This window comes from Chloroflexota bacterium (assembly GCA_016875535.1).
Lineage (GTDB): Bacteria > Chloroflexota > Dehalococcoidia > SHYB01 > SHYB01 > VGPF01.
The window spans coordinates 1-56,102 of the sequence record VGPF01000001.1; the positions used below are offsets into that span (position 1 = coordinate 1).

Here is a 56,102-nt window from a genome sequence, read left to right on the forward strand (position 1 = left end):
CTGCCGCAAACCGTTTCCTTGGCATCGCTGCCTCCCTTTCCGTCCAGGCATTTTCCCACTTTGCGCCTGGTCTAGTTTTTGGGGGGCAGGTCAATATCAGCCAACTGGAACTGTTCCGTTCAATATGCAAGGCAACGAAAAACTACTCTGGCTGTTCAAAGACGTACCATACCATCAAGAAAAAGTTTTTCGCTCCTTCGAAGGCGGGCACCACGGCGTCAGTATCCGTGTGATGAGGGGTGTTACCTATAGGGTAGGTCAATTCAAAGGCCATCCCTTTGAAAGTACAAAGTTGGCACACGTAGGGACGGGAATGTTAGGCTTGACGACTTCCGGCTTATATTTTTCTTCTAGAGAAAAAGGGTTAAAAATCCCCTATGACAAGATCGTAGCGTTCGAGCCTTATTCAGACGGCGTAGGAGTGCAGAGGGATGCAGAACGCGCTCTGCCACAAATCTTCGTTACCGGCAACGGATGGTTCGTGTATAACCTTGTAACAACCCTAGCAAAACTCTAGTTAACGACGATTGTTGTGAATGATTCTAAGGGGGACGTTTTAGGCCTCTAGCCAGACCTCTACCCGGAATTTACTTCCAGGCTGATGTCGAGCGCGGGGGCGGAGTGGGTGAGGGCGCCGACGGAGATGTAGTCCACGCCGGTGCGGGCGACGGAGCGGACGCGGGCGAGGGTCATGCCGCCGGAGGCTTCGGTCTTGGCTTTGCCTTTGGCGAGGGCGACGCACCTGCGCATCCGGGCGAGGGACATGTTGTCCAGGAGGAGTCGCTTGGCTCCGGCATCAAGGGCTTCGCGGGCCATGGCGATGGTGGTGACTTCGATGACGACGGGCAGGCCTCCGGCTTTGCGGTTGGCCTCTTCCACGATGCGTCGCAGGCTCCAGCCCCGGCCGCGGAGGGCGGCGATGTGGTTGTCCTTGACCAGGATGCCATCGGAGAGGTCCATGCGGTGGTTGGTCCCGCCGCCCATGCGGACGGCGTACTTTTCCAACCGGCGGAGGCCGGGGGTGGTCTTGCGGGTGTCCAGGATGGCACAGCGGGTGCCCTTCACCGCCTCCACGAAGCGGGCGGTGAGGGTGGCGGTGCCGCTGAGGCGCTGCATGAAGTTGAGGGCGACGCGCTCGGCGGAGAGGATGGAGGCGAGAGGGCCTTCGACCTTTGCGACGACATCGCCCCGCTGGACTGAGGAGCCATCGCGAATGAGGGCGGTGAAGCGGACCTTGGGGTCAACCTGGCGGAAGACTTCCTGGGCGATGGGCAGGCCGACGATGACGCCCTCCTGCTTGATGAGGAATTCGCCTCCGGCGCGGGCAGAGGGCGGGATGAGGGCGCGGCTGGTGGCGTCCCGATGGGCGGCGTCCTCGGCGAGGGCGAGGCGGACGAGTGGGGCGATGGGGGGGAGTCTGCTATAGGACATTAGGGAATCACCCTCCTCGCGGCTCGGAGGCCGACGGAAGGCACTCAAATCCCTCTCCCATCGTGGCTCGCAGACGAGCACCGGGCGAGGCGACAAGAAAGGCCTGCGCCTTTTTATTGCGGGCGGGGCTGAGCCCTGGCTTCGCCAGCCCGAGGACGGGCCGCCCGTACCAGAAATGTTCAGTCTGACGAAGCTTAGCGGACATAGACGATGTGTTTGAGCCAGGCGTCTGAGGGTTGAGGATAATCGGAGCGATAGTGGGCGCCGCGGCTTTCGGTGCGGGCCAGGGCGGCCTCCGCCATGATACGCGAGGTGAGGACGGCGTGCTTGAGCTCGTAGCTGGGGCGGTCTTTGGCCTCCGGAAGGGCGGCCTCCCAAGCGGCGAGCCGCTCGGCGGCGCGGGTGAGGCCTGGGGCGTCGCGCTCGATGCCGACATCGTCCCACATGAGCTGCTGGAGATATTCCAGCGTGGGAGCGGCGGCATCCCGGGCGACGGCGCGCTCGGGCAATCGCCGCGTCTCTTCCACGCGGCTGGACCTGGCGGCGGGGCAATCGCCCTTGAGCTGCTGGGTGCGCTCGACGGCACGCTTGCCGAAGATGACGGTCTCCAGCAGGGAGTTGCTGGCGAGTCGGTTGGCGCCGTGGACGCCGGTGCAAGCGACCTCGCCGACGGCGAAGAGGCCCTTGATGTTGGTCTCGCCGCAGCCGTTGGTCTTGATGCCGCCCATCATGTAGTGGGCGGCGGGGGCCACGGGGATGAGCTGTTCCGTGATGTCCAGGCCGTGGGAGCGGCAGAACTTGTAGATCTGGGGGAAGCGGGCGGGGATGCCGCGCTTGGGCAGGTGGCGGATATCCAGGTAGACGTGGTCGGCGTTGGTCTTTTTCATCTCGGCGACGATGGCGCGGGCGACGACATCGCGCGGGGCAAGCTCGCCGTGGGGGGAGTAGCGCTGCATGAAGCGCTCGCCCTGCTGATTGCGGAGGATGCCACCTTCGCCGCGGACGGCTTCGGAGATGAGGAAGGCCTCGACTCCCGGGATGCGAAGGGCGGTGGGATGGAACTGGAAGAACTCCATGTCCATGATTTCCGCCCCGGCCTGGTAGGCCAGGGCGACGCCATCGCCGAGGGCGACGGGCGGGTTGGTGGTGAACTTGAAGAGCCGCCCTGCGCCGCCGGTGGCCATGACGAGGAAGCGGCAGGCGAAGCGCTCCAGCCTGCCCTTGTGGGCGTTGAAGACGGTGACGCTTTGGACGCAGCCATCGGCGACTTCGATCTCCGCGAGGAGGCTGTGCTCGTGGATGAGAATGTCGTCATGGCGGGCCTGGGCGCTGAGCGACATTTCGATCTGCGCGCCGGTGGAGTCGCCGCCGGCGTGGAGGACGCGGGGGAGGCTGTGGGCGCCCTCCTTGGCGAGGGCGATCTCGCCGTGGATGGTATCGAAGGTGACGCCGTAGCGGATGAGGTCGGCGATACGGTCGGAGGCCTCTTCCGCCAAGAGGCGGACGGTCTCCGGGTCGCTGAGGCCAGCGCCGGCGGCGAGGGTATCGCGGATGTGGAGCTCAGGGCTATCGCCCTGGCCGATGGGGGCGGCGATGCCGCCTTGGGCGAATTGGGTGTTGCATTCGGCGATGCTGCCCTTGGTGAGGAGGAGGACCCTGCCCGATTCACGGGCGAGGAGCCCGGTGTAGAGGCCGGCGATGCCGGAGCCGACGATGACGTAATCGAAGAAGGGGACGGCCGGGTACGAGGTCACGGGAGGGCCTGCCGAAATGTGGAGCGGCTCCTAAGGGAACCGCAGGGATACTCCCCCTCTCCTCTCGGGCTGCGCTCGAGCTCCTCTCCCGCCGAGGGAGAGGAGACGCAGGCAGCAGCCTTAACGGCCGTATCGCGCGCGAGGGAGGTCACGTGGTGGCCAGCATCCGTTCGAGGGCGACCTTGGCCCAGCGCGCAACCTCGTCGTCCACCTTGATCTCGTTGACCACCTCGCCGCGCACCAGGGCCTCCAGCACCCAGGCCAGGTAGGCGGGGTGGATGCGGTACATGGTGGAGCAGGGGCAGATGACGGGGTCCAGGCAGAAGATGAGCTTGTCCGGCTGTTCCTGAGCCAGGCGTTTGACGAGGTTGATCTCCGTGCCGACGGCCCAGGCGCTGCCGGGGGGTGAGTCGGTGACGGTCTTGATGATGTATTCGGTGGAGCCGACGGCATCGGCGATGTCCACCACCTCGTGCTCGCATTCGGGATGGACGAGGATCTTGACGTTGGGGACGCGCTTGCGGGCCTCCTTGACCTGGTCCACGGTGAAGCGCTTGTGGACGGAGCAGTGGCCCTTCCACAGGATAAAGGCCGCCTTGCGGTAGGCCTCCCGGCTGTTGCCGCCGAGGGGCTGGAAGGGGTCCCAGACGAGCATATCGTCCAGGATGTAGCCCATCTTGAGGCCGGTGTTGCGGCCGAGGTGCTGATCCGGGAAGAAGAGGACCTTTTGGCCGCGCTGAAAGGCCCACTTCGCAACGGCGGCGGCGTTGCTGGAGGTGCAGACGATGCCGCCGTTGGCGCCGCAGAAGGCCTTGAGGGCGGCAGTGGAGTTCATGTAGGTGACGGGGATGACTTTGCCGGTCACGCCCTCCATCGCTTGGAGCTCGTCCCAGCACTGGAGGACGTCTTCCGTGGGGGCCATATCGGCCATGGAGCAGCCGGCGGAGAGGTTGGGCAGGATGACGCGCTGGTGGGGGGCGGCCAGGATATCGGCGGTCTCCGCCATGAAGTGGACGCCGCAGAAGACGATGGAGTCGGCCTCCGGGTGGGAGGCGGCGTGCCGGGCGAGCTTGAAGGAGTCGCCCCGGAAATCGGCCCAGCGGATGATCTCGTCGCGCTGGTAGTGATGGCCCAGGATGACGAGCTTCGTGCCGAGCTTGGCCTTCGCCTCGCCGATGCGGCGGACGAGGACGTCCTCGCTCAGGCCCACGTACTCCTTGGGCAGGCGCGAGGTGTTGGCCTTGGTGGACATCTCCGTGCGCAGGAGCAGGTCGCCGAGGGAGCGATCGGCGTCGCAGCCTTTGCCTACCTCGAACTTCTTGGGGATCTGGAGTTGGAGCGTCATATCGCCACCGCCTTTTAGCCAGCCACCACTGGGATCTGGAGCCTGCCCGGCTGAGCCGGGTGCTTACGGATCGAGTCGGGCTTCACGGTTCCCTCAACGGACCAGGTCGTCGCTTTGGTGATTTCCGCGTCCACCAGCTCGCCGGGGGTGCGAGCACCTTCGCCCGCCAGGTAGACGAGGCGGTTGGCGCGCGTCCGGCCATGCCACCGGCCGTCCTTCCGCCCTTCGATAAGGACCTCCTCCGTTGTGCCAACCATCTCTCTATTGATCTGATGCGAAATCTCGGCTTGAAGAGCGTCCAGGACGTGGAAGCGCCGGCTCTTCTCTTCCGGGGAGACATCGTCCGGCAGCTTGCGGTAGGAGATGGTGCCGGGGCGGGGCGAGTACTGGGCGATATGCACCTTATCGAAGCGGACGCGCCGCACCAGGTCCACGGTCTGCTCGAACTGCGGGACCGTTTCGCCGGGGAAGCCGACGATGATATCCGTAGTCAGGCCGACCTTGGGCATGGCGGCGCGGATGCGGCCGACGAGGTCGAAATACTGCTCGCGGGTGTAGCCGCGGCGCATGTTGGCGAGGACGGTGTCATCGCCGGCCTGGACGGGGAGGTTCACGAACTCGCAGACCTTTTCCAGGCGGGCGACGGCGTCAATGATCTTCTGCGACATATCGTTGGGGTGGGAGGTGAGGAAGCGGATGCGCTTGACGGCGGGGACGGCGTTGACGGCCTCCAGCAGGTCGGCGAGGTCGCGCGGCTCGGGGAGGTCATCGCCATAGGAGTCCACGTTCTGGCCGAGGAGGGTCACTTCCTTCACGCCGCGCTTGGCGAGCATCTCCACTTCCTTGACCACCTCCGCAATGGGGCGGCTGACCTCCCGCCCGCGGCGGTAGGGGATGATGCAGAAGGTGCAGAACTTATCGCAGCCGTGGGTGATGGGGATATAGGTGGCGACGGAGGGATGGCTTGGGACAAGAAGCTCGGAGCTATCCAGGCAGGCGCCGGAGCGGGCCTCCACGAGCCGGACCAAAGGGCCGAACTCTTGGGGGCGCATGAAGCAGTCCACGTGGGGGAAGCGTCGCTTGAGGTCGCGGGTGCCCGGGCCGACCATGCAGCCCATGAGGGCGATGACGGCCTCGGGCCGCTGCCGCTTAACTTGGGCGAGGGCGCCGAGGCGTCCGGCGACCTTGTCCTCCGCCCCTTGGCGGACGACGCAGCTGTTGAGGACGATGACATCGGCGGCCTCCAGCTGGTCGGTGGGCGTGCAGCCGAGGCGATCAAGGGCCGCCGACATCCGCTCGGAATCGGCGACGTTCATCTGACAGCCCACTGTCCAGACGTGGTAAGTTGTCATGTGATTTACTTCACAAACTATGCCCGAATTTTGGGTACAAAACGCCCCCTGCGGTATATCCACCGGGTTTTGGCGAGAGTAGCAGACTGGCGGAGGGAACGGGATTTGAACCCGTGATAGGGGCTTTAGACCCCTATAACCGCTTAGCAGGCGGCCGCACTAGACCGGGCTATGCGATCCCTCCGGATAGGGCAACTATAGCATGCGGAGGGGAGGGGAACAAGGAGCGGGGAGCATGGCTCGCAGGCAAGGAGAGGCGGAGGCACGACCGGGCTTCCCATAGCGCCATGACGGCGCTAGCCGGAGGCGGCCTGCCGCGGGGACTTGGGCAGGGTGAAGGAGAAGGTGGCGCCCATGCCGGGAGCGCTCTCCGCCCAGATGCGCCCGCCGTGGGCCTCCACAAAGCCTTTGGCGATACTGAGGCCCAGCCCCGCGCCGCCAGCCTTGCGCGTCCGTGAGGGCTCCTGGCGGTAGGAGCGCTGGAAGAGGCGGCCGAGCTCGCCCTCCGGGATGCCTTCGCCGGTGTCCGTCACCTGCACCTGGACGGCATCGCCGATGTCAAAGGCGCGGATGGAGATGGAGCCATCGGGCGGCGTGTGGCGGATGGCGTTCTGCACCAGATTAGCCAGGACGCGCTGGATGCGCCGCTGATCCATGACCACGGGCGGGACGCCGCCATCCACCATCGCCTGGAGCTTCAGCCGGACCGCTTGGGCCTGGGGGCGCATGCCCTCCACGGTCTCTGCGATGACGTTGCCCACGGATGCCTCTTCAAGGTGCAGCCGGAAGAGCCCGGCATCCATCTGGGACAGCTCAAAGAGGTCGTTCACCAGCCGGGTGAGATGCTCGATCTCCTTTTGGGAGGTCTTGAGGTAGCGCCTCACCGTGTCCGGGTCGGTGACGACGCCGTCGTTGATGCTTTCGATCATGGCGCGGATGGAGGCGATGGGGGTGCGAAGATCGTGGGAGACGGCGGTGACGACCTCGCGCCGGGCCTGCTCCAGCTCGCGCTGGCGGGCGAAGCCGTCTTCGAGGCGCTGGGCCATGCCGTTGAAGGCCGCCGCCAGCTCGCCGACCTCATCGCCGCCAGTGACGCGGACGCGGGTGTCCAGCCTGCCTTCGCTCAAGCGCCTAGCCGCATCCACCACCTCCCGAAGCGAGCGGGAGGTGGTCTCCGAGAAGGCGATGGCGACGAAGACGGCCATGCCGAGGGAGAAGCCGAGGAGGGCGGCCAAGAGCGCAAGGTCGTGGGTAGAGAGGAACATGAGGGAGGCGATGAAGGCGATGTTGGCGAGGGCAAGGCCCGTCGAAGCGAGGGCGATGACGAGCATCTTGCCGCGCAGGGTGCGGACCCAGGCGGGCAGGCCGAAGCGCTGGGCGGCGATGCCGAGGCCGATGGTGAGGCCGCCGCTTGCGAGGAGGAAGAGGGCCATGGCAACGAGGTCTTCGGCAGGCGGGTGGAGGGCAGCGACGACGATGGCGATGACGATGCCCTCCAGCACAGCGAGGGCGACAAGGCCGAAGAGGAGTCTCCGCCAGAGGGTATGCATCGGTCACGCCTCGAACTTATAGCCGACGCCCCAGACGGTCTTGATGAACTGGGGCCGCATGGGGTCCGGCTCCACCTTTTCGCGAAGGCGGCGGACGTGGACGGTGACGGTGCTCATATCGCCGGCGTAGGAGTAGTCCCAGACCTTGTCCATCAGCTGCTCGCGGGTGAAGACCCGGCCGGGATTGGAAGCGAGGAAATAGAGGAGGTCGAACTCCTTGGCCGTAAGGGCGATCTCCCTTTCGCCAAAGGTCACCAGGCGCGTGGCGGGGTTCACCACCAGCCGCCCGTGCCGGAGGCCGCCCGCGTGGGGCGCGGCCGGTCCGGCGGCGGTGCGCCGGAGGACGGACTTGACGCGCGCCACGATTTCCCGGGGGCTGAAGGGTTTCACCACATAATCGTCGGCGCCCATCTCCAGGCCGACGATGCGGTCTGTCTCCTAGCCTTTGGCGGTGACCATGATGATGGGCGTCCTGCCGGTCTGGCGGATGCGGCGGCAGACTTCCAGGCCGTCCACGATGGGGAGCATGAGATCGAGGACGATGAGATCGGGCGCCCACTTCTCGGCGATGCGCAGGGCCTCCGCGCCGTCAGCCGCCACCGCCACGTCAAAGCCGTCCTTGCGCAAGTAGCGCTCCAGAACCTCAGTGACGACGGCTTCATCGTCCACCACAAGGATGCGCTTCGGCGTCTCTCGGCCAGGCATCTGGGCCCCTTCCGCCTCTTTCACGATAGTCTGGGTGTCAGTATACACAGGAGCCTTTCTAGAGGGTGACGGGGACGTAATCGGCCAGGGTGGAGATGAGGTTGGTGTAGACGATGATCCCAAGGACGACGAGGGCCGCGCCGCCCATGTAGTTCGTCGCCAGCAAGACCTTGCCGTGGCGCTTCATCAGGCTGCTGGTCCATCCGGCGAAGAGCCCCGCGCCGATGAAGGGAAGCATCAGGCCCAGGGAATAGGCGAAGAGGAGGAGCGCGCCTGATTCAGCGGAGCCCTTGGTGCCCGCCAGCACCAGGATCGCGCCGAGGATGGGGCCGACGCACGGGACCCAGCCCACGGCGAAGGCGGCGCCGACGAGGAAGGAGCCGAAATAGCGAAGGCGCTTGGCCCAGTCCGTCTTGATGGTGAAGCCGCGCTCCAGGAGCTGGAACTTGAAGAGGCCCAAGGTCACCAGGCCGAAGGCGATGACGAGGACGCCGCCGACGCGATTGAGCCAGATGGAGTTGTCTTGCAAGGACGAGGAGAGGGCACCGAGGGAGCTGCCCAGAAGGACAAAGACAGCGGTGAAGCCGACCACAAAGGCAAGGGTATTGAAGATCGAAGCTCTGCGAACCTGCCAGGGCGTGGCAGTTGAGCGATCGGCCAGGGTGAAGCTGGCCAGATAGAGGACATAGGCAGGGACGAGGGCCAGCGTGCACGGGGGAAGGAAGGAGACGATGCCCGCGCCGAACGCCGCAAAGATGCTGACGCTGTCCGTCATAGCCGCTCCTATGAGCCGAAGGTGAAGGTGTAGAGGACGAAATCGGCGGAGTTCACGCGCAGGTCAAGGTTCCTTGTCACAACGGCATCGCCGCGGACGACGTTATAGAGACGAGGCTCATCCACGGTGAAATAGGTGCGCCCTTCGCCGTCTACCTTTATGTCGCCGCCGCGCAAAGCCTCCGGGATAGGCGCGCCGTCTATCGCGGCCAGGACATCAAACCGGCCGGGCGCGCCGGGCCGGATGACGGCGTTGACGCTGGCGGCGGTGAAGCGTATGCCCACAGCGTCCTCGAATCCAGCCGTCGCCGCCGCATGGCGCACGCTTTCGTTCCCCACCTGCCATGCGCCGTGGAGGTAGAGCTTGCCATCGGCCCGCTCACCCGAGGCGGCGTATTGGGCGGGTCTATCGTTCCCGCCGCTCACCGGGTTCCCAAGGTAACTGCCGTTGGCCCAGCCATAGCCCGCATACAGCTCTCGCGTGATGCGTTCGCCGCTGTTCTGCCGGGCAGCCACGCCGCCGAGAGAAAGATCGTCCACACCGGCCCCTATTTCGGCAAGCAGCTTGCGTATCTGGGTCTCCGTCTCGATATAGGCCCCTTCGCCGATACGGTCATAGCGGATAGCCCCATCCCGATCAATGAGGTACTTGCGCGGCCAGTAGCGGTTCCGGTAGGCGTTCCAGGTTGCGAAATCGTTATCCAATCCTACAGGCCAGGTGATTCCCTGCTTGACGACGGCGGCGCGCACGTTCGCCTCCGAGCGTTCGAAATCGAACTCGGGCGCATGGAGGCCGATGATTACGAGTCCGCGAGAGGCGTACTTGGCGTTCCAGTCCTGGAGGTAGGGGACGGTGCGGATACAGTTCACACAGGAGTAGGCCCAAAAATCGACGAGGACGACCTTGCCGCGCAGGCCCTCCAGGGTCAGCGGCGGCGTGTTGATCCATGCAGCGATGCTGCGAATCTCGGGGGCCGCCGGCCCCTTGAGAGAGGCGGCGGAGCGGCCCGGCTCGGCGGTGAGCGCCGGAGCGCCCGCGCCGCCGGAGGAGGCGCCGCCGCGCTCGGGCGCGATCGTCAACTCGATGGCGACGATGGCGACGGCAATGGCCGCGATGACGCCGATGCGCGCCGCCCAAAGGCGTGTTCCTGCCAGGTGCATGCCCGCCCTTCCTTCGTCCACGATGGAACAAGCGTAGCGGCCAAAGGTTGCGGCCCAGTGAAGAAGATTACATATCCCTTACAACTTCCCGATCGCAACGCTGTAAGCCTTTCGTAATCTTCGCAAGGGTTGAGCAATCTTCCATCGTTACGCTGGGCGTGAAATTCCACCGGAGGATGCCCGTATGCGCTCTGCAAGATCGAAACTGCTTCTGCTCCTCTCCCTCTCCGTGCTCACGCTCTTCATCTTTGCCGCCTGCAGCGATGATGACGATGGCGCGGTGATGGAGAAGAAGGACGGAGAGGCGATGGTCAAGGAAGGCGACACGATGAAGAAGGAGGGCGACGCCATGATGGTGAAGCTCCCGGACAGCATCATCGCCCCGCACTTCGTCAGCTCCGTGCCGAAACACGGCGAGGCGCTCAAGACCGCGCCGGATAAGATCATGCTCAATTTCAACTTCAATCTGCACAGGGACTCCAGTGTCAAGCTGACGGTGGACCACAATCCCGTGGCCCTGGGGGCGCAGACGATATCCGCAGACGAGAAGGTCATCACGATCCCCATCACAGGCGAGCGGAAGAACGGCGTCTATCACGTCATCTACAAGGCATGCTGACCGGACCGCTCCTGTCACGACGGCAGCTTCGGCTTCACCGTCGGCGACGTCATGGTGAAGGAAGGCGATACGATGAAGAAGGAGGGCGACGCCATGATGGCGAAGGTCCCTGCGAAGGTGACGGCCCCGCACTTCCTCGACTCCGTGCCGAATCAGGGCGATGTGCTGCCCATGGCCCCGAGCGCCGTGATCCTGAACTTCGATTTCAATCTCCACACTGATTCCACGATCACGGTCACGCGGGACGGCCAATCCGTCCTCACGGGAACCAAAACGATCTCTCCGAACCAGCTTTCCATGTCCATCCCCATCACAGGCAATGCAGGAGACGGCACGTACACCGTCAGCTACAAGGCCTGCTGGCCCGATCGCTCCTGCCACACCGGAAGCGTCTCCTTCATCGTAGACGCTTCCAAGAAGAGCGCGTTCAACGATATGCGCGGCAAGCGCGAAGTGGCGGTCGCGATGCAGAACATCGCCTTCACGCCGCAGTTGCTCATCGTCAACCCCGGCACAAAGGTTACCTGGACCAACAACGACGGGGCGGTGCACTTTGTGAACAGCGATCCGCACCCATCCCACAACGGCACGCCTGCGCTGAACTCATCCTCCCTACAGAAGGGACAGAGTTACTCGTTCACCTTCGCAAACGCAGGCATCTACACCTATCACTGCTCGGCGCACCTAGGCATGACGGGACAGGTGCTGGTGCAATCATAGCGCCTCGGCCGATATCGCAAATCGGAGCGTAAAAAAAGGGAGGGACGGGCGACGCCCGTCCTTCCCTTTTTCCGTACCGCTCAACAGAAGGAATCGTTGACAGTCCCGTGTGGGACAACTATCCTGCCCGAATCTGAAGAAAGCGCCGTCCGGGAGTTGCCGTGCCATCGAACGCCAGCCATCACCTCCCCCTCGAAGGCATCCGCGTCGCCGATCTGTCCCTTGTGCTGGCGGGGACCAGCGCCTGCACGCTGCTCTCCGATTGGGGGGCGGAGGTCATCCGCCTAGAGCCGCTGCAGAACTTCCAGCCCAACACGCGCGGCAGGCTGGCGCGGCCGTCCCAAGCCTACCTGGACGCGGCGCACGTGTGGGTGAACGCCTACCCGGATTTCAAACCCGGCAGACGCCCGTGGAACCGCTGGCCGTTCTTCCAAGTCCACGCCCGCAACAAGCTCAGTATGACCTTGGACATGAAATCGCCGGAGGGGCTGGCGATCCTGAAGCGCATCGTCGCCGTCTCGGACATCGTGATCGAGAACAACGTGCCGGAGACGCTGAACAAGCTGGGCATCAGCTATCCCGTCCTCCGCAAGGTGAAGCCGGACCTCATCATGGTGCGGATGCCGGGCTATGGGCTCACCGGGCCCTACGCGAACTACCGGTCGCTGGGGTCGCACCTGGAGGGCACGGCAGGCCATACCTACATCCGAGGCTACGCCGATTCAGACCCAACGACGGTTGAGGACATCTACTTCGGCGATGCCGCCGCCGGGGTGACGGCCTGTTTCGCGGCCATGGCGGCGCTGCACGAGCTGCGCCGCACGGGCAAAGGCCAGCTCATCGAACTGGCGCAAGTGGAGACGGTGGTCTCCTACTTCAGTGATCTGCTGCTCGATTACCAGATGAACAGGCGCGTCGCGAAGCCAGGGGGGAATGACCTCGCCCCCTTCGCGCCGCACAACACCTATCAGTGCAGCGGCGACGACCGGTGGGTCGCCATCGCCGTGAGCAACGACAAGGAGTGGCAGGGCCTGGTGAAGGCGATGGGCAACCCGGAATGGGCGAGTGACGCCAAGTTCTCCACCCAAGCCGGGCGCTTCAAGCGCCGCCGGGAGCTGGACCAGCGCATCACCCAGTGGACGCGCCAACATGAGAACCAGTGGGCGATGGCGCGTCTGCAATCGTTCGGCGTGCCGGCAGGCGTGCTGAACGACGAGCGCGACGCCTATGCCGACCCGCACCTGAACGCGCGGGGCTTCTTTGAGACGCTGACGCACCCGGATACGGGGACGCACCGGTATCCGGGCATCGTGTGGAAGATGGTGAAGACGCCGAACAAGATCCGCACGCCCCCGCCGATGCTGGGCGAGCACAACAAGTACGCCTATGCCGAACTGCTGGGGGTCCCGCCCGAAGAGTACAAGCGCCTGGAGGCGGCGGGGCACATCGGCGACGAGTATCCGCCGCACGTGGCCTAAGGGCGGCTTTCAGCTCATAATAAAAAGAAGGGGCCGCCCTGCAGGGCGGCCCCTTCTTTTTATCTGCGAGAACGGTTATGCCTTGCGGCCAAGGCCCGCAAGGAGCTTGGTCTGGAGGTCGGCGTTGGCGGGCACTTGCACCATGGGCTTGAAGGCTTCACCCGGCGCCTTTGAGAGATTCGCGAAGCCGGGGGACATGGCGGCGTAGCAGGCTTCCACGAGGTTGGCGGGGAGCTTTGTATCCTGTTTGGTGGCCTTGGCCAGGTCCCAACCGTGGATGAGGATATCGTCCGCCAGAATCATCGCGAAGGCGGCGCCGGGCTTCTTCAGTTCGCCGCTGCCGGGCGTTCCACCGAAGACTTTCAGGCCGAAGAGGGGAACACCGGTGATGTGATCCAGGAGCTGCTTCACATTCCACTTCTCACAAGGGGTCGAATCGTTCCTCTGGTTCGGCTTCACGCCTGCGATGTATTTCCGCGTGTGGGCCGCCGCCTGGTCGATCACTGCTATCGGGTCCATCTGTGCCATAGGTCGTCCTCTTTTCTGATAATCGGTACAGGTCCGTGGCTCATTCGAGCTTCGTACAGGATACTCCTGCCGTGCAAGGGGTACGACGATTCGGGGCAAACGGTTCGTTGACAGCCGTTAGACCCGGTTCTACACTCGCGCCACTCTTATCGGGAGGCCGCTATGGGCATGCTGGACGGCAAGGCAGTGGTGATCACAGGCGGAGGGGGACTGCTGGGCTCGGAGTTCGCGAAGGCGATGGCGAAGGAGGGGGCGAAGGTCTTAGTGAACGACATCGTCGCCGAGAACGCCAACGCCGTTGTTGCGGCGATCACCAAGGCAGGCGGCACGGCCCATGCCAACACGCAGGCCGTGGCCGGATGGGAGAGCGCGGGGCGCATCATTGACGATTGTCTCCAGCGGTTCGGGAAGATAGACGCCCTGGTGACCTGCGCCCACAAGACGACGGGCGGGCCGATCTGGGACATGAAAGAGGCGGACCTGGACCTGACGATGAACATCCATGTGAAGGGTCAGTTCGCCTGCGTGCACCACGCAGCCAAGCAGATGATGAAGCAGAAAAGCGGCAGCATCATCACGATGAGCTCCCGCGCGCTGAACGGCCATCCGGCGCTCTCCACCTACGCCGCCGCCAAGGGCGCGATCATCAGCGGCACGATGAGCTGGGCCCTGGAGCTGGCCGACCACGGCGTTCGGGTGAACTGCATCCTCCCGGCGGCGATCCGCCCCAAGCCGGGGCAGGAGCTGCCGACGCATATGAAGTGGTTCTGGGACTTCAGCGTGACCAACCACTCGTGGTACGAGCCGGTCCCCGCCGCCCACACGGTGGCGCCGCTGGCCGTCTACCTGGCGAGCGACGCCGCGAACTGGGTGACGGGGCAGATCGTCTTTCTGAGCGGCGATACGCTGGCCCTGCTGCGCCACCCGCGCGAGGAGCGTTTCGGCTTTATGCCCAACGGGTGGACGGGGGCCGATGTGGCGCGCTATTTCAAGGAGACGGTGGGCGCGCAATTGGAGATGCCGGGCATGGGCGTGCCCAGGTACAAGTGGTACGAAGGCGTGAGGGCGCAGAAGTAGCCGCGCCTCATCCTCTCCCTAGGGCTGGAGGCTCCAGCCGCCCTTGCCATCGCTCAGCCAGCCGCTGGAGGCCATGGTCCCGCCATCCACGTGCAGCGTGACGCCGGTGGTGTAGGCACCGAGGTCTGAGGCGAGGTAGACGCAGGCTCCCGCGATGTCCTCCGGCTGGCCGACGCGCTTGATGGGGAAGCGACGCATCAGCGTAGGCCTATTCTCCGGGGTGAGCGAGGCCGCCGTGTGAGGCGTCTCCACGAAATCCGGCGCGACGCAGTTGACGCGGATGCCGTGCTCGCCGAGCTCCAGGGCCAGGGAGCGCGTGAAGTTGGCGAGGCCCGCCTTGCAGGCGCTATAGACGGCCCGCAGGGGCGCGGCGCGGTGGCCTTCGATGGAAGTGATGAAGATGACGGAGCCCCCGCGCTTGCCCGCCAGCATCGCCTTGACGGCCTGCTCCGTGCAGTAGAACTGCCCCATGAAGTTAAGCTCGATATGCTTGCGCCAGCCCTCTTCGCCCTGCTCCAAGAACGACTGCCTGCGCGTGCCTCCGGCGTTGTTCACCAGGATGTCCACGCCGCCCAGATCGCGCACCGTCTGCGCCACCATCGCCTTCACCTGGCCGTAGTTGCGGATGTCCGTCGTGACGGCCAGGGCCTTGCGCCCCAGGGCCCGGACCTCGGCGGCAACCTTGCCGCCCGCCGCCTCATCCCTATCGGCGATGACGACATGCGCGCCGAACTTGGCGAAGGTGACGGCGATGCCCCTGCCGATGCCGGCCCCGCCGCCGGTGATGACGGCGACCTTGTCTTTCAGCGATGCGCTTGATGGATCCATAGTGCCTCCAAGAATTCCGGACGTCAGTCCGGCCACGTGATGACGTTTCCGGCTTTCAACGCCGTCATTTCCTCTGAAGAATAGCCGAGGGCGGCCATGATCTCCTGGGTGTGCTGGCCGATGACGGGCGGCGCGCGCTCGATGCGGCCCGGCGTCTCCGAAAAGTTGATCATGTGCCCATTCTCGCGCATCTTGCCATAGACGGCGTGGGTGTATTCGACGGCCAGGCCGTTGACGAGGTTCTCCGGGTCCATCAAGAGGTCCTTGCCGCCATCCCGGCTCGCGATCTCACAGGGAACGCCTGCGCGATCGAGCGTTGAGAAGACCTCGCTCGCTGTCTTCTTCGCGAACCAGCCTTCAAGGAGCGCGGCGAGCCGGGCGGCGTGATCGCGGCGCGCCTCAGGCGTGGCGAAGCGGGCATCGTTCGCCAGGCGCAGGTCGCTGAGGGCCGAGCAGAGGGCCCGCCAGTGGCCTTCGTTCAGGCAGGCGATGGCGAGCCAGCCGTCGCCCGCCTGGTAGAGGCGGTAGAGCGGTCCGAAGCCGGTCTGGGCCTTATCGAGCTTGTGCCGCTTCATTGGGCCATCGGGGCCGATGATGACATCGGAGTTGTAATAGAGTCCGCAGTTTAAAAGATTCGTGTCTACGAACTGGCCCTTGCCCGTCCGCTCCCGGTAGTAGAGGGCCATCAGCACGCCGATGACGGACTGAAGGGCGTTGCCGGTATCGCACATGCCGAAGCGGTACCAGACGGGCGGGTTGCCTTCGCCGCCCGCCTCGATCTCCAGGCCGCACATCGCCTGGAAGACCTGGTCGAAGCCGGGGAAGTGCGCGCGCGGGCCGGTGATGCCGTAGGCGGGCGTGTGGCAGTAGATAAGGCTGGGGTTCAATCCCTTCGCGGTGGCGTAATCAATCTTCAGCCGCTCGGCTACGCCCGGGCGGAAGTTGTGGTGGATGACGTCCACGGTGCGCATGAGGCGATGGGCGATCTCAAGCCCCTCGGGGCGCTTGAGGTCCACGGCGATATCGCGCTTGCCGCGCTGGCAGCCGTTGAAGGGCATCGTGGCGGGGCGCATCTGGTCGCCTTCGATGGCCTCCAGCTTGATGACCTCCGCGCCGAGATCTGCGAGGACCATGGGGCCGAAGGGACCTGCGAGGAAGTTGCCGAAATCGAGGACGCGGATGCCTTCCAGGGCGTGGCGCCGCTTCGGTCCGCGCGCGGCTCTTCCTTGCATCGCTTGGGAGTGGGGCATCGCGGCATCGCGCCAACGCTTCGCGAGGCTATCGAGACTTGCCGTGTGCCGGCCTACCAGGGGAGCGGGGCCCTGCACCTGCGCGGGAGCCTCGTGCAGATTGATGGTGACGCCGATCTGCTTCGTGGGGCCGATCACCGGGTCAATCACATCGGCGACGGCCTTGTTATGGATGACCTGCGGATCGCTAAAGGCGTCCTGGATGTATTGGATGGGGCCGATGGGGATCTCGGCGGCCCAGAAGCGCTGAAGGAGCTCCTTGCGCGGGATCTTGCGGAAGGCATCGCGCAGCATCATGTCCTGGGGAGAGCCCGGCGGCGCTTGGAAGAGGTTCCCTTCCTGGGGCGCCAGGCCCAGGATGCGCCACTGGACGCTGCGATCGCGCCCTCGGCCGCCCGCCATCTGCATCGAATGCACCCATGAACCGTCGGCGCACTGGAAGATGGCGGGCTGGGTCGCCTTCTGGATGCTCATCCAGTTGTCCATCTTCTCCGCCCACTGCCAGAGCTGTGTGGTAAAGGCAAGGACACCTTGATAGAGGGACGTTTCTACCCACTGGCCCTTTCCCGTCAGCTCCCGCACGTAGAGGGCGGCGGCGATGCCGATGGCGGCGAGATAGGAGGCGGCGAAACTGGGAAATGGATGGAAGAGGAAGATAGGGCCATCGCGCCAGCCCGCCTGCTCGTACTGCTGGCCGGAGCGGGCCTGAACGAGGGCGTCTATCCCAGGGCGGCCGGCGTGTTTACTTGTACGCGGGTAGCCGGTGACGGAGCAGTAGACGAGGGCCGGGTGCGCTCTGCGAAGCGCGGCGTAGTCGAGGCCGAGGCGACGCATCACGCCGGGAGAGAAGCTCTCTATCAAGACGTCCGCGCCGGAGACGAGCTTTAGGAAAGCAGCTTTCCCGGAAGGAGACTTCAGGTCAAGGACGACGCTCTTCTTGCCCCGGTTCCAGACGGTGTAGCCGCCGTAGCTGCGGAAGGGGTCGCCGCCGGGCGGCTCGATCTTGATAACCTCCGCCCCCTGGTCGGAGAGCGTCATGGTCGCCAGAGGGCCGGCAACGCCCCAGGAGAGATCGAGGATACGGACGCCTTGGAGTGGGCCGGGCATCGCTAGCTCCTACCTTTCCCTTGCATGGCGACAGCGCCAAAGGCAATCCCCGCCGGCGAGCAAAAGTCGCCAGACATCCCCCTCTCTTTTCTTCTCTCCCGCCGGGGGAGAGAAGAGGAGACGCGGGATGAGGAGGCCGGTTAGGGGGCCGGGCATGAGGACTCCGTGAGAAGAGTGTGCGCGGGCCAGCGTACGAGATGCGACGGCGAAAGTCCAGGGGCGGAGCGCCTATGAGAGGCCCCGCGAGGCCTGCTCCTTCTTGCGCTCCGCGTACCGCTGCCTGGCCGTATCCGGGATGAAAAAGACGAGCCCGATGGAGAGAAAGACCAAGATCGAGAGCGCGAGAAAGATGCGCTCAAGCCCCTCGCCCTTGTCCGAAAAGTGGCTGAGGACGATGACGACCATGGCGGCGCCGACGATGCCGCCGACGTTGCGGAAGACGCCTCGCACCCCGGAGATGCTGGAGATCTTCCCTGGAATCACATCGAGCGCGGCGTTGTTCGAAGCGGGCGCGCCGATGCCGAGGCCGACGCCGGTGATCACCATGATGATGGAAAGCCAGGCGACGTTTGGGATGCCGAGGTCGCGAAGGCCGAGGCCCAGGAGGAAGAGTCCGCAGGCGATGATCGTGACCCCCACCACCATGGGGCGGCGGTAGCCGAGGCGGATGAGCGCCACACTGCTGACGATGGAGAGCAGCACGAGCGCGATGGACCTGACCGTAAGGATCAAGCCGCTGGTGGAGGGGCTCATCCCATAGCCGACCTGCGCGTAATAGGGGATGAAGGAGAAGGTGCCGACGGTGAAGAGGCCGAAGATGAATTGCTGGATGTTCGCCATCAGGAGGGGCCAGGACTTCAGCAGCTGGACTTCCACCATCGGCGAGGGGGTACGAGCCTCGTGGCGCACGAACGCGATGAGCGAGAGCAGCCCGAGCGAGGCAAAGGCGATGGGCAGCGGATCGCTCATCGCGTTCGGATGGTTTGACCAGAAGGTGACGGCGTAGAGGAGCAGCGCTATCCCCAAGCCGAAGAGAGCCACGCCCAGCCAATCAATAGCAAGACGCCGCTTCGCTCGGTCGCTCTGGGGCAGAAGGCGGAGGCCGATGAAGAAGACGGCTACGGCGATGGGCACATTCACGAAGAAGAGCCACCGCCAGCTCAGGTGCGTGATGATGACGCCGCCGATGTTGGGTCCGATGATGGTCCCGATAGTCAGGATCGTGGTGAAGAGCCCGATGGCCGTCTGCCGCCTCTGGCCGAAGATATCGCTGGCGATGCCGATGGCCACGGGCAGGAAGACGCCCGCGCCGATGCCCTGGATCCCGCGGAGGACGATGAGGACGTAGACGTTCAGCGCGAAGCCGAGGGCGAGGGAGCTCCCGGCAAAGAGCGCCAGCGCCCAGAGGAAGAGTTTCCGATTGCCCAGCTCATCGCCCAGGTTCCCGGCCACGGGCATCACGATGGTCTGCACCAGGGCATAGACGTTGATGACCCAGCCGATCCAGCCGACGGTGGTGTCCAGCTCCTCTTCCAAAGTCGGCAGGCCCACGGCCACGATGGTGCTGGCCATAGTGGACATGAAGAGCGCCACAGCCACAACGGCGAAGACGGCGTAGTTGCGCCGCTCGGTTTCCGTCGCCCGCGCGAATGCCCGCATCATCACGCACGCCTCCGCTTCGATCCCCGCTATGGTAGTGGGTGCATCGAAGGCGCGCGTCAGGCCGTCCGGCGGCAGCCCGCAGCGCGGCCAGGGGCGCGCCGAGAGCGGTTGAAGCGGCGCGCGCATCTGGGTATAGTGGCGGCACTGTCCCTGTGGAGGCGCTCATGACTATCACGGCACTGCGCGATAAGGCGGCCATCGTCGGCATCGGCGAGACGGAGTATGTGAAGAAGAGCCCGCGCACCATCCAATCGCTGGTCTTTGAGGCGGTGGAGAAGGCCTGCGCCGATGCGGGCATCACGCCCAAGGACCTGGACGGCTTCGTCCAGTGCTCGAGCGGCGGCGTCTCCGTCCCCACGATGCACTTCATCACGAACTATGACCCGAAGGAAGTCACCTTCGCGGCCACGGCACCCTTCGGCGGCGGCACCGGCGTGAACGCGGCGGCGGGCCTGGCGGCCATGGCCGTGAACAGCGGCATGTGCAACTATGTGGTGGTCTGGCACGGGCTGGCCTGGGGCTCCATGAGCCAGATCCCCGGCGATATCCACGACCGCATCCCGATGAAGCACGACTTCGAGACGCCCTACGGCTGGTTCGGCCAGCCCTCCCACCTGGCGATGCTGGCGCGGCGGCACATGCACGAATACGGCACCACGCAGGACCAGCTGGGCATGGTGGCGGTGGCGCACCGCAAGCACGCCATCCTGAACGGCAACGCCGTGATGCGCGCGCCGCTCACCCTGGCCGATTACCATTCCTCGCGCTGGGTCTCGGAGCCCTTCCACCTGCTCGATTGCTGCCTCATCAACGACGGCGCGGGCGCCTATATCATCGCCTCGGCAGACCGGGCAAAGAGCCTGCGCAAGAAGCCCGTCTACGTCATGGGGCTTGGCATCGCGCCGGGACACCGGACAGAGTTCTGGGCGCAGAACCCCGTTATCACACAGACGGCGGCGGTGGACTCCGCGCCGCGCGCCTACAAGATGGCGGGCGTTGGGCCCAAGGACGTTGATTTCTTCCAGACCTATGATTGCTTCACCTGGACCGTCATCTCCACCCTGGAAGACCACGGCTTCTGCAAGAAGGGCGAAGGCGGGCCCTTCGTGGAGGGCGGGCGGATCGAGATCGGCGGCGAGCTGCCGGTGAACACCCACGGCGGCATGCTCTCGCAGTCCTACATGCAGGGGATGAACCACGTCATCGAATCGGTGCGGCAGCTGCGCGGCGAGGCAGGCAAAGCCCAGGTGAAGGACGCCGAGATCGGCCTGGTGGGCGGCTACGCGGGCTCCACCTACGCCAGCCTGATTCTGCGCCGATAAAATAAGAGCGCGGCCCGGGTGAACCCGGGCCGCGCCCACTCATCAGTGGGGACAGGCGTCCCGTACCGCTATTTCACTTCGATGGCCGCCGCCATGCCGCCCTGGTAGTGGCCCACCAGGTTGCAGATCAGTAGGTACTTGCCCGCATCCAGCTTGAAGGTCTGCTTTTTGGACTTGCCCTTCTTGAGGCTGTTCTCGTTGATGCGCCCGATGACCGTAACTTTGGACTCGTCCGCCTTGCCGTTGGCAGTGGGCAGGCCATTCGCGGCCAGGTCCGTCTTCACGATGGCAAGCTCGTGGGGGATCTTCCCCGCGTTCTTCGCATCGAACTCGATGCTGCCTGGGACGAAGGTGGTCTTCGCGGAAGCGATTTTGAACTCACTCAGCGTCACCTTCGCCGTCTGCTTTTTCTCCTTCGCGCCCGTGGTGACGAGCAGCAGCGCCGCCGCGAGCATCGCCACCCCAAGGATCATGCCGAACTTCTTCAGTGCTTTCACAAGTCCTCCTCGTGGAATCGGCGTCCCGTGACCGGGACGCCGATGAGTAAGTATAGCACTGAGCCGCGCGGTTATCCGCCTTGGTTCGCCTCGAGATTGGCCTTGAGCTGCTTAAGGTCTCTGGTGATGTTGCGCTTCACCATCATGGCCATGAGCGGGCGTGTCAGCCAGGCGACGAAGCCGGTCATGCCGCCCCGGATGCGGATCCTCGCCCGCGTCCCTCCATCCGCAGGCTCGAAGGTATACGTGACGCGCATGGGGAAGGGGCTCTTCACCGATCGCATGTCCAGAACCCGTTCAGGCTGATAGTCGGCGACTTCGAGGATATAGTCCACGCGCTTGCCCATGAAATAGGCGATGCGCTCCACCTGCATCCCCTTGGCCACGGGCCCAGGCGTGCGCTTCTTCGACTCCTTGATCCCCGCTATCCAGTCGCGCTCCCGCTCGGGGTCCGTGGCATAGGCGGCCACAGCGGCCGCCGGGCGGCGGATGAGCGCTGTTGCAGAGACATCAATAGGCATACAACCTCCCGGGATGCGCGCCGCCTCCGCGCGGGCGCGGAGGCGGCGCGTGCATGCTTCCTTGGGCGAATCCCTCGCTCGCTACTGCATCGAACCGGTCTTGATAAGGCCGATCGCCTGTCCTCCGGGCGTCGCGAACATCGCGATGGTGGGGCCGCCGGGGACGGCCATCGTCTTCATCAGGACCTTGCCGCCGGCGTTCTTGGCCTTGGCGAGGTAGGCGTCCGGGTCGTCAACCTGCACGTAGAAGGTGACCATGGCGGGCGCGCCGTCCATCGTTTGCCCGATGCCTCCATCAATGCCGCCCTTGCCCGCCTTCACCTCTGTGTAGTTCATCTCCTTGTGGAAGGTGTACTTCCAATCGAAGACCTTCGCGAAGAAGGCCTGCGTCTTCTTCGCATCCTTCGCCTGCACTTCGAACCAAACAACGGGATTCGCCATCGCGCTCCTTTTTTCGGGCAGGCCTGAGGCCGGCCCCGCTACGGGATGTTTTTGAGAACGTTACATCTGCCTGGGCTTGTGGTTGGGGTCCAGGCCCGGGTCGCCTCCCGTGGCGGCAACGGCCAGGCGGTTGAGGTACATCGTCCAGCCTTCCTTGTGCGGCGCCATGGCCGGCTCGGGAAGGCCCGTGTGCCGCAGCTTCACCAGCGTCTCGCTCCCCTGGGGGATAAGGTCAATCTCCACCCGCGATGAGCCGGGGCGGATCGGATTGTCCGCCGCCTCCCAGCCCCACGTGAAGACGACACGCTTGTTCGGCACCACTTCAACGTATTCGCCCTTCGCCACATCGCGCTCGTTGAAGATCACGCGGTAGATCCCGCACGGGCGCGGGTCGAGCTCAGCCCTGTTTCCCTTCCACTTGTGGTACTTCTTCGGGTCCGTCAGAAGCTGGAAGATCGTCTCCGGCTTCGCCTTGATGCGGACCTCCATCTCGATCGCCTTCGCCTCACCGACCTTCGGCATCCTGCTTGCTCCTTTCTTCTTCTTCGGCCGCCTCTTTGAGCATCGTCAATCGTTCGATCCAGAACTCCTCGATATATTCGCGCAATCCTTCGAGTCCTTCGGGCCTTGCCCTATACATGCGCCGCGTTCCTTCCTTTCGCACCGTCACCAGCCCGGCGTTCGCAAGCACCTGCAGATGCTGTGAGATTGCCGGGCGCGTCAGGTCGAAGAAGGCCGCGATCTCCCCTGCGGAGCGCTCGCGGTCTTTGACGAGCCGCAAGATCTCCCTTCGATTCGGTTCGGCGATGGCGTGCAAGGCATGCTCCATAAGGCGGAGCACACGTTAGCATATACTTACGTTAGTGTCAGCTAACTATTCTCTCCAGATATAAACGCCCCTTCTTAAGCAACTCTCCAATCGTCGGGCTCGTGGACACAAAAGAGCGCGACTTCTAGAATGCCTTTGAGAAGCAAGGCTCCTGGAGCAACGATGGACTACCTCGCAAAGCTCTCTCTCAAGGGCAAGACGGCGATCGTGGCAGGCGGCGGGCGCGGCATGGGCGAAGCAAGCGCCTTTGCCTTAGCCCAAGCAGGCGCGAAGGTGCTCGTCGCGGACTACAACCAGGCGCGCGCCGTGGACGTGGGCAGGCGCATCGCGAAGGAAGGCGGCACCGCCTTCGCCTTGCGCGCCGACCTGCGCGAGAAGGCGGACGTGGATGCCCTGGTCAAAGAGGCTGTGGAAAAGCACGGCGGCATTGATGTGCTGGTAAACGTGGCTGGGGGCATGTCGAAGTTCACCTATACGCCGACGACCGAATGGACCGACGAGGCGTGGGATTCCGTGGTGAACTTGAATCTGCGCTATGTCTTTCTCCTCTCCCGGGCAGTCCTCAAGACGATGGTGGCGCAAGGGCGCGGCGGCAGCATCGTGAACATCTCCTCCGTCGGCGGCCTGCGCGTCTCGCCTGGGATGGCGGCCTACGGCGCGGCCAAGGCCGGGATGATGCAGCTGACGCGCACCCTGGCGGCGGAGCACGGCAAAGACAACATCCGCGTGAACAGCATCGCGCCCGGGGTCATCCGCACGCCCATTATCGAAGCGAACTTGAAGCCGGAGCGGTCCAAGAGCCTGCCGCTGGGGCGCTTCGGCGAGGCCGATGAGATCGCCTCTATCGTCCTCTTCCTCGCCTCGCCGATGTCGTCCTACATCACCGGGGCAACCATCGTCGCCGATGGCGGGATGATCATCACGACGCCGTAGCGCCCTCCGCGCTCGGTGCGCCGATGAGCCGCGTGGCGAACGCCCGCTCCAGCGCGGGAAGCCGCTCTCGCGCCTCGACCTCGACCGCCGCAGGGTCACGCCCGCCCGCGAAGAGGAGGCCGATCACCGTGCCGCTGTGGGCGATGCAAAGGCCGAGCGCCCCTATCCTCTCGCTAAAGGCCTTCGCTTGCGCGAAGTACGGGTTGGGGGAAATCTCCTGATGCGCCGTCGCGCTCAGGGTGGCCCCGCGCGCGATGAGCGCGGCGTCGGAGCGCCGCAGGCCTTCGCGCACCAGGGAGAGCGCCGTGCGCCACTGCGCCTCCCGCGCCGCAAGCTGCGGCATGCGGTCAACGGCATTGAAGGCGAGGGTGTCTACTTCGCCGCCGAAATCGAGGACGAGGATGCCCATCGGCGGGGGCGCGCCAAGGCTCTCCATCAGGGAGCCCTGGCGATGGTCGAAGAGGGCGATGCCCTCAACCATCAGGCCATCGCTCGGCTCGATGGCGAGGGCGAGCGCGGCGACCTGGCGCGCGGAGAGGCGCGCGGAGAGGGCGGAGGCCGTCGCTTCGATGGCGCCGACCACGTCGGCGGTGCTGCTCGCCATCCCCTTTCCCCTAGGAAGCGCGCTTTCGATGGCGAGGGCCGCGTCAACATCGCGTCTGCCCAGGTGAGCGAGTGTCGCCTCCGCCGCGCGGCGAGCCTTCGGGCAATCGGCGGGGGCGGAGATGCGGCCTGCGCCGGGGGAGATGGCGATGCGCGTCGTGGAATAGAGATCAATGGGACAGGTGACATGGAAGTGACGTCCATCAATGATGCCCTGCACAAGCTCGCCGCAGGTCCCGGGCACTCTGGCAACGGCGACTGCGCCGCCAAGCCGCTTCGCCATCTCTGGGATCGTCATCGCCCGCCTCGGTGCGCTGCGACTTCGGCGAAGGGCCTGCCGCCCGCCGCCTTCACGTCCAGGGCCAGCCCAGCGACCATTAAGTAGACCCTATCGGCGCGGGCGGCGAATCGCTGGTTCACCTTGCCCAGCAGATCGCGATAGCGGCGGCCCAGCCTCGTCGGCGGCACAACGCCCAGGCCGACCTCATTGGTGACGACGATCCATGTGGCGCGACTCTGTGCTATCAGATCCAGCAGTCGCTCCGTTTCGGCGAGCAGCCGGGCCTCAGTCTTCGCAAGGCTCTTCTCATTGAGCAGATGATTGCTCACCCAAAGTGTTAGGCAGTCGAGAAGGATCGTATCGCAGCCGCGCGCGCGCTTCTCCAGAGCATCTGCAATCGCGAGGGGCTCTTCCAGCGTCCGCCATCCCCTCGGGCGGGCGCGCTTGTGCGCCGCGATGCGGCGCTTCATCTCGCCGTCCCGCGCCTGGGCCGTGGCGACAAAGAAAACGTTTCCGCCCCGGGCCGCAAGCTGTTCCGCGAAGGAGCTTTTGCCCGAGCGCGCGCCGCCGGTGATGAGGATGAGCCTGCCCTTCATACGGAGACTCGCTCCAGCCCGGCGATGCGGCGGATCAGCGTCATGTCCAGGTGCCGCTCCACAAAGTCGGCCAAGCGGTCGTACTCCTTGTCCTGGTCGAACTCGCGCGCGCCTCCGGGTAGCGCGACGCCCTTTCCCTGGGCGAGCCTGCGAAGGAGCGCGCGGCGCAGCCCGGCATTGTGGAAGAGGCCGTGCATATAGCTTCCCAGCGTCAGTCCTTCGGCATCAAGCTGCCCATCGCCTAGCGCAACCGCCCGTCCAGAGCGGCGCGTGAAGGCGAAGGGCGCGCCGGCATCGGCAGGTCCGGTCTGCCCCATATGGATCTCATAGCCCGTGATCGCTTCGTCGCCGCACAGGGAGAGCAGTCCCCGCCGCTCGCGCACCACGGCCTGCACCTGGTGCGTCGCCTTCTCCAACTCGAAGATAGTCGTATGCGGCAGCAGCCCGAGGCCATCCGCCTCAGAAAGCGGCGACTCCACGCCTTTCGGGTCGAGGATGCGCCTGCCGAGCATCTGGTAGCCGCCGCAGATTCCCACGATAGGCGTCCCGGCTCTCCTCCGTCCGATAATCGCCTCATCCATCCCCTGGGCGCGCAGCCAGTGCAAGTCGGCGATCGTCGTCTTCGAGCCGGGGATGATGATGAGATCGGGCGAGCCGAGTTCAGCCGCCGAGGCGACGAAACGCAATCGCACGCCGGGCTCTCGGCGGAACGGATCGAAGTCATCGAAGTTCGCGAGGTGCGGAAGCCGGACGACGGCGATGTCCAGAGAGGCCGTCGCGCCGCCTGAGGCCGACGGGTCGAGGCCCAGGGAGTCTTCCTCCGGGATGTGGATGTCGGCGAAGTAGGGCAGAACGCCTGCGATGGGGATGCCGGTGCGCGCGCGAAGCTCCGCGATGCCGGGCTCGAGCAGCGAATGGTCGCCGCGCATCTTGTTGATGACCAGGGCCTGCACCAGCGCGCGCTCTTCCGGCCGCAGCAGCTCCACGGTGCCGTAGAGCGAGGCGAAGACCCCGCCTCGGTCAATATCGCCCACCAGGACGATGGGCGCATCTGCATAGCGCGCCACACGCATGTTCACGATCTCGTGCTCGCGCAAGTTGATCTCGGCGGGACTGCCAGCGCCCTCGATGACGACGATGTCGTACTCCCGCCGCAGGCGGTCCAGCGCTTGCGTGACGATAGGCCACAATCGCTGCCGTTCCTGGTAGTAGGCGCGGGGCTCCAGGGCCTGCGTCGGCCTGCCCAAGACAACCACTTGCGACTTTCGCTCACCCTCGGGCTTCAACAAGATCGGGTTCATGTCCACATGCGCGATCGCCATCGCCGCCTCCGCCTGCACGGCCTGCGCGCGCCCGATCTCGCCTCCTTCGATAGTGACGTATGAGTTCAGCGACATGTTCTGCGACTTGAACGGCGCGACGGCGTAGCCCTGGCGCGCGAAGCTCCTGCAGAGGGCGGTGACCAGCACAGACTTGCCGGCATGGGAGGTGGTGCCCTGCACCATCAGCACCTTCGCGCGCCGCTCACTCGCCATGGCGCTCCTCCAGGTGCGAGGTATCGTTCCACAGCTCAAGCGTCGCCGCGCCCTGCTGCACGTTGATGATGGAGAGGCTCGCCGGCTCCGTGCGCACGCGCCAGTAGTAGGCCAGCGGCAACCCCAGGAGCGCAAAGGCCAGCACTTTCACGGAGCCGCTGTGCCCAACGATGAGCAGATCGTCCTCTTCCCGGTGTGCAGAGCGGATGCGCTCCATCACCACCGAAACGCGGCGCGACACATCGAGAATGCTCTCGCCCCCAGGCGCCGCGAAGCCCGAATCGGGCGATTGCATGAAGCGCGCGTACTCAACGGGGTACTTCACCTGGGCCTCAGCGAAGGTCAGTCCCTCCCAGACGCCGTGCTTCGTCTCGCGGAGGTCCCGGACCGGCACAGGGGCGATACGACCGCCCGAAAGGATCTCGGCAGTGGTGAAGGCGCGCGTCAGGTCGCTGGCGTAGATGGCCGTGAAGCGCTTTCCGCTGAGTCGCGCGGCGAGCCGCTGGACCTGCCGCCGCCCCTCCTCGCCAAGGGGTGTGTCGGAATGTCCTTGCAATCGCCCATCGGCATTCCACGAGGTCCTCCCGTGCCGGACGAGGTGCCACCTACCCATGGCGAACGACCTCCCTCAGCGCGGCGACCAATCGTCGGCAGTCGGCCGTGCGGCGTATACCTATCCTTATATATGCCGGCAGGCCGAAGGACGCGCAATCGCGCACCAGCATGCCTCTCTTGAGAAGCTGCGCCCGGATGTGGCTTGCATCCCCAACCTTTACTAGCAAAAAGTTAGCGCTGGACGGCTGATAGGCAAGCCTAAGCCTCTTCAACTCGCCCGCCAAATAGGCCTTCGCCCTGCGTACCTCTTCCTTGGCGCGCGCGACATGCCAACCATGCGTCAACGCATAGAGGCCTGCCTCCTGAGCGACGCCGCTCACGCTCCAGCTCGGCTGGCGCGGACGCAATCGTGCAAGCACCGGCGGCCCAGCGACCAGATAGCCGAGGCGTATCCCGGCGATCCCATAGTCCTTCGTCATGGAGCGCATCACGGCTACACGTCCGCCCTTCACCAGAGGGAGCGCGTTCCACGCTCCCTCTGCAAAGGCGATGTACGCTTCATCGAGAACGAGCATACTTCCAGAGGGCAGAGCGCGAGCGACACGCTCCACAAAGCCTTTGCCCGCGAGCACGCCAGTCGGATTGTTCGGATTGCAGAGAAAGACGAGCTTCGGCCTCGCTGCGCGAACCGCCTTCACCGCCTCCTCAGCGCGCCAGAGAAATCCGTCGGCCTCTCGCGCCACGATGCGAACTGCTCTGCCGCCGGCGGCAGCACACGCCCCCTCGTATTCGCCGAAGGTCGGCGCGAAAAGCGCGAAGCGGTCCCCGGGGCGAAGGTAGGCCTGCGCAAGCAGGTGGATGATCTCTGAAGATCCATTGCCGGGGAGGATCTGCTCTTCCGGCACGTGAAGATGCGCCGCCAGCGCCGCGACCAGCGCCGTCGAACGCCGGTCCGGATAATTCGTGATATCCGCCCTCGCGATGGCCCGCCGTATCCCCGGGGGCGCGCCCAGGGGATTCAGGCTCGCGCTGAAGTCCAGCGCTTCGCGCGGGTCAACGCCCGCCGCGCGCAGCTCGCTCACATCAAGCCCGCCGTGGACAACCGCTTTGCCGTGTTGCGCCATGCCGCTCCTATGCCATCGCGCAGGCGCGGGCCAGGGTCACGCCGCATGCGGCGACCGCGCCGAGAAGGCCGACAGCGTAGCACAGCGCGACCGCGCGACCGATGTCGCCTGCGCTAGGCTCGCGAAGGCCTTCCCCCAGGAGATAGTGACCCTGCTTCTCCAGCGCCACGCCCAAAAGCCCTGCCGCCGCACCCATGGTCCACCCGGCATTCGGGCTCGCCGTCAGCGCATGGTCGCGCCGCATGATGCGCCAGCCGCGGCGCGCATCGAGCCGCCGCAAGAGGCCTGCGGCGAGGAGGAGCATCGCGCTCACCCGCGCAGGGATGAAGTTCAGTGCATCATCGAGCCGCGCCGAGGCCTTTCCCAGCCACTCGTATCGCCCCCGGTAGCCGATCATGCTATCGAGCGTATTCACCGCGCGGTAGAAGAAGGCACCGGGGAGGCCGAGGAGGCCGAAGGCAAGCCACGGCGCGATGAAGCTATCCGTCGTATTCTCCGCCACCGACTCCACAGCCGCGCCGGCCGCCTGGGAGGGAGAGAGCTGCGCTGTCTCGCGGCTCACAAGGCTTCGCAGACTCTCGCGCGCGCAGGCGATGTTGCCTGCGGCCAGGTCCCGCTCCACCTGCCGCCCCGCGCGCCCCAGGCCGCGCACCGTGAAGACGCCGCGCAGCAGCAACGCGCCGATGAGCACGTAGGCGATGGGGCTCAGCGCGCGCAGGCCGTAGGCTATCGCGCCAACGGCTACGGCGACAAAGAGCGGCAGGCCGATCGCCATCAACAGGCCATAGCAGAGATGCCTCAGCTTCCCATGTTTAGGCGCGCGCCGCTCACAAAAGGCGGTCCCCTTGCCGATCCATGCCACCGGATGCGCGGCGTTGGGAGGCTCCGGCAAGAGAAGATCGAGCAGCAACGCCAGGCCGAGGAGACCGGCATCTAGATAGACATTTCCAGGCCAAAGCCACCTCTCCATCGCGTCACCCTATCGCCAAAGGCGCATCGAAGAGCTGCGGCGCCCTTTCCACAAAGGCCGCTGCCGCCGCCAGCAAGGCAACCATCGTCACTTCGTTGATCGCGCCATAGCCATCGCCCGTCAGCCCGCCGAGCAGTCGCGCTATCCACGCGCCGAGAAGCACCGCAACGCCTATTGCGATCGCGACGAAGATCAGACCGGCCCATCCCGCGAGGAGAGCGCCCGCCGCCAGGGGAAGGACAAGCGCGGCGGGAATCAGCGCCCAGCTCTTCCCGAGCTGGAATGCTGCGCCGAGTCCCTCTTTCCTCGCGTACGGGAATCGAAAGATCCCCACGGCTATCGCCAGCCGCGAGAGACAAGGCATGAGCAGCAAGACCTCAGGCCGCACCGCGTCCGGCAGCGCCGCCAGCGACGACCATTGCACCAGGAGCAACGCCGCGCCGCCGATGACGGCAAAGGCGCCCACGTGCGGATCGCGCAAGATCTCCAAGCGTCGCTCGCGCGTGTGCGCGCCGAAGAGCGCATCGCAGCAATCCAGGAAACCGTCAACGTGCAAGGCGCGGGTCGCGGCGATTAAGAAGACAAGCACGATCGCCGACGACAGGCCGCTAGGAAAGACTTCGCGCAGGCCGGTGTCGAGGCCCCAAAGGGCACAGCCGAGCACGAGCCCCACCAGAGGGAAATAGAGAACTGAGGGCGCGAGTCGCGCGGGAAGCTGCTTCGGCCCGACGGGCAAGATCGTCAGAAAGCTGACGGCGACTCGCAGGTGCGTCATGGCGCGGCCTTATTACTCACGCCCGCCTCTGCGAAGGTCGCCATCTCACGCAGGCAGGCGGCCGCCGCCTCCACGATGCCCATCGCCAGCACCGCGCCCGTTCCTTCGCCGAGGCGCATATCGAGATCGAGCAGCGGCCGAAGGCCGAGGTGCCGCAGCACGATGCGATGCCCGCGCTCGGCGGAGCGGTGCGAGGCGATGCAGTAGCCCTTCGCCTCAGGCGCAACGCCGCAGGCGATGAGCGCCGCCGCGCCCGAGATGAAGCCATCGAGGACGACGGGCCGCTTGGCGATCGCCGCGCCGAGGACGACGCCCGCCAGAACGCCGATCTCGAAGCCGCCGACCTTTGCCAGCACATCGAGCGCATCCCTCCGGTCCGGGCGGTTCACCGCGATCGCCTTCGCGACAACCTTCGCCTTGCGCCTCAGCTCCTGGGGCGAACGCCCCGTACCCTTGCCCGTTGTGAGCGTCGGCGCCTTCCCCATCATCACCGAGGCGATCGCGCTCGATGGCGTTGTATTGCCGATGCCCATATCGCCCGTGCCCAGCGCGTCGGCCCCTTCGGCCACTGCCCTCTTCGCTAGCTCGATGCCCGCCAGCAGACAGGCCTCCCCCTGGCGGCGGGTCATCGCCGGGCCGCGCGCGATATCGCCCGTCCCCTTCCCGATGGCAACGCGACGCAGCCACGGGTGCTCCGGCAGGTCGTTCGCGATCCCCGCGTCCACGACGACGAGCCGCACGCCCGCGTGCTTCGCCATCACGCTCACGGCCGCGCCGCCGGACAGAAAGTTCAGCACCATCTGCCCGGTGATCTCCTGCGGGTAGGCCGTCACGCCCTGCGCCACAACGCCGTGGTCGCCAGCGGCCACGATCACCGTCTTCCGCCGAATACGCGGCCGCTCTTCCCCGAAGATACCCGCCAGCCGGATCGAGACATCCTCCAGCAGTCCCAGGCTCCCCGGCGGCTTCGTAAGCCTGGCCTGCCTGGCCCGCGCCGAGGCCATCGCCCGGATATCGAGCGACGCGATTTTCGCCGCCTCCTCCGCCAGGCGCGGCGGCAATGCCGCTCTCCTCGCGCGCCCGCTTGCCATCAGAACTCGATCCCCTGCTGGGCCTTGATCCCCTGGTCGCGATAGGGGTGCTTCAGCATTTTCATCTCTGTCACCAGGTCGGCGAAGTCAATCAGCTCCTGGGGCGCACGGCGCCCGGTGATGATGACGTGCAGCGCGGGTGGGCGGCGACGCAGGACGTCCAGCACCTCGCTCATGGCGATCCAGCCGAAGTGCATCGGGTACGTGAACTCATCCAGGATGATGATGTCTTCCTCGCCCTTGAGGATCGCTTCCTTGCACCGCTGCCACTGGTCCACCGCGAGGGCCTGTGTCCGCTCTTTGTCTTTGGAAAGCCAGGTGAAGCCGTCGCCGTACGCCTCGATGGTGACGCCCATCTGCTTTGCGGCGCGCTGCTCGCCGTACTGCGCCCCGGTGTGCTTGATGAACTGGAACATCCGCACGCGCATCTTCCTCCCCCAGGCGCGCATCAGCACGCCCAGGGCCGCCGTCGTCTTCCCCTTGCCGTCGCCCGTGTTCACGATGACCAGGCCCTTGCGCACGCGCGGCGCTGTCACCTGCTCCTCGGGCGATTTCCACGGGTCGCGCGTCGTCTCGCTCAAGGCGCCATGCTCCGTGCCAGCGCTCCCGGCACCTCCGCGAACGTCGCGCAGCGCGCCGCGGGCGAAAGCGCCTCGTAGATGCGCGTTGCGGCGCCGCCAGTGAAGTCGCGCCGCTCGAAAGAGCCCGCCTCCACCACGATAAGCTTCGAATCCCGCGGTGCCGCCTCGAGGTTACGCAGGTTGTTCGCGCCGAAGGGCGTCTCACAGATGACGACGGCCGCCGCGCCCGCCATCAGCTCCTGATGCGCCTTGTGCGCCTCATCGCTGATGCCGCCGAAGGCCGGCGAGGGCACATAGCGGATGCCCAAGATGTCGGCGGCGCGCCGGTCCGTGTCCCCTGAGCCGAGGACGCACGCCGTCACGGCGAAGCCCGCGCGCTGCAGCTCGTACATCAGGCGCGCGCCGGAGCCGCCGCCGCAGATAAGATGCACCCGCATCCCCTTCCCGATCGGCTCCGCCGCCGTTGCCGGGTCAAGGAGGCTCAGGGTCAGCGCGCCCGTCAGCGGATCGGGGTAGGTGACCGACCGCACGCCGAAGGATGCTTCGATATTCGCAGGCGTCAGCACCATCTCCGGAGGTCCATCGGCCAGGATGCGCCCCCTGTGCAAGAGGACGAGGCGGTGGCAGAAGCGCGCCGCCAGCGGCAGATCGTGAATCGCGGCGATGACCGTCATCCCCTCGCGCGCCAGGCCCGTCGCCAGCTCCAGCACGTGGAGCTGGTGCTGGACGTCCAGGTTCGCCGTCGGCTCATCGAGGATGAGGATCGGCGCCTCCTGCGCCAATGCGCGCGCCAGGAAGACGCGCTGCCGTTCGCCGCCGCTCAGCGTCGCCACGATGCGGTTCGCGAACTGCTCCGTCCCCGTGCGCGCCATCGCCTCCTGCGCCTTGCGCCTATCGCGCTCGCCCTCCGCCGCGAAGCGCCCCATGCGCGCGTAGCGGCCCATCATCACCACCTCAAGCCCCGTGAAGCCGAAGGTGCTCGGCGCGCCCTGGGCCACGTAGGCTACCGCTCGCGCCATGCGCGCCGGAGCGAGCGACTCGATCGCCTGCCCCGCTATCGAAATCTCCCCCGATGTGCGCCGCGCCAGGCCGCTCATCGCCCTGAGCAGCGTGGACTTCCCCGCGCCGTTGGGGCCCACAAGGCCCAGAAGCTCTCCGCGCCGCGCCTCCAGGCTGACGCCGTGCAGAAGACGCGCGCCGTCCACCTCGTAGACGAGGCTTTCGACGGCAAGCGCCGCTTCGCCGGATGCGCCTCCGGCCTGGCGCACCACGGGGCAGGGCTTTACTGCGCCGGTCTGCTGAATGGCGGAAACTCCTTCCCTGCGAAATCGGACGGCCAGAGGATCTTCGCCAGCTCCTCAACACCGCGCACGTTGTAATGCGAAAGCGTAGTGAACAAGCGCGAGTCCACCAGGTAGACCCTGCCGTTCTTCACCGCAGGGGTTTGGGCGAGCAGGGGATTCGCCAGGAGCGACTTCTTGAACGGCTCCCCGCTATCCGGCGGCTGCGCGATGATGATGACGCCGGGGTTCATCGTGATCACCGACTCATAGCTGATGACCGGGTTGCGCTCCAGGCCAGCCTCCGCCGCCACATTGATGCCGCCCGCGCTCTCGATGATCGCCCCCTCCGTGGAGAGCCTCCCTGCAGTGTAGAGCTTATCGCTGAACAGCGTGTAGGAACCGACGCGCTGGCGGGCCGATGCCGGTTTGCTCTTCACGGCGGCCTGCACCGCGGTGAAACGCTGGTCCACCTCCCGCGCGAACTCCTGGGCGCGCCTCTCCTCGCCGAAGATGTAGCCTGCCAGGAGGATCTGATTGATCCGGTCCTGGTGATCGTTCTTCAGCTCCGTCTGCACCACCGGGATGCCCGCCTTGCTCACCGCATCCGCAAGCGTCGCGGGCAGGAGCGAGCTGGCGAAGAGGAGATCGGGCCGCTGGGCCAGCACGGCCTCCGGCTCCCGGCTGATCGTCGCCGCGCCCTTCACCAGGTCGGCGACGTTCGAAAAGGCGGCGTTCTTCGTCGCCGAGCTCACGGCTACAAGGCGGCCCGTAGGCACCAGCGCCAAAGCGATCTCGTCATGGCCCACTGAAAGCGTGATGATGCGCTCCGGCTTCGCCTTGATCGCAACGGTGCTGCCGCTGGACGACTTCACCTCCCTGGGCCAACCGAAGTTATCCGGCTTCACGATGGCCGGGACGCCCGCGAACGGGTTCGCCGCCTGGGGCGGCGGTGAGGTCGGCGGCGCGCCTCTCGGCGATGGCGTCGCCGGTCCGCCGTTGTCGCCGCTGCATGCGGCGACGACGAGCGCGACCGCGAAAAGAAGAGCAAAAAGGATGCGGTGTTTCACGGAACGGGTCTCCTTCTATAGGGCATCTGCATGCCGCTTGTTGCGCAAGAGCAGAAAGATGAAGAACGGCGCGCCGACCAGAGAGGTCAGGATGCCGACGCGGAACTCCGCGGGCTGGATCACCGTCCGCGCCAGCGTATCGGCGAGGACGACGAAGACCGCGCCGCCAAGGGCGCTCAAGGGAACGAGGACCCGGTTATCCGGGCCGAAGATGAGCCGCAGGATGTGCGGCACCACAAGCCCGACGAAGCTGATGATCCCCGCCACCGCCACCGCCGTCCCCGTCGCCAGCGCCGCCGCTGCGATGATGACCGGCCGCGCAACGCTCACCCGCACGCCCAGGGAGCGCGCCTCGTCGTCGCCCAGCATCAGGAGATTCAGGTCCCGCGCGAAGGCCAGCATCACCGCCATCCCGCCAAGGATCATCGGCGCGGCGATCCGCACGTGCTCCCACGTCCGCCCGTCCAGGCCTCCGGCCAGCCAGAACAAGATATCGCGCAGGGCGTCGTTGCGTGGCACCACCACCAGCACGGTCGAGACGATCGCCCCGAGGAACGATGAAACGGCGATCCCCGCCAGCAGCAGCGTCGCCATGGAGAAGCGCCCGCCCGCCAGGGCGATGCCGTAGACGAGGAAGGCCGCGCCCAGCGCGCCGATGAAGGCGAAGGTCGGCAGCGCGAGGTAGAAGGCCGTGTGCGCGCCGAAGGCGATGGCCAGCACCGCGCCCACCGCGCCGCCAGATGAGACGCCGATGATGCCCGGGTCGGCCATGGGGTTGCGGAAGAGCCCCTGCATCATCGCGCCCGAGGCGCCCAGGGCCGCGCCCACCAGCGCGCCCGCGATGATCCGCGGCATCCGCAGCTGCTCTATCACCAGCTGCTCCGTCGTCGTCGCCTCCGAGGCGTCAACGCTGAACCAGCCGAGGACGACGCTCCACACGTGGCTCAGGGGGATCTTCACTGGGCCCATCGTCAGGGAGACGAGGCCGACGGCGATGAGGAGGAGCAAGAGCAACAGCGCGCCGAAGGCCAGCCGGGTCGTGACCCGCGCTTCCCGGTACGCCCCTACCCTTCGCAGCGTCCCTGCGACCAAAAGAAAAACCTCCGGCGCTCCGCCAGAGGTTACTTTTCGCTAGCAGCTAGGAAATCCGCTGCAGCCTGGGACCCTCTCTGTGCGGAGAGCAGTCGCCAAACCGTTCAGGCAGGTCTCCTGGCTTGCGGGCTCGTCGCTCCGGCCTTCCCATCGCCCCAAGGCGGACAGTGGCGCGAAGCTCTCCATCCCGCTTACAGTGGCGCAACCGCGGCGGCATTCCACCGCCTTCCCTATTCTTCCCGATTCCGCATCGGGACACCTGAACGGATGCGCTCTTCAATTGTTCCGAGGGAACAACTCTACCGCGATGTGTTCAAGGTGTCAACGCGAAAATCCACGATCCGCTCAAGTAGAGGAGCGAAATGCTGCTTCGCTCCTCTTCTCTCCCCTCTGCGGGAGAGAATAAAAGAGAGGGGGACTCCGGTCAGCCGCTTGCGGGAAAGCGCGCCTACCCGAACTTCACCGACGTGCCGATGATATTCCGCCCCTTCAGCGTCGCGATCTCATCCTGCGAAAGGTTGAGTACCTCGCTGAAGACGAAGTCGTTGTCCTCGCCGATCGTCGGCGGCGCCTTGCGCGGCGAAGCCGGCGTCTTGGAGAGCTTCGGCGGGAAGCCGTAGTAGGGCATCGGCTCCGGGCCGTTCACCGGGCGCAGGATCCACCACCAGAAGTCCCGCGCCTTCAAGGCCGGGTCCTCCAGGATCGTCGCGTAGTCCACCACGTCCGCCGCCATCACGCCTCGCCCTTGCAGCACCTCCATGATCTTCGCGCCCGTCCGCTCCTTCGTCCACCGGGTAATGATCTCCCCCAGAGCATCCTGGTTCTCCCACCGGGTGATCACATCGGCGAAGCGCGGGTCGTGTTTGAGGCGCGGCTGGCCCATCGCGTCGCACAGCTTCGCGAACTCCTCGTCCGCCTTGCAGACGATCGCCACCCACTTGTCGTCGCCCTTGCAGCGGAAGGCCCCATGGGGCGACCACGCCGGATGCTTATTCGCCATCCGCTCGCGCACGCGCCCGTTCATCGTGTAGTCCATCAGCGTCGCCGAGGTCATGTGCGTGATGGCCTCCGCGCTGGACATGTCTATGTATTGCCCGCGCCCCGTCACGCGCCGGTGCTCCAGCGCCATCAGCGTCGCCACCGCGCCGAAGGAGCCGGCCAGGGGATCGCTCATCCCGCCCTGCATCATCGGCGTCGTGTCCGGGTAGCCGCTCATATAGGTGATGCCGGAGGCCTGCTCGAACTGCGGCCCGAAGCCCACGTAGTTCTCCCAGGGCCCGCCGTGGCCGAAGCCCGGCATGGAGACCATGATCGCGCTGGGGTTCGCCTTGTGGACGAAGTCCCACGTGATGCCTAGGTTCTTGCCCACCCGCGCGCTGAAGTTCTCCGAGACCACGTCGCTCACCGCGATGAAGCGCTTCAAGATCTCGCGCCCGTCGTCGGAGTCCAGGTCCAGGGTGATGCCCAGCTTGTTCACGTTCGTGCCGTTGAAGACCGTCGCCCACTCCAGGGGGTCCTTGTCCCGCGCGCCGCCCATGATGCGCACGCTGTCGAACCGCTTCGCCGATTCGATCTTGATGACCTGCGCCCCAAGGTTCGCCAGGAACATCGTGGAGAAGGGCCCAACCCAGAACATCGTCAGGTCCGTCACGCGGACGTTGGAAAGCGGAAGATGCGGCTTCTGTCGGTATGCCTGTGTCATAGCGCCTCTTACAGCACGCCCTGCTCGGAGAGGATGACCATCTCTTCCCTGGAAAAGCCCAGCCGGTTGCAGTAGACCTCTTCATTGTCCTGGCCTAGTTTCGGGGCCTTCCTTCGGAGCCGCCACGGCGTCGCGTTGAGGTTGAAGGGCCGCCCCGGCGCATCGGCCTTGCCCGTCTTCTCGTTGCCGACGTCGGCGAAGAAGCCCCGGGCGTGGAACTGCGGGTTGCGCGCCACGCGGTCGGCGCTGGCCACGGGCGCCGTCGGCACGCGCATCTCCTGGCCCAGCTTTACCACCTCGTCCACGGCGCGCTCCTTGAACCACGGCCCCAGGACTTCCATCGCGGCGTCCGGGTTCATGTTCCGCGCCAGGGGCGTCGCGAACCGCTCGTCCTCCTGCATCCAGACCTTGTCCGTCAGGACGCTCAGATACTCCCACTGGTGCTGCAGCATCACGTAAAAGCCGATGAAGCCGTCCTTGCACGGCACGATGGGCATGGGGAATTTGTTCCCCCGGCGTCCCTGGGGCATTGAGCGGTAGAAGAGGCCCAGCGTCGGGTTCGCCAGGGCCGTGATGAAGGCCTCGCGTATCGAGATATCTATGCGCTGGCCGCCATACTGCCCCCGCCCGAAGATCGCGCCCAGCGTTGTCCCGGCGGCGTAAAGCCCCGCCATATGCTCGGCCACATCTTCGCCCGCCCGCAGCGGCTCGCGCCCGGGGAGGCCGCCGCCGGAAAGCAGGCTGGAAGAGGCCCAGTGCAGCAGGTCCGTCCCTTTGTAGTCCTTGTAGGGGCCTGTCTGCCCGTAGTCCGTGATGGAGACGATGACCAGGTCCGGGTTCGCCGCCTCCAGCTCTTCGAACGAAAGGTCCCAGGAGGCCATCGTCCCCGGCGCATACGTCTCCACCAGCACATCCGCCTCTTTCGCCAGCGATTTCAGGATCTCCGCGCCGGTGGCGGTGGAGGGATTGAGCGTGATGCTCTTCTTGTTCGTATTGAGGAAGAGGTGCTGGCCGCTCGCCTCCGGGTCAATGTGGTCGTCCTTGAACGGCCCCGCCTGGCGCTCCGGCGCTCCGGCCACGGGCCGCTCGACCTTGATGACCTCCGCGCCGAAATCGGCCAGGAACTTCGTCGTGTAGCTCCCGGCTATGCGCGTGCTTAGGTCAATGACGCGGAGATGTCCGAGGGCGGTAAGCGGTTGCGTGGCAGGCATACTCGGGTGGCAGGCGCCGCTTATTGCATCTTGAAGTTTGCTTTGCGCTTCTCCGCGAAGGCCCGCAGGCCCTCCCTCGCGTCGTCGCTCGTAAAGCAAACGTTCGAATGGTGCGACTCGGTGTAGTAGGCGATGTCCGTCGGCACCTCTTGCGTCAGCATGACCGACCGCTTGATGGCCTGCAGCGAGATGGGACCGTTGGCAATCATCCGCTCGGCGTAGTTCACCGCCGTCGGCAGCAGGTCCTTGAGCGGCACCACCCTGTTCACCAGGCCGCAGCGCAGCGCCTCCTGCGCCGTCACGCGCCCGCCGCTCCCGCCCACCAGCAGCAGCTCCATCGCCATCACATACGGAATCTGGCGCGGCAGCCGCACAGTGGTTCCGCCGCCGGGGAAGAGCCCCCACCGCACCTCGGCCACCGCGAAGGTGGCGTTCTCGGACGCGATGCGGATGTCTGTGCCGCAGAGCAGCTCCATGCCGCCCGCGATGCAGTAGCCGTTCACCGCCGCGATCATCGGCTTCCAGAAGTCCATGCCCTTCAGCACCCCAGGCACCACCATATCGAACTTGGTGAACCGCCTGCCCTCTGTCGCCTTCGGGATGAACGTCTTCAGGTTGCCCCCGGCGCAGAAGGCCTTCTCGCCCGTGCCGGTGATGATGCCGACGATGATCTCGTTATCGTCTTTGATCGTCTTCCACGCCGCTTCCAGGCCATCCATCACCTCTTGGTCCATCGCATTGTGGACCTCGGGCTTGTTGATGGTCACGATGGCGTAGCCACCCTTGCGCTTTTCGAAGATGACGGCTGGGCCTGGCATGGTCGCCTCGCTCTACTGCATCTTGAAGTTGGCTTTGCGCTTCTCCGCGAAGGCCCGCAGGCCCTCCTTCGCGTCGTCGCTGCTGAAGCAGACGTTCGAATGGTGCGACTCGATGTAGTAGGCGATGTCCGTCGGCACGCCTTGGGTCAGCAGCACGGAGCGTTTGATCGCCTGGAGCGAAAGCGGCCCGTTGGCAATCATCCGCTCGGCGTAGTTCACCGCCGCCGGCAGCAGGTCCTTGAGCGGCACCACCTTGTTCACCAGGCCGCAGCGCAACGCGTCCTGCGCCGTCACCCGGCCGCCGCTCCCGCCCACCAGCAGCAACTCCATCGCCATCACATAGGGGATCTGGCGCGGCAGGCGCACCGTGGTCCCACCGCCGGGGAAGAGCCCCCACCGCACCTCGGCCACCGCGAAGGTGGCGTTCTCGGACGCCACGCGGATGTCCGTGCCGCAGAGCAGCTCCATGCCGCCTGCGATGCAGAAGCCGTTCACCGCCGCGATGATGGGCTTGTAGAGGTCCATGCCCTTCAGCACGTTCGTCGAATTCACATCGAAGCGGCGGCGGATCTTGCCTTCCGTCGCCTTCGGGATATACGTCTTCAGGTTGCCGCCTGCGCTGAAGGACTTCTCGCCCGCGCCCGTGACGATCCCCACGATGATCTCGTGGTCGTCGCGGATCGTGCGCCACGCTTGATTCAAGCCGTCCATCACCTCTTGGTCCATGGCGTTGTGCACATCCGGCTTGTTGATGGTGACGATCGCGTAGCCGCCCTTGTGCTTCTCAAAGATGACCGCTGGTCCTGCCATGTATGACTCCTTGGTGCGCGCCCGGGCCTCTACCGGCCTCCGGCCTGCGCCATTATCTTCAGATTGCCCGGATGGGGCAAATCGCTTCGCTGTTTTAGAACCCCAGGCTCTGCGCCACCGCTTCCCTGTGCTGGTCCGGCCCGCCGTACAGCTGCTCCCAGCCCTTCGCGCGCCGGAAGTAGAGCTGGGCGTTCATCTCCTTCGTGAAGCCGATCCCTCCGTGGATCTGGATCGCCGTCCGCGTCATCCGCGTGTACGTGTTCGCCACATACGTCTTCGCCATCGCGATCTCTTGGTCGCACGTGCGCCCTTCGCTCAGGAGCCACGCTGCCTCGTATGCGATCAGGCGCATCGTGTCCACGTCCGTCACGATGTTCGCCGCGTGGTGCTGGACCGCCTGCAGCGTCGCCAACGGCCGCCCGAACTGCACGCGCCCCTTCACATATTCCACCGTGCTCTCCAGCAAGCCCTGTCCGCCGCCCAAGGAGAGCACTGCCTGCCCCGCGATCGCCCACTGCATCACCCGCTTCACGATAGGCCACCCCTTGCCGGGCTTCCCCAGGATGCGGTCCTTCCCCACCGTGACGTTCTTGAAGACGACTTCGCACTGCTTCTCAAGGCTTATCGGCTTCAGCCTGTTCACCGTGATTCCGGGCGCAGCCCCGTCCACGATGAAGACCGTGATGCCCTCTTCCGGCGTTCTGCCCTTGCTCGTGCGCACCGCCACCAGCAGCACATTCGCCACGTTCGCGTTCTCCACGAACGTCTTCGTGCCGTTGAGCTTGTAGCCGCCGCCCGCCGCCTTCGCCGAAAGGTTGATCCCCTTCGCCGAATAGCTTGAGCTCGGCTCGGCGATCGCGAACGTTCCGATGCTTTCGCCCGATGCCAGGCCGGGCAGGAAGGCCTTCTTCTGCGCCGCCGACCCGTACTTGGTGATCGGCAACCCGGCCAGCACCACCGTGCTGAAGAGCGGGATCGGCGCCAGCGAGCGCCCCAGCTCCTCAAGGAGGACGGCCAGGTCCAGGAACGATCCGTCCGCCCCGCCGTGCTCCGCGGGGTACGGCAGGCCCAGCCAGCCCAGCGAGGCCACCTTGCGCCACAGCTCCGGCGAATAGCCCTTCTCGTCCTGCTCCATCGCTCGGATCAGCGCGCCCGACGACTCCTTGGAGAAGAAGTCACGCGCCGCCTTCCGCAGAATCTCTTGTTCCTGGCTGAGGTTGAAATCCATGCCTATCTGCTCCCTCGCATGCGCAAAACGGCCTACAGGCCGATAGTGGGTCGCCCCTTACCCTATCGCCCTGTGTCCCAGGTGTCAACGGTGAAGCGGGTACGGCGCGATTCACTGTCGCTAACCCAGGCTCAGGGCTATAATGCCCCCATACCTTTCTCCTCAAGGAATCCCTCCATGGACTGGCGTTTTACCCCCGAGCAGGACCGCTTCCGCGCCGAGGTCAAGGCCTTCCTCGCCTCTGCTCTTCCCAAGAGCTGGGACGGCGATAACAATAAAGACCGCGAGCTGCCCGAAGGCAAGTCCTGGACCAAAGCCTTCGTCAAGCAGCTCGTCGCCAAGGGTTGGTTCACCATGGCATGGCCTAAGGAATACGGCGGCGCCTCCCGGCCCATCATCGAGCAGGTCATCTACAAGGAAGAGATGTCCTACCACAACGTCTCCGTCCCCACCCTGGGCGGCGCAGGCGTCTCCTGGGTCGGCCCCGCCCTCATGCAGGCCGGTACAGCCGCCCAGAAGCAGGACTTCCTGCCCCCCATCTCCAGGGGCGAAGTCTACTGGTGCACCGGCTATAGCGAGCCCAACACCGGCTCCGACCTCGCCGCCCTGGAAACCCGCGCCGTCCGCGATGGCGACGACTATGTAGTGAACGGCTCCAAGATCTGGACCAGCTCCGCCCACCTGGCCGATTGGTGCTGGCTCGCGGTCCGCACCGACGCGAAGGCCCCCAAGCACAAAGGCATCTCCGTCCTCATGACGGATATGCGCGCCCCCGGCATCCGCGTGGAGCCCATCCACGATATCTCCGGCGGCCACCACTTCAACCAGGTCTACTTCGATGATGTCCGCGTCCCCGTCCGCAACCGCGTCGCCGAGGAGAACAAGGGCTGGTACATCATCGCCATGGCCCTGGACTTCGAGCGCTCCGGCATCTCCGGCGCCGCCACCAACCTCCGCCGCCTGCATGACATGCGCGACTTCTTGAGCCAAGGCGTCTGGCAACGGCTGCCCCAACAGCGGAGGGACATGCTCCGCTACAAGCTCGCCGAGCGGGAGATCGAGGCGCGCGTCGGCCGCAACATGTGCTACCGCATCGGCTGGATGCAGAGCCGGGGCCTGATGCCCAACGCCGAGACCTCCATCACCAAGCTCTTCCTCTCGGAGTCCGCCCAGCGCATCTCCGCGCTCGGCATGGAGGTCTTAGGCCTGTGGTGCCAGCTCTCCCCCGGCTCAACGTCCGCGCCCCTGGGCGGCATCTTCCCCCGCCGCTACCTCTTCGATAGGTCGGCCACCATCGCCGGCGGCACCTCGGAGGTCCAGCGCAACGTTATCGCCACCCGGGGCCTGGGGCTGCCGCGCTAGCCTTCCGCTAGCAGCTTGCCTCTAGCCCAGGTTCTCGTTGAATCCCCCGTGGGTGAAAAGAGCCCCGCTGGCTCTCTTCACCCTCTCTCCCTCGGCGGGAGAGAACCAAAGAGAGGGGGACACTATCTTCCCTACGCGCTCGCGCCCTCGACGTACTTCGGCACCGGGCAGCGCCCAAGGAAGCCGCGCCCGCCGTCCACTAGGATGTTCTGCCCGCTGATGAACTCCGCGGCGGGCGAAAGCAAGAAGGCCACCGCCCCCGCGATGTTCGCAGGGAGGCCCTTGCGCCCCAGCGGCGTCATCTTGATCGTCTCATCTATATAGTCGGGTCGCAGCGCATTGCTCTTCGTGGAGAGCGGCGTGATGATGGAGCCAGGCGAGACGCTGTTCACCCGGATGCCGTAGCGCCCCAGCTCGCCGTTCAGCGATTGACTCAAATTGATGAGCCCCGCCTTCATGGAGCCGTACAGCGCCAGGTTCTCGTGCCCCCACATGCCGCCGATGGAGGCGATGCTGACGATGGCTCCGCCTTTCCCTTGCTTAATCATCTGGTTCGCCACCGCCCGCGTCACCAGGTAGACGGACTTGGCGTTCATCACGTAGATCGCCTCCCACTGCTCCTCCGTTGTCGCGTAGATCGGCCGCGGCCCCACGCCCGCCGTCCCGCCCACGTTGTTCGCCAGCAGGTCAACCTGCCCGAACTCCTTCACCACCTTCTGCACCATCGCCTCCACAGAGGCCTGGCTGCGCACGTCCACGGAGACGCCGATGGCCTTCTGCCCGCGCGCCTGCGCCTCGGCCACCGTCTGCTCCCGCGTCATCTCGTTGATCTCCGCCACGGCCACATGCGCGCCTAGGTTCGTCAGCGCCTCCACGATCCCCTTGCCGATGCCCTGCCCTCCCCCGGTGACGATGGCCTTCTTGCCCGTCAGGAGATATGCCTCTGGTGTGATCATCGTAATCATGGGTTGCCTCGCGTAGTCTATGGTTGGTCTGTCATGAAGCTTCCGCCTCAGTCCCTCTTCCCTGAGGGGGAGGGGGTTAGGTCGCCTTCGCCTATCGGAACGGCACCGTGTAGTGGACGTTGTAGCCGGAGTCCACCCACAGCGTCTGTCCCGTGATATGCCGCGATTCGTCCGATGCCAGGAACGTCGCCGCGTAGGCGATGTCCTCCGGGTCGTTGATGCCCAGCAGGCCCTTCGTCTCGTACGATTTCCCAAAGCCGCCCTGGTCCTGGAAGCGCGCCTGGATGCGCGCCGTCTTCGTGCCGCCCGGCACGAGCAGGTTCGCCCGCACCTGCTGCGGCAGGTACTGCATCGCGATGGTGCGCATCAGCGCCTTCAGGCTCCCCTTGGCCGTCGCGTAGGCGTTGTAGTTGATCGCCCCATCCAGCGCCACGGAGGCCGTATAGAGGATGGAACCTCGCCCGTTCTTCACCATGTGCGGCAGGGCGTACTTCGTGCAGTAGAAGGAGCCGTTCAGGTTCACGTCCAGCGTCTCGTGCCAGACCTCCAGCGGCAGCTCCGCCGCGCCCACCTTCTCCACGATCGAGTACCCGGCGTTGTTGTACATGATGTCCAGCTTGCCGAAGGCGGCGACGGTCTCGTTCACCATCTTCTCCACCTCCTGCGCGTTGCGGACGTTGGTGACGAGGGCCTTCACCGTCCCAAGCGACTTCAGCTCCTTCTCCGCGTTCGCGCTCGCCTCCGGATCCTTATCCGCTATGACGACCTTCGCCCCCTCCTTCAGGAACATCTGCGCTCCGGCGAAGCCGATCCCTCGCGCGCCGCCGGTGATCACCGCCACTTTGCCTGCCAATCGTCCTGCCATCGTCTGCTCCTTCGCGGGTTATGCGCCCGCCTCCCATAATTCAACGACCCCTTCGCCCAACAGCCGGTCATACTCCTCGTTGGTATACCCCAGGAATCGTTTGTATACAAGCTCCGAATGTTCGCCAAGGCACGGCGCGGCCATCCGCACGCTCCCCGGCGTCGCCGAAAGCCTCGGCGCCAGCATCTCGCTGTGGTGCGGCCCTATCTCGGTGTGCGTCACCGTGCCGTAGTGCCCGCGATGGTTCAGCTGCGGGTCCTCGAAGAGCCCTTGCTGATCGTGGGCCAACCCGGCGGAGACGCCCGCCGCCTGCATCGCCGCCATCACGTCCTTCGCCTCACGCCTCGTCGTCCATTCCGCGATGAGCGCGTCCAGCGCGTCGCTATTCTTGCACCGCTCCAGCGCCGTGGCGAAGCGCCGCTCCCGCGTCCACGCCGGGTTGCCGATCACCGTGCAGAAGGCGTGCCACTCCTCTTGGGAAAAGACCCCGATGGCGATCCACCGGTCGTTCCCCTTGCAGGGGTAAGCCCCGTGGGGCGCGGCGCGCGGCAGGTCGCCCGCCATCAGCTTGTTCCCGGCCCGCGTCTGGTTGCGCCCGTTCATCGTGTAGTCAACGATGGCGTCGCCCAGCAGATAGACGGATGTCTCGAACTGCGAAAGGTCAATATATTGCCCCTTGCCCGTTCGCGCCCGGTAGTCCAGGGCGGCGGAGAGGGCAAGCGAGCCGAACTGCGGCGATGTGGCGTCCGTGTAGACGATGCTCACGCCGCTGGGCGCGCCGTCGGGATAGCCGGTCAGGTTCGCGAAGCCCACCAGCCCCGCCAGCATCGGCCCCAGCCCGGGCAGCGAGGCCTGCGGTCCCGTCTGCCCTTGGATGGAGAGAGAGATCATGATGATGCCGGGGTTGATCTGCTTCACCGATCCGTAGTCCAGCCCCCATTTCGCCATCTGCCCCGGCGTGAAGTTCTCGATGAGCACGTCCGCCCACTCGATGAGCCGCCGCGCCGCTTTCAGGCCGGAAGGCTTGTTCAGATTCATCGTGATGCCGTACTTGTTGATATTGCAGGCGGCGAAGTAGGCGCTCTGGTTGATGGAGAACTTCCCCTTCCAGAAGGGCGGCCCCTTCCGCAGGCCGTCCACCTTGCCCATGGACTCCACCTTCACCACCGTCGCGCCGTAATCGGCGAGCCACCGTGCCGTCATCGGCCCGGCGGCGATCCACGAGAAATCGGCGACTTTGACCCCGGCGAGCGGCCCGGCGGGCGCGCCCTGCTTGCTCATGCCACACCCGCCGCGCGCAGGACGGCCTGCTCCGCTTTGCCCAGGCCCAAGACGCCATCCAGGATCTCACCGTTGTGCTCGCCAAGCAGCGGCGGCCGTCCCTTCGCCTGCCAGGGCGATTCGGAAAAGATGAAAGGCGCGCCGATGGTCTTCACCGGCCTATCGAACGCCGGATGCTCCACCTCCACAAAGTAGCCGCGCGCCTGCAATTGCTCGTTCTTCGCGATGTCCGATGGCGTGTTCACCGGGTAGACCCACAGCCCGTGCTTCACCGCCATCTCAAAGATCTCCGCCTTCGTGTGGCGCATCTGCCAGTTGACGAAGACCTCCTCAACTCGGTGCACCTGCGCCTCCGTCGGCTCCCACTGCCCCGGCAGCGCGCCGAAGGGGCTGGCATCCAACCACTTGGGGTCCACCAGCTCCTCCGCCACGCCGTCCGCCTTCATCAGCCCCAGCAGCGGCGGAAAGGCCGTGCCGAAGATGGCGGCGTTCGCCGTGTAGCCGTCCTTGCACGGCGCCAGCGTCAGCGGCTTATAGTGCCCGAAGTTCATCCGGTCGCCCGTGCGCGCCACGTTCGTCTTGTGCATCGTCCACCAGGAGGTGATGGAGCCGGGCCCGTTGAGGCAGAACTTCACCGCCTCCTGGATGGAAAGGTCAACGCGCTGGCCCTCCCCCGTTCGCGTCCGGTGGAAGAGCGCGAAGCACGTCCCCGTCGTCGCTTGCAGATTGGATGTCAGATAGGCCTGCGGCGGCCCCATGCGCACCGGCGGCCGGGTCGGCTCGCCCAGGAGAAACATCACACCCCCCAGCGCCATCAGCACCAGGTCGCTCCACTTGTAGCCGCTGTACGGCCCCGTCTCGCCGAAGCCCGTGACGCTCGTCATCACCAGGGAGGGGTTCTCCCGCTTCAGCGTCCCGTAGTCCAGCCCCAAGCTCTCCAGCAGGCCCGGCGGCTGGCTCGTGAGAAAGACATCCGCCGTCTTGATGAGCCGCCGCGCCAGCTCACGCCCCTGGGCCTGCTGCACGTCCAGGGTGATGCTCTTCTTCCCGGCGTTGAAGACCCAAAAGGCCAGGCTCCGCTCCGGGTGCGGCTCGTCCTTGTAGAAGGGGCCGAAACCGCGGACCGGGTCGCCCCCAGGCGCCTCGATCTTGATGACCTCCGCGCCCAGTCCCGCAAGAATCCGCCCGGTGAACTGGCCCCCTTCGCCCGCGAATTCGACGACGCGGTAGCCCGTCAGCGGGCCCGGTCGGGTCATCGCGCGCTCTTCGCCGGGCGGAACTTCGGCAGCGTGATCTGCTCGGTGACCTTCTCGAAGACCACTTCCACCGGCATCCCGATCTTGATCTGGTCGTTGGGGCACTCCACCATGTTGCTGATCATCCTCGTCCCCTCTTCCAACTGCACCAGGATCACGTTGTACGGCACCTTGTCCTGGAAGGCCGGCAGCACCGGCGGGTGGACGATGATCCAGGAGTAGATCGTCCCCTTGCCGGAGGCCTGCACCCATGTCCACTTCATCGTGCCGCAGTGTGGACAGCCCATCGTGGGGAAGTGCCGCAGGCGGTTGCAGCCGCCGCACTTCTGGATCAGCAGCTTCCCTTGCTTCGCCGCCTCCCAGTATTCGCGGTCCTCGTCGGACGGGACGGGAACAACAACAGGTTTCGATTGGGTCGTCATGATGGCTGGCTCCCAAGGATGAAGGCGCTGGTGGGGCTGAAGTTGCCGCTGGCCACCAGCACCACTTCGGCATCCTTCACCTGGCTGGTGGAGGTCCCGCGGATCTGCCGCACCGCCTCCGTGATGAGGTTGAAGCCGTGGAGGTAGATCTCGGAAAGGCTCCCGCCGCTCGTGTTCGTCGGGATGGCGCCGTTCGGCCACTGCATATTGCCCGCCGCCACAAAATCGCCCGCCTCGCCGCGCTTGCAGAAGCCGAAGTCCTCCAGGCCGATGAGCACCCTAGGCGTGAAGGCGTCGTAGATCATCGCCGCATCCACGTCCTTGGGGCCCACGCCGGCCCGTCCGTAGATCATCTTCGCCACCGCCGCCGATTCCGTGGAGAAGAGCGATTCCTTGTAATAATTCGTCCCCGGCACCGTCATGAAGACGTTCGCGTTCCCCGTGGATAGGATGTAGGCGGGCTTCTGCTTTAGCGCCTTCGCCCGCTCCACGCTCGTCACCACGATCGCCGCTCCGCCGTCCGTCTCCAGACAGCAATCGAAGAGCCGCAGCGGCTCCGCGATCCAGCGCGCCGCCAGGTAGTCCTGCATCGTCAGCGGCTCCCGCATCAGCGCCGCGGGATTCCGCATCGCGTGGGCGCGCTCCGCCAGCGCCACGTGGCCGAAGTGCTCATACGTGATGCCGTACTCGTACATGTAGCGGCGCGCGATGACCGCCATCTCCTGCACCGCCGCGATGAGCCCGTACGGGTTGCTGAACTTCTTCCCCAGCTCCCGCACCTGCATGGACATCTTCTCCCAGGGGCGTCCGCCTTCGAACTGCCCCGGCCCGCCGGACGATTGCTTCCCGCGGTTGCGCGCGCGGAAGACCACCACGTAGTTCGCCAGGCCGCCCTTGATCGCCAGGTCCGCCATCTGCACGGCGTTCGACCCGGCATTGCCGCCCCCGGGCGCCACGGAGAAATAGCTGAGCTGCGGGATCCCGAGGTTGTAGGCCAGCTGCCACTCGGAGTTCGTGTCCAGGGAGTAGCGGACGATGCCGTCCACATCCTTCATGGAGATGCCGGCGTCCGCCACGGCGTTCTGGATCGCCTGATAGGCGACCGCCGCCTCGCTTATCCCGATCTTTCTCGAAAAGGCCGTCTGTCCGATGCCGACGATAGCCGATTGCGCAGGCATAACACCTCCGATTGGGACGCCCTCACCAGGGTGCCATATTCATACTCTCCTGCGACGGGAAAGGCAAGCCTTGCGCCCCAAAAAGAAGGCCCTGCGGGGTCATCCGCAGGGCCTTTAGAACGCGTCGGTTCACCTGCCCGTCAGCTAAGCCACATGCTCTCCCACTGCTGCGCGCCCCAGAACGGCCACTGGTTGCGGACGTTGTAGATCTCCCCGTTCAGCTGCTCGCGGTAGATGCAAAAGTTGCCCATGCTCCCAAGGCCGATGCGGTAGAGCTTCCCAGCGTCCGCCTGATAGATCTGCCGCAAGATCTGGCGGCGCTTCGCCGGGTCCGTCTCGACCCGCTGCTGCTCCAGCAGCTTGTCCAGCTCCGGATCGTTCGCCAGCTCAGGGCTATAGTGCGAGTAGAGGGCCGAATACGTGTCGCCGTCCGCGGTGAATCGGGAGGTGGCGCTGTTCCATATGATCGTCTCGGGCGTCCCTTTCTTCATCTGATAGGTGGAGGCCATCTGCATCCACGTCGCCGTATCCAGCGGCCTCAGCTCGATGGTGATGCCCACCTCCTTCGCCGATTCCTTCCATATCTCCGCCTGCGGCCCGATGTTCTGCCGCAGCTGCGGAGGATAGTGCCAGATGATCGTGATCCCCTCCGGGTAGCCCGCCAGCGTGAGGAGCCGCTTCGCCCCCGTGGGATTGTATTGGTACCACGGCCCCGCCTCTTCCATCTTCAGCGGTTGGTCAAAGGCCCACACGAAGGGGATCGGCGGGCCAACCTGCCCCGTGCCGCCCAGGTACCACAAGCCCTCCGCCGTCACCTGCAGGATCGTCTCCCGGTGAACGGACATGGAGATCGCGCGGCGGACGTTGATGTCCCGTCCAAGCGGACTGTCCAGCCGCATCGCGATGTAATCGTTCCCAGTCCCAGGCACGGAGGCCAGACGCGCGTTCGGGAACGTCTCCATGATGGACTTGCGAAGGTCCTTCTGGCCCGCCAGATGCGATGTCGCCCCTTGGCCGTAGAGGGTCTGCCCCGTTCGGAAGGCCGCGATCCCCGCTGTGAAGTCCGGGATCGAGATGATGCGTATCGAATCAATATAGGGAAGCTGCGTCCCCCGGGCATCCCTGCGCCAGTAGTCCGGGTTGCGCTTCAAGCTCCATTCGATCTCCTTCTTCATATCGGAGATCAGGTACGGCCCGGTGCCTATGGGATTCTCCTGGTTCGGATTGTCCTTTGCCAGGACGACGGAGGTATGGAAGGCCACCGTCCCCACCAGGAAATCCACGTTCCCGTTCGTCGCCGTCACGCGCACCGTCCGCGGGTCCACCACCTGCGCGGAGGCCATGGACTGCCAGTTGCGGTTTCCGAAGTACGCCGCCTCCTTCTTGAAGCTCTCGAAGGAGAAGACTACATCGTCCGCGTTCACCTCACGCCCGTTCACCGGCGCGACGTTCTGGAACTTCACCCGAGGCCGCAGCTTGAAATCGTAGCTCTTGCCGTCCGCGCCAACGCTCCATGATTCGGCAAGGTCGCCCGTCAGCTCGCACGTCCACGGGTGGTAGCTCTTCATCTCCAAGCCGTAGGCGCACCGGATCAGGCGGTTGTGCAGCGGGTGCATCCCCATGAGCGTGTTGACGCTGCCGCTCTTCAGCGTGTTCAGCGATGGCGGGTAGCCGTTGTTGGAGATGGTGGCGCTGCCGCCCACGCGCGGGGTGAGCAGCGGGTTCGGCGGGTTGGTGTAATACCTCGTCCCGCCGATGCCGTCGCCCGTCAGTCGCTGCATGAAGAGCGTCGTTGGCGAAGGCGTGGCCGTCGGCAGCGGGGGCAGTGTTGCTGGTACGGTGGGAGGCGTCGTCGGCTTCGCGATCGCCGTCGCCGTGGCCGCCGCCGGTCGCGGCGTATGCGTCGGCCCCTCGGCGTTGCCGCCGCAGGCGGCGACGATAAGCGCCGCGATAAGTCCCACGAATAACGCGCTCAGCCCTCACCGCGCCATTGAAGCGTTCCTCTCCCTAAGCATGCCGCGCTTCTGTCAAGTCGTCCGGCTCTGTGAACCCGGTGAAATCGTACGAACCCCTGGCGGCCCTGTCAAACCACTTCCGTTACAAGGGGGTACGTCCCGCCGCCCGCCGCCGATTTCATAGCCCATCGCAACCCCCTGCTGAAACATGACCGGCACTCTGACTCACCTGGGTGCAGGATGGTACAATCTCTTCTGTCCCACCTATGCCAACAGCAACTGCCCAGAAGAAAGCCGCGCCCAAGACCCCCCTTGCCCTTCAAGGGCTCCGCGTCATCGAGTTCACCACCGGCGGCTCGGCTCCCTATATCGGCCGCCACCTCTCCTTCAACGGCGCCGATGTCATCCGCATTGAGTCCAAGGCCCACCCGGACCTGAGCCGCCTCTACGTTCCCCCCTGGGACCCGGCCATGGGCCAGCAGCCCGCCATGTCCCCCCGGCTCTGGGAGTGGCACTCCGCCAAGCGCCACGTGGGCCTCAACGTCAACACCCCCCAGGGTCGCGATGTGGTCCACAAGCTCATTGACATCAGCGACCTGGTGCTCGTCAACCTGAGCGCCAACGTCACCCACAAGTGGGGCCTCACCTACGATATCCTCCGTAAGACCAACCCCGCCCTGGTCATGCTCGCCATGCCCGGCTTCGGCATGACGGGCCCCTACCGCGACTACGTCTCCTTCGGCGCCACCATCGAAGCGCTCAGCGGCCTGGCCACCTCCACCGGTTACCCTGACGGCGACCCTATCGGCAGCGGCCTCTTCCACTTCCCGGATTGGCTCAACGGCATGCAGGGGCTCAGCGCCGTCCTGGCCGCCCTGGACCACCGCCACCGCACCGGCGAAGGCCAGTTCATTGATATGTCCCAGATGGAAGTGATGGTCTCCGCCTTCGGCCCGCTCCTCCTGGAGGCCTTCCTGGACCCCAACGCGCCCGATCGCTACGGCAACTACTCGCCCGTGGCCGCCCCGCACAACGCCTACCCCTGCAAGGGCCACGACCAGTGGTGCGTCGTCGGCTGCTACAGCAGCGATGAGTGGGTGCGCCTCTGCAACGCCATCGGCAGGCCGGAGCTGGGGAAGGACAAGCGCTTCGCCACCCTGCACGACCGCCAGCGCAACATCTCCCAGGTGGACGCCATCGTCACCGAATGGACCCTCCCCCGCGACCCCATGGAGGTGATGGACACCCTCCAGAAGGCGGGCGTCCACGCGGCAAAGATCTACCACATCAAGGAGCTGCCGGACGACCCGAACCTCAAGGCCCAGAACTTCTTCACCACGCTGCCGCACCTGCGCCGCGTCCTCAAGCCCGGCGAGCGCCGCCTGGTCAAGGAAGGCGAAGAGATGGGCGAAGTCCTTACTACCGGCCTCGCCATAGACCTCCCCAAGATGCCCGGCCACGTCTGGCGCGCAGGCCCCGGCTGGGGCGCCGATAACTCCCTCATCTTCCGCAAGCTGATGGCCCTTCCCAACGACCAGATCGAAGCGCTCTGCAAAGCCAACATCATCGAAGGCACCGCCTAGGAAATGCGCTCAGGGGGTTAGGTGGAACATGCCCACGTACGTCTTCAGCCACATCGGCATCTGCGTCACCAATATCCAGCGCTCCCGAGACTTCTATGAGCAGGCCCTGGGCTTCCAGTTCATCCGCGATTTCTTCAACAAAGACCACCCCGTGCAGGACCGTTTCCTCCGCCTGCCCAAGGTGGACCTCCATGCCGTCTACCTGCAGAAGGACGGCTTCCAGATCGAGCTGCTCTACTACGCCTCGCCCAAGTCCGCGCCCAGGGGCGAGCGCCCCATGAACCAGCCGGGGATGACGCACCTCTCCCTGAAAGTGGACGATGTCCCCGCGGCCATCGCGGCGGTGAAGAAGTTCGGCGGCAAGCTCCTGGAAGATACCGTTATCAATGACCGCGCCTGCTTCGTCCATGACCCGGACGGCCAGCTCATCGAGCTCGTCTCCAGCCAGGCCATGGCCGCCGCCCAAGGGCACCACTAAGGACGGGAACTTAGGAACCGGGAACGAAGAACCTCCAGCCGACCCTCCCCCAGTTCCTGCCTTCCTTCGGCTCCCTACACCGTCAGCACAAGGTTGATGTGCTGCTGGAACGTCCCGCCGTTGCCGCCCACCACCGCCGTCTCATGCTTTGCCGCCTGGCGTTCGCCCCCCTGGCCGCGCAGCTGCAGCACCGCCTCCGTCACGTGCCCCCAGTTGTGCAGATAGACCTCCGAGAGCAGGCCGCCGCTGGTGTTGAAGGGCAGCGCGCCGCCGGGGGCCAGCTTCCCATCGGCCACAAAGGGCCCGCCTTCGCCCTTGGGGCAGAGGCCGTAGTCCTCCAGCGTGATGACGATCGCCGGGGTGAAGCAGTCGTAGACCTCAAAGAGGTCAATGTCCTTGAGCTTCAGGCCCGCCATCGCCAGGGCGCGCGGCAGGGAGTCCTTGGCCGGGCTGATGAGCGCCGGGTCGTTGAAGATGCTGCCCGCCAGGGTCTTCTCCGCATAGCCCTTCAGGTAGACGGGCTTTTGCCGCAGGGACTTCGCGCGGGCCGCCGTGGTCACGATGAAGGCCCGCCCGCCATCGCTCTGAAGACAGCAATCGAAGACGGTGAGCGGCTCGGCCACCCAGCGCCCCTGCATATACGTCTCCAGGTCAAAGGGCCGCCCGTTCATCTGCGCCATGGGGTTCTTCTGCGCCCACTGCCGCGCCGCCAGGGCCACCGCCGCCAGGTGCTCCCGCTTGGTGCCGTAGCGGTGCATGTGCCGCTGGGCCACCACCGCGTAGTTCATGGCGGCGCTGTTCATCCCGAAGGGATTCGTGAACTGGTTGCCGGAGAGCTCGCCGGTGCGCACGCCGCCGCCTGCCAGGGAAAAGCCGGAGTTGCCGTAGCAGCAGAGCACCACGTCGGCCACGCCGGCCTTGATGCCCAGCGCCGCCTGCATCGCCAGCATGGAGGCCGTGGTGCCGTAGGGCGCGATCATGGTGGAGTAGCGCGGCTGGATGCCCAGCATCTCGGCCACATCCACCGGGTAGATGCTGCCGTTCCCCTGCACCAGGATGCCGTCTATATCGGCGGCCTTCAGCCCCGCATCGGCGATGGCGGCGGCCGAGGCTTCCAGGCAGAAATGCTTGGGCGAAACGCCCGGCAGCCGCCCCTGGCGCGTATAGCCCACGCCGACGATCGCGATGTCCGGTGCGCTCACCTGTGCCGCCTAAAAAAAGACCCCCGCTTGTAGCTCATCCGAAGGAGCACAACAAGCGGGGGTCGAAGGTCCTACTTGCCCTTCTTGCTGCCCTTGATGACCGGGATGACGTTATCGGAGAAGCGCTGCATGGACTCCAGGACCATGTCCCGGGGCATGCCGCCGAAGTTGAACCAGAAAATCATGTTCTCGATGCCGTAGGACTCCATCGTCTTGATGTGGTCAATCACCCCGTCCGGCGTGGCGTAGAGCTCCTGCTTGAACTTGTGATCGTAGGGCTGCTTGGAGCGCTCCGTCATGCGCGCAAGGTGGTCGTGGTAGGCGGCATCCTGCTCCGGTGAGACGCCCAGCTGGGGCAAGCCCTCTTTCATCAGGGCGTTCTCGAACCACATCACGTACTCGCGGGGCCGCTCGTAAGAGTCCTTATCGTTCTTGCCCACGTAGATGCGGCGGGAGAACGGCGAGTCCTTGACGCACTGGGTGATGTGCGCATCGGAGAAGCCGGCGGCCTTCATATCGGCCCGGTACTTGTCCAGGCGGGCCTTGATCCCCTCAAGCTCCGGGAAGGCGCCGCCGCTGATAAAGGGGACGCCCTTCTTGGCCACCCACTCCATCGTCTCCTTGGTGCCGCCGGTGGCGACGGGTGTCGGGATCGGCTTCTGGACGGGCTTGGGGTAGATCGTCTGCTTCACCGGGTAGTTGTAGTACTTACCCTTGTAGGTCCACTCCTCCTCCATCCAAGACTTGTGGAGGACCTCCAGCCCTTCGACCATCATGCCGCGGCTATCGCCGATGTTCAGGCTCAGCTTATCGAACTCCTGGCGCTGGTAGCCGCGGCCGACGCCCAGGACCAGGCGGCCATCGCTCAGGATGTCCACCATCGCCGCCTGCTCCGCCAGCTTCACCGGGTTGTGGAAGGGTATCACCGCCACGGCCAGGCCGATCTTGATGCGCTTGGTCTTGGCCGCGATATGGGAGGCCAGCACCAGGGGGTCGGCCAGGATGGAATAGGGCGAGAAGTGGTGCTCCGCCAGGTAGATCTGGTCGAAGCCCATCTGTTCGGTCAGCACCGCCTGCTCGACGACCTCATCGAAGGCCTGCTTATTCGTCTTTGAAGGCGGGCACTGCAACAAGATAAATGAGCCAAGTTTCATGGCAAGCTCCCTTTAGGTTCCACACAAGATTTCGGGGACGGGCGAACGCCAGCATTATAGCGGCTCTGCATCGCCCGAGACAGCCGTGTAAAAACCCTGTCCACGATTCATCTTTTCCCCTGAAGATTCCGTTTCATCGCGTGTTATACTCTGCTACGCCCCGCAGGTTCCCAGGAGGACGCATTATGTCGCCTGACATCATCTATGAGAAGAAAGACCACATCGCCACCATCACCCTGAACCGGCCCCATGCGCTCAACGCCCTCACCCGGGAGATGATGGACGTCACCTTGCCCGAGATCTGGCAGGATATCAAGAAGGACAAGCAGGTCTGGGTGGTCATCTTCACCGCCGCGGGCGACCGCTCCTTCTCCTCCGGCCGCGACCTGCGGGAGGCGGCCAAGCAGCCCACCCACGGGCCTCCCGGCGGCTCCCAGAACCTCAAGATGTCCGCCCGGCAGAACGATATTGAACAGCCGGTGATCTGCGCGGTGAACGGCGTCTGCACCGGGGGCGCCTTCCAGTTCGTCTCGGACGCCGATATCGTCATCTGCTCGGAGAACGCTACTTTCGTTAATACAGCGGTCTCCGTGGGGCACGTGGTCACCTACTCGGCGATCCAGATGACGCGGTACGTCCCCTTCGGCGCGCTGAACCGCATGCTGATGGTGGGCGCCCACGAGCGCGTCAGCGCCCAGCGCGCCTACGAACTGGGCATCGTCACCGAGGTGGTGCCGTATGCCAAGCTCATGGACTCGGCGCTGGACCTGGCGCGGAAGATCGCCAAGAACTCGCCGACGGCGGTGCGCATCGTGAAGAAGACGCTGACCCGCGCCATGCTCGCAGGGCTGGATGAATCGTTCGAGTACGGGCGCCAGCTCTCGGGCACGATGTCCAAGCACCCGGATATCAGAGAGGGGACGCTGGCCTTTGTAGAGAAGCGCGAGCCCCGCTGGAACACCGACGGTCTCTAAGGTGTCTCCCCATGGCAAAGCAGAGGCCCGTGCCGACGGGGGGACGTTGGCCTACACACGACATATCGCCCCTGCCCTCGAAGGGAAGGGGTAGGGGGTTAGGTTTCCCATGAAACTCGGCTTCCGCTTCACTTCTCTCCCTCGGCGGGAGAGAAAAAAGAGAGGGGGATTCCGTTTGCACCCTCTCCTCATAATCCTCTCCCATCAAGGGAGAGGAGGTTA

Annotated in this window: 53 protein-coding genes, 1 tRNA gene, 1 pseudogene and 1 riboswitch; of the genes and pseudogenes, 11 read left to right on the forward strand and 44 right to left on the reverse strand. The window is 65.4% G+C overall.

All coding sequences use genetic code 11. The features are described 5' to 3' along the window. Positions 1-124: 124 nt before the first annotated feature. The gene (locus tag FJ039_00005; GenBank protein ID MBM4404560.1) at positions 125-517 is read left to right on the forward strand and encodes a hypothetical protein; all 393 of its coding nucleotides are present in this window, start codon (positions 125-127) and stop codon (positions 515-517) included. Positions 518-576: 59 nt separating this feature from the next. On the opposite strand, the gene nadC is transcribed toward FJ039_00005, so the two are convergent. From nadC to FJ039_00050, 9 genes and pseudogenes are all read right to left on the reverse strand, one after another. Next, entirely contained in the window at positions 577-1,431 is an 855-nt protein-coding gene (gene nadC, locus FJ039_00010) for a carboxylating nicotinate-nucleotide diphosphorylase (GenBank protein MBM4404561.1), read from the reverse strand. A 194-nt stretch (positions 1,432-1,625) separates the two neighbouring features. Beyond that, positions 1,626-3,185 carry an L-aspartate oxidase gene (gene nadB / locus FJ039_00015; protein ID MBM4404562.1) on the reverse strand — a complete coding sequence of 520 codons (1,560 nt, stop codon included), beginning with the start codon at positions 3,183-3,185 and terminating at the stop codon, positions 1,626-1,628. Positions 3,186-3,333: 148 nt separating this feature from the next. After that, positions 3,334-4,530 carry a quinolinate synthase NadA gene (nadA, locus tag FJ039_00020; protein MBM4404563.1) on the reverse strand — a complete coding sequence of 399 codons (1,197 nt, stop codon included), beginning with the start codon at positions 4,528-4,530 and terminating at the stop codon, positions 3,334-3,336. A 14-nt stretch (positions 4,531-4,544) separates the two neighbouring features. After that, a complete protein-coding gene (gene miaB, locus FJ039_00025) occupies positions 4,545-5,882 on the reverse strand; it encodes a tRNA (N6-isopentenyl adenosine(37)-C2)-methylthiotransferase MiaB (GenBank protein ID MBM4404564.1) in 1,338 nt (445 codons plus the stop codon). Positions 5,883-5,969: 87 nt separating this feature from the next. After that, positions 5,970-6,066: transfer RNA gene (locus FJ039_00030), tRNA-Ser, on the reverse strand. 112 nt (positions 6,067-6,178) lie between these two features. Then, positions 6,179-7,432, reverse strand: coding sequence for a HAMP domain-containing protein (locus FJ039_00035; protein MBM4404565.1), 1,254 nt, complete (start codon positions 7,430-7,432; stop codon positions 6,179-6,181). Between the two features lie 3 nt (positions 7,433-7,435). Further along, a pseudogene (locus tag FJ039_00040) lies at positions 7,436-8,137 on the reverse strand (response regulator transcription factor). A gap of 58 nt (positions 8,138-8,195) precedes the next feature. Then, on the reverse strand, positions 8,196-8,912 hold the full coding sequence (locus FJ039_00045; GenBank protein MBM4404566.1) for a cytochrome c biogenesis protein CcdA: 717 nt from the start codon (positions 8,910-8,912) through the stop codon (positions 8,196-8,198). An 8-nt stretch (positions 8,913-8,920) separates the two neighbouring features. Further along, on the reverse strand, positions 8,921-10,072 hold the full coding sequence (locus FJ039_00050; protein ID MBM4404567.1) for a redoxin domain-containing protein: 1,152 nt from the start codon (positions 10,070-10,072) through the stop codon (positions 8,921-8,923). Positions 10,073-10,256: 184 nt separating this feature from the next. On the opposite strand from FJ039_00050, the gene FJ039_00055 reads away from it, so the two are divergent. The 3 genes from FJ039_00055 (at position 10,257) to FJ039_00065 (ending at position 12,889) form a co-directional block, all read left to right on the forward strand. Continuing rightward, positions 10,257-10,691 (forward strand): copper resistance protein CopC, encoded by a 435-nt coding sequence (locus tag FJ039_00055; GenBank protein ID MBM4404568.1) that lies wholly within the window; start codon positions 10,257-10,259, stop codon positions 10,689-10,691. 51 nt (positions 10,692-10,742) lie between these two features. Then, positions 10,743-11,411 carry a hypothetical protein gene (locus tag FJ039_00060; protein ID MBM4404569.1) on the forward strand — a complete coding sequence of 223 codons (669 nt, stop codon included), beginning with the start codon at positions 10,743-10,745 and terminating at the stop codon, positions 11,409-11,411. A 161-nt stretch (positions 11,412-11,572) separates the two neighbouring features. Continuing rightward, positions 11,573-12,889: a CoA transferase gene (locus FJ039_00065; protein ID MBM4404570.1), complete on the forward strand. Its 1,317-nt coding sequence runs from the start codon at positions 11,573-11,575 to the stop codon at positions 12,887-12,889. Between the two features lie 75 nt (positions 12,890-12,964). On the opposite strand, the gene FJ039_00070 is transcribed toward FJ039_00065, so the two are convergent. Next, the gene (locus FJ039_00070) at positions 12,965-13,417 is read right to left on the reverse strand and encodes a hypothetical protein (protein ID MBM4404571.1); all 453 of its coding nucleotides are present in this window, start codon (positions 13,415-13,417) and stop codon (positions 12,965-12,967) included. 162 nt (positions 13,418-13,579) lie between these two features. Between FJ039_00070 and FJ039_00075 the strand changes: the two genes are divergently transcribed. Further along, a complete protein-coding gene (locus FJ039_00075; GenBank protein ID MBM4404572.1) occupies positions 13,580-14,494 on the forward strand; it encodes an SDR family oxidoreductase in 915 nt (304 codons plus the stop codon). An 18-nt stretch (positions 14,495-14,512) separates the two neighbouring features. Here the strand turns inward: FJ039_00075 and FJ039_00080 are convergent, their stop codons facing one another. The 3 genes from FJ039_00080 to FJ039_00090 form a co-directional block, all read right to left on the reverse strand. After that, a complete protein-coding gene (locus tag FJ039_00080) occupies positions 14,513-15,322 on the reverse strand; it encodes an SDR family oxidoreductase (GenBank protein MBM4404573.1) in 810 nt (269 codons plus the stop codon). Positions 15,323-15,345: 23 nt separating this feature from the next. Further along, on the reverse strand, positions 15,346-17,679 hold the full coding sequence (locus tag FJ039_00085; protein MBM4404574.1) for a CoA transferase: 2,334 nt from the start codon (positions 17,677-17,679) through the stop codon (positions 15,346-15,348). A 228-nt stretch (positions 17,680-17,907) separates the two neighbouring features. Continuing rightward, positions 17,908-19,467: an MFS transporter gene (locus tag FJ039_00090; GenBank protein MBM4404575.1), complete on the reverse strand. Its 1,560-nt coding sequence runs from the start codon at positions 19,465-19,467 to the stop codon at positions 17,908-17,910. A gap of 38 nt (positions 19,468-19,505) precedes the next feature. On the opposite strand from FJ039_00090, the gene FJ039_00095 reads away from it, so the two are divergent. Then, positions 19,506-20,663: a thiolase family protein gene (locus FJ039_00095; protein MBM4404576.1), complete on the forward strand. Its 1,158-nt coding sequence runs from the start codon at positions 19,506-19,508 to the stop codon at positions 20,661-20,663. Positions 20,664-20,731: 68 nt separating this feature from the next. Here the strand turns inward: FJ039_00095 and FJ039_00100 are convergent, their stop codons facing one another. The 5 genes from FJ039_00100 to FJ039_00120 all read right to left on the reverse strand — a co-directional run bounded on the left by FJ039_00100 (position 20,732) and on the right by FJ039_00120 (position 22,951). Beyond that, positions 20,732-21,160 (reverse strand): hypothetical protein, encoded by a 429-nt coding sequence (locus FJ039_00100; GenBank protein ID MBM4404577.1) that lies wholly within the window; start codon positions 21,158-21,160, stop codon positions 20,732-20,734. Positions 21,161-21,231: 71 nt separating this feature from the next. Next, positions 21,232-21,681 (reverse strand): hypothetical protein, encoded by a 450-nt coding sequence (locus FJ039_00105; protein ID MBM4404578.1) that lies wholly within the window; start codon positions 21,679-21,681, stop codon positions 21,232-21,234. Between the two features lie 81 nt (positions 21,682-21,762). Then, positions 21,763-22,122 carry a VOC family protein gene (locus FJ039_00110; GenBank protein MBM4404579.1) on the reverse strand — a complete coding sequence of 120 codons (360 nt, stop codon included), beginning with the start codon at positions 22,120-22,122 and terminating at the stop codon, positions 21,763-21,765. A 60-nt stretch (positions 22,123-22,182) separates the two neighbouring features. Beyond that, entirely contained in the window at positions 22,183-22,611 is a 429-nt protein-coding gene (locus FJ039_00115) for a hypothetical protein (GenBank protein ID MBM4404580.1), read from the reverse strand. Positions 22,612-22,627: 16 nt separating this feature from the next. Beyond that, positions 22,628-22,951 carry a winged helix-turn-helix transcriptional regulator gene (locus FJ039_00120; GenBank protein MBM4404581.1) on the reverse strand — a complete coding sequence of 108 codons (324 nt, stop codon included), beginning with the start codon at positions 22,949-22,951 and terminating at the stop codon, positions 22,628-22,630. A gap of 129 nt (positions 22,952-23,080) precedes the next feature. On the opposite strand from FJ039_00120, the gene FJ039_00125 reads away from it, so the two are divergent. Beyond that, positions 23,081-23,884 (forward strand): SDR family oxidoreductase, encoded by an 804-nt coding sequence (locus FJ039_00125; protein MBM4404582.1) that lies wholly within the window; start codon positions 23,081-23,083, stop codon positions 23,882-23,884. On the opposite strand, the gene FJ039_00130 is transcribed toward FJ039_00125, so the two are convergent. From FJ039_00130 to FJ039_00210, 17 genes are all read right to left on the reverse strand, one after another. Continuing rightward, complete coding sequence (locus tag FJ039_00130) at positions 23,871-24,785, reverse strand: GHMP kinase (GenBank protein ID MBM4404583.1); 915 nt, start codon at positions 24,783-24,785, stop codon at positions 23,871-23,873. The two genes, FJ039_00125 and FJ039_00130, sit on opposite strands and share 14 nt — an antisense overlap. Next, on the reverse strand, positions 24,782-25,363 hold the full coding sequence (cobU, locus tag FJ039_00135) for a bifunctional adenosylcobinamide kinase/adenosylcobinamide-phosphate guanylyltransferase (protein ID MBM4404584.1): 582 nt from the start codon (positions 25,361-25,363) through the stop codon (positions 24,782-24,784). The genes FJ039_00130 and cobU overlap by 4 nt, the downstream gene beginning before the upstream one ends. After that, positions 25,360-26,898, reverse strand: coding sequence for a cobyric acid synthase (locus tag FJ039_00140; GenBank protein ID MBM4404585.1), 1,539 nt, complete (start codon positions 26,896-26,898; stop codon positions 25,360-25,362). The genes cobU and FJ039_00140 overlap by 4 nt, the downstream gene beginning before the upstream one ends. Beyond that, positions 26,888-27,511 (reverse strand): histidine phosphatase family protein, encoded by a 624-nt coding sequence (locus tag FJ039_00145; protein MBM4404586.1) that lies wholly within the window; start codon positions 27,509-27,511, stop codon positions 26,888-26,890. The genes FJ039_00140 and FJ039_00145 overlap by 11 nt, the downstream gene beginning before the upstream one ends. Then, complete coding sequence (locus tag FJ039_00150; protein MBM4404587.1) at positions 27,504-28,577, reverse strand: histidinol-phosphate aminotransferase family protein; 1,074 nt, start codon at positions 28,575-28,577, stop codon at positions 27,504-27,506. Before FJ039_00150 ends, FJ039_00145 begins: the two co-directional genes overlap by 8 nt. Positions 28,578-28,584: 7 nt before the next feature. Next, entirely contained in the window at positions 28,585-29,547 is a 963-nt protein-coding gene (gene cobD, locus FJ039_00155) for a cobalamin biosynthesis protein CobD (GenBank protein ID MBM4404588.1), read from the reverse strand. A 4-nt stretch (positions 29,548-29,551) separates the two neighbouring features. Then, positions 29,552-30,322, reverse strand: coding sequence for an adenosylcobinamide-GDP ribazoletransferase (gene cobS, locus FJ039_00160; protein ID MBM4404589.1), 771 nt, complete (start codon positions 30,320-30,322; stop codon positions 29,552-29,554). Next, a complete protein-coding gene (gene cobT, locus FJ039_00165) occupies positions 30,319-31,413 on the reverse strand; it encodes a nicotinate-nucleotide--dimethylbenzimidazole phosphoribosyltransferase (protein MBM4404590.1) in 1,095 nt (364 codons plus the stop codon). The genes cobS and cobT overlap by 4 nt, the downstream gene beginning before the upstream one ends. Continuing rightward, positions 31,413-31,994, reverse strand: coding sequence for a cob(I)yrinic acid a,c-diamide adenosyltransferase (gene cobO, locus FJ039_00170; GenBank protein ID MBM4404591.1), 582 nt, complete (start codon positions 31,992-31,994; stop codon positions 31,413-31,415). The genes cobT and cobO overlap by 1 nt, the downstream gene beginning before the upstream one ends. Further along, entirely contained in the window at positions 31,991-33,334 is a 1,344-nt protein-coding gene (locus tag FJ039_00175) for an ABC transporter ATP-binding protein (protein MBM4404592.1), read from the reverse strand. Before FJ039_00175 ends, cobO begins: the two co-directional genes overlap by 4 nt. Continuing rightward, on the reverse strand, positions 33,277-34,344 hold the full coding sequence (locus FJ039_00180) for an ABC transporter substrate-binding protein (protein ID MBM4404593.1): 1,068 nt from the start codon (positions 34,342-34,344) through the stop codon (positions 33,277-33,279). The genes FJ039_00175 and FJ039_00180 overlap by 58 nt, the downstream gene beginning before the upstream one ends. Before the next feature lie 15 nt (positions 34,345-34,359). After that, entirely contained in the window at positions 34,360-35,313 is a 954-nt protein-coding gene (locus FJ039_00185) for an iron chelate uptake ABC transporter family permease subunit (protein MBM4404594.1), read from the reverse strand. Positions 35,314-35,525: 212 nt separating this feature from the next. Beyond that, a riboswitch (cobalamin riboswitch) is annotated at positions 35,526-35,714 on the reverse strand. 170 nt (positions 35,715-35,884) lie between these two features. Continuing rightward, complete coding sequence (locus FJ039_00190) at positions 35,885-37,138, reverse strand: CoA transferase (protein ID MBM4404595.1); 1,254 nt, start codon at positions 37,136-37,138, stop codon at positions 35,885-35,887. 8 nt (positions 37,139-37,146) lie between these two features. Next, positions 37,147-38,349 carry a CoA transferase gene (locus FJ039_00195; protein MBM4404596.1) on the reverse strand — a complete coding sequence of 401 codons (1,203 nt, stop codon included), beginning with the start codon at positions 38,347-38,349 and terminating at the stop codon, positions 37,147-37,149. Between the two features lie 20 nt (positions 38,350-38,369). Then, positions 38,370-39,167 carry a crotonase/enoyl-CoA hydratase family protein gene (locus FJ039_00200; protein MBM4404597.1) on the reverse strand — a complete coding sequence of 266 codons (798 nt, stop codon included), beginning with the start codon at positions 39,165-39,167 and terminating at the stop codon, positions 38,370-38,372. Positions 39,168-39,179: 12 nt separating this feature from the next. After that, positions 39,180-39,977, reverse strand: coding sequence for a crotonase/enoyl-CoA hydratase family protein (locus tag FJ039_00205; protein ID MBM4404598.1), 798 nt, complete (start codon positions 39,975-39,977; stop codon positions 39,180-39,182). 94 nt (positions 39,978-40,071) lie between these two features. Continuing rightward, positions 40,072-41,205, reverse strand: coding sequence for an acyl-CoA dehydrogenase (locus tag FJ039_00210; protein ID MBM4404599.1), 1,134 nt, complete (start codon positions 41,203-41,205; stop codon positions 40,072-40,074). Between the two features lie 18 nt (positions 41,206-41,223). Between FJ039_00210 and FJ039_00215 the strand changes: the two genes are divergently transcribed. Then, positions 41,224-42,567: an acyl-CoA dehydrogenase gene (locus tag FJ039_00215; protein ID MBM4404600.1), complete on the forward strand. Its 1,344-nt coding sequence runs from the start codon at positions 41,224-41,226 to the stop codon at positions 42,565-42,567. 131 nt (positions 42,568-42,698) lie between these two features. On the opposite strand, the gene FJ039_00220 is transcribed toward FJ039_00215, so the two are convergent. The 7 genes from FJ039_00220 to FJ039_00250 all read right to left on the reverse strand — a co-directional run bounded on the left by FJ039_00220 (position 42,699) and on the right by FJ039_00250 (position 50,495). Continuing rightward, on the reverse strand, positions 42,699-43,532 hold the full coding sequence (locus FJ039_00220) for a glucose 1-dehydrogenase (GenBank protein MBM4404601.1): 834 nt from the start codon (positions 43,530-43,532) through the stop codon (positions 42,699-42,701). A 91-nt stretch (positions 43,533-43,623) separates the two neighbouring features. After that, entirely contained in the window at positions 43,624-44,397 is a 774-nt protein-coding gene (locus FJ039_00225; protein ID MBM4404602.1) for an SDR family oxidoreductase, read from the reverse strand. 18 nt (positions 44,398-44,415) lie between these two features. Further along, positions 44,416-45,678 carry a CoA transferase gene (locus FJ039_00230; GenBank protein ID MBM4404603.1) on the reverse strand — a complete coding sequence of 421 codons (1,263 nt, stop codon included), beginning with the start codon at positions 45,676-45,678 and terminating at the stop codon, positions 44,416-44,418. Next, positions 45,675-46,934 carry a CoA transferase gene (locus FJ039_00235; GenBank protein MBM4404604.1) on the reverse strand — a complete coding sequence of 420 codons (1,260 nt, stop codon included), beginning with the start codon at positions 46,932-46,934 and terminating at the stop codon, positions 45,675-45,677. The genes FJ039_00230 and FJ039_00235 overlap by 4 nt, the downstream gene beginning before the upstream one ends. Next, on the reverse strand, positions 46,931-47,356 hold the full coding sequence (locus tag FJ039_00240) for a Zn-ribbon domain-containing OB-fold protein (protein ID MBM4404605.1): 426 nt from the start codon (positions 47,354-47,356) through the stop codon (positions 46,931-46,933). Before FJ039_00240 ends, FJ039_00235 begins: the two co-directional genes overlap by 4 nt. Beyond that, the gene (locus tag FJ039_00245; GenBank protein MBM4404606.1) at positions 47,353-48,534 is read right to left on the reverse strand and encodes a lipid-transfer protein; all 1,182 of its coding nucleotides are present in this window, start codon (positions 48,532-48,534) and stop codon (positions 47,353-47,355) included. The genes FJ039_00240 and FJ039_00245 overlap by 4 nt, the downstream gene beginning before the upstream one ends. 140 nt (positions 48,535-48,674) lie before the next feature. Then, positions 48,675-50,495: an ABC transporter substrate-binding protein gene (locus FJ039_00250; protein MBM4404607.1), complete on the reverse strand. Its 1,821-nt coding sequence runs from the start codon at positions 50,493-50,495 to the stop codon at positions 48,675-48,677. 260 nt (positions 50,496-50,755) lie between these two features. Here FJ039_00250 and FJ039_00255 point away from each other — a divergent pair, with 260 nt between their 5' ends. Further along, complete coding sequence (locus FJ039_00255; protein ID MBM4404608.1) at positions 50,756-52,072, forward strand: CoA transferase; 1,317 nt, start codon at positions 50,756-50,758, stop codon at positions 52,070-52,072. 28 nt (positions 52,073-52,100) lie between these two features. Next, the gene (locus FJ039_00260; protein MBM4404609.1) at positions 52,101-52,550 is read left to right on the forward strand and encodes a VOC family protein; all 450 of its coding nucleotides are present in this window, start codon (positions 52,101-52,103) and stop codon (positions 52,548-52,550) included. A 74-nt stretch (positions 52,551-52,624) separates the two neighbouring features. Here the strand turns inward: FJ039_00260 and FJ039_00265 are convergent, their stop codons facing one another. After that, on the reverse strand, positions 52,625-53,752 hold the full coding sequence (locus FJ039_00265; protein ID MBM4404610.1) for a hypothetical protein: 1,128 nt from the start codon (positions 53,750-53,752) through the stop codon (positions 52,625-52,627). Between the two features lie 71 nt (positions 53,753-53,823). Beyond that, a complete protein-coding gene (locus tag FJ039_00270; protein MBM4404611.1) occupies positions 53,824-54,906 on the reverse strand; it encodes an LLM class flavin-dependent oxidoreductase in 1,083 nt (360 codons plus the stop codon). Between FJ039_00270 and FJ039_00275 the strand changes: the two genes are divergently transcribed. After that, positions 54,891-55,880, forward strand: coding sequence for an enoyl-CoA hydratase/isomerase family protein (locus FJ039_00275; GenBank protein ID MBM4404612.1), 990 nt, complete (start codon positions 54,891-54,893; stop codon positions 55,878-55,880). The two genes, FJ039_00270 and FJ039_00275, sit on opposite strands and share 16 nt — an antisense overlap. The last annotated feature ends 222 nt before the right edge of the window (positions 55,881-56,102 follow it).

Bases quoted from the DNA above. Each gene is read 5' to 3' on its own strand.
- FJ039_00005 (MBM4404560.1), top strand. From the start codon at position 125: ATGCAAGGCAACGAAAAACTACTCTGGCTGTTCAAAGACGTACCATAC.
- nadC (MBM4404561.1), bottom strand. From the start codon at position 1,431: ATGTCCTATAGCAGACTCCCCCCCATCGCCCCACTCGTCCGCCTCGCC.
- nadA (MBM4404563.1), bottom strand. From the start codon at position 4,530: ATGACGCTCCAACTCCAGATCCCCAAGAAGTTCGAGGTAGGCAAAGGC.
- miaB (MBM4404564.1), bottom strand. From the start codon at position 5,882: ATGACAACTTACCACGTCTGGACAGTGGGCTGTCAGATGAACGTCGCC.
- FJ039_00035 (MBM4404565.1), bottom strand. From the start codon at position 7,432: ATGCATACCCTCTGGCGGAGACTCCTCTTCGGCCTTGTCGCCCTCGCT.
- FJ039_00045 (MBM4404566.1), bottom strand. From the start codon at position 8,912: ATGACGGACAGCGTCAGCATCTTTGCGGCGTTCGGCGCGGGCATCGTC.
- FJ039_00050 (MBM4404567.1), bottom strand. From the start codon at position 10,072: ATGCACCTGGCAGGAACACGCCTTTGGGCGGCGCGCATCGGCGTCATC.
- FJ039_00055 (MBM4404568.1), top strand. From the start codon at position 10,257: ATGCGCTCTGCAAGATCGAAACTGCTTCTGCTCCTCTCCCTCTCCGTG.
- FJ039_00060 (MBM4404569.1), top strand. From the start codon at position 10,743: ATGGTGAAGGAAGGCGATACGATGAAGAAGGAGGGCGACGCCATGATG.
- FJ039_00070 (MBM4404571.1), bottom strand. From the start codon at position 13,417: ATGGCACAGATGGACCCGATAGCAGTGATCGACCAGGCGGCGGCCCAC.
- FJ039_00075 (MBM4404572.1), top strand. From the start codon at position 13,580: ATGGGCATGCTGGACGGCAAGGCAGTGGTGATCACAGGCGGAGGGGGA.
- FJ039_00080 (MBM4404573.1), bottom strand. From the start codon at position 15,322: ATGGATCCATCAAGCGCATCGCTGAAAGACAAGGTCGCCGTCATCACC.
- FJ039_00085 (MBM4404574.1), bottom strand. From the start codon at position 17,679: ATGCCCGGCCCACTCCAAGGCGTCCGTATCCTCGATCTCTCCTGGGGC.
- FJ039_00090 (MBM4404575.1), bottom strand. From the start codon at position 19,467: ATGCGCGCGCCGCTTCAACCGCTCTCGGCGCGCCCCTGGCCGCGCTGC.
- FJ039_00095 (MBM4404576.1), top strand. From the start codon at position 19,506: ATGACTATCACGGCACTGCGCGATAAGGCGGCCATCGTCGGCATCGGC.
- FJ039_00105 (MBM4404578.1), bottom strand. From the start codon at position 21,681: ATGCCTATTGATGTCTCTGCAACAGCGCTCATCCGCCGCCCGGCGGCC.
- FJ039_00110 (MBM4404579.1), bottom strand. From the start codon at position 22,122: ATGGCGAATCCCGTTGTTTGGTTCGAAGTGCAGGCGAAGGATGCGAAG.
- FJ039_00115 (MBM4404580.1), bottom strand. From the start codon at position 22,611: ATGGAGGTCCGCATCAAGGCGAAGCCGGAGACGATCTTCCAGCTTCTG.
- FJ039_00120 (MBM4404581.1), bottom strand. From the start codon at position 22,951: ATGGAGCATGCCTTGCACGCCATCGCCGAACCGAATCGAAGGGAGATC.
- FJ039_00125 (MBM4404582.1), top strand. From the start codon at position 23,081: ATGCCTTTGAGAAGCAAGGCTCCTGGAGCAACGATGGACTACCTCGCA.
- FJ039_00130 (MBM4404583.1), bottom strand. From the start codon at position 24,785: ATGACGATCCCAGAGATGGCGAAGCGGCTTGGCGGCGCAGTCGCCGTT.
- cobU (MBM4404584.1), bottom strand. From the start codon at position 25,363: ATGAAGGGCAGGCTCATCCTCATCACCGGCGGCGCGCGCTCGGGCAAA.
- FJ039_00140 (MBM4404585.1), bottom strand. From the start codon at position 26,898: ATGGCGAGTGAGCGGCGCGCGAAGGTGCTGATGGTGCAGGGCACCACC.
- FJ039_00145 (MBM4404586.1), bottom strand. From the start codon at position 27,511: ATGGGTAGGTGGCACCTCGTCCGGCACGGGAGGACCTCGTGGAATGCC.
- FJ039_00150 (MBM4404587.1), bottom strand. From the start codon at position 28,577: ATGGCGCAACACGGCAAAGCGGTTGTCCACGGCGGGCTTGATGTGAGC.
- cobD (MBM4404588.1), bottom strand. From the start codon at position 29,547: ATGGAGAGGTGGCTTTGGCCTGGAAATGTCTATCTAGATGCCGGTCTC.
- cobS (MBM4404589.1), bottom strand. From the start codon at position 30,322: ATGACGCACCTGCGAGTCGCCGTCAGCTTTCTGACGATCTTGCCCGTC.
- cobT (MBM4404590.1), bottom strand. From the start codon at position 31,413: ATGGCAAGCGGGCGCGCGAGGAGAGCGGCATTGCCGCCGCGCCTGGCG.
- FJ039_00185 (MBM4404594.1), bottom strand. From the start codon at position 35,313: ATGGGCCCAGTGAAGATCCCCCTGAGCCACGTGTGGAGCGTCGTCCTC.
- FJ039_00190 (MBM4404595.1), bottom strand. From the start codon at position 37,138: ATGACACAGGCATACCGACAGAAGCCGCATCTTCCGCTTTCCAACGTC.
- FJ039_00195 (MBM4404596.1), bottom strand. From the start codon at position 38,349: ATGCCTGCCACGCAACCGCTTACCGCCCTCGGACATCTCCGCGTCATT.
- FJ039_00200 (MBM4404597.1), bottom strand. From the start codon at position 39,167: ATGCCAGGCCCAGCCGTCATCTTCGAAAAGCGCAAGGGTGGCTACGCC.
- FJ039_00205 (MBM4404598.1), bottom strand. From the start codon at position 39,977: ATGGCAGGACCAGCGGTCATCTTTGAGAAGCACAAGGGCGGCTACGCG.
- FJ039_00210 (MBM4404599.1), bottom strand. From the start codon at position 41,205: ATGGATTTCAACCTCAGCCAGGAACAAGAGATTCTGCGGAAGGCGGCG.
- FJ039_00215 (MBM4404600.1), top strand. From the start codon at position 41,224: ATGCGCAAAACGGCCTACAGGCCGATAGTGGGTCGCCCCTTACCCTAT.
- FJ039_00220 (MBM4404601.1), bottom strand. From the start codon at position 43,532: ATGATTACGATGATCACACCAGAGGCATATCTCCTGACGGGCAAGAAG.
- FJ039_00225 (MBM4404602.1), bottom strand. From the start codon at position 44,397: ATGGCAGGACGATTGGCAGGCAAAGTGGCGGTGATCACCGGCGGCGCG.
- FJ039_00230 (MBM4404603.1), bottom strand. From the start codon at position 45,678: ATGAGCAAGCAGGGCGCGCCCGCCGGGCCGCTCGCCGGGGTCAAAGTC.
- FJ039_00235 (MBM4404604.1), bottom strand. From the start codon at position 46,934: ATGACCCGACCGGGCCCGCTGACGGGCTACCGCGTCGTCGAATTCGCG.
- FJ039_00240 (MBM4404605.1), bottom strand. From the start codon at position 47,356: ATGACGACCCAATCGAAACCTGTTGTTGTTCCCGTCCCGTCCGACGAG.
- FJ039_00245 (MBM4404606.1), bottom strand. From the start codon at position 48,534: ATGCCTGCGCAATCGGCTATCGTCGGCATCGGACAGACGGCCTTTTCG.
- FJ039_00255 (MBM4404608.1), top strand. From the start codon at position 50,756: ATGCCAACAGCAACTGCCCAGAAGAAAGCCGCGCCCAAGACCCCCCTT.
- FJ039_00260 (MBM4404609.1), top strand. From the start codon at position 52,101: ATGCCCACGTACGTCTTCAGCCACATCGGCATCTGCGTCACCAATATC.
- FJ039_00275 (MBM4404612.1), top strand. From the start codon at position 54,891: ATGAGCCAAGTTTCATGGCAAGCTCCCTTTAGGTTCCACACAAGATTT.
- FJ039_00270 (MBM4404611.1), bottom strand. From the start codon at position 54,906: ATGAAACTTGGCTCATTTATCTTGTTGCAGTGCCCGCCTTCAAAGACG.